Below are 57,671 nucleotides of genomic sequence, written 5' to 3' on the forward strand. Positions count from 1 at the left end.
AAGAAAAATTTAGCGGAAAATATTTTTAATTAAGGAGCCTCAGACTAGAGGCTTTTTTGATGCCATGACATTCTTTTCACTTTTTTATCTCAGTCATTTCCCTTATGATGATACATATTAAAAACCAGGAGGAATGACCTTGAAGCTTACAAAAAAACATTTATCTTATTATAGCTTCGCTTTTATGACAGCTAGTTTACTACTGACACAAAAAAGTGATGTTTTAGCATCAAACATATACTTTTCAGAAGATTTTGAATCAAACTACGACCAGTGGGAAATCCAAAGAGGGAGCTTTAATATTATTTTAGATGAAACCAATACAATTGGACATACCTCTACTAATAGCGAAGGTCGTATCATGCGTGGCGATTTATCATGGACTGACTACAGTATTTCAGCAGATATGAAAGTTCTTGACTTCAATGGATCTAATTGTGCTTTTTTATGTGGCCGATACACAGACGGGAATAACTTCTATGGGGTAAGTCTAAGCAGCAAAAATGGATTAGAACTACGTAAGAAAGTAAATGGGGCTTCTTCGGTAATTGCCCAGGTAAGTACAGAAATTCAACAAAATACTTGGTATAACGTAACACTCGAAATGCAAGGTTCTATCTTAAAAGTATATTTAAATGGGAAACTGATGATAGAAGCAACTGATGATTCTTTAACAGCTGGTGCTGTAGGACTAGTCGCAAGCAAAGTTCAAGTCAACTATGACAATATTTTAGTAACTGATGTTGATAACACAGTAACACCAGATTCAACACCAAATCCTGATCCTTGTCCAATGCCACAACCAACGCCAGAACCTGAACCTACTAAAGATCCGACTCCTGAAGTAAAACCTGAAGCCAGTCAATCAAAGTATTCAGTAGCGGGATTTGCTGAGGGTGTAACTGGTGGAGGTGAATTAGATGAAACTAGCCCTTACTACATCAAAGTTACAAACGCTAAGGAATTAGGAGAAGCTCTTACTAAAAAGGCTTTAACCAAAGTCATTGAAATTATGAATGATATTGACCTGGGGTGGAATGTTATTGGATCAAGTGCTCAAGTCGCACCATTTACCCCTCATAACACTGCCTTAACTCACCCTATTTTAAAAGAAACAGGTGTCAGTAAGATTATGATTGATGGATTTGATGGTCTGACAATCTTCTCTAAAAACGGGGCCAAACTCACTCATGGAGCTTTAATCTTCAAACGTTCAAATAACATCGTCATTCGAAACATTGAATTCGATGAACTCTGGGAATGGGACGAATCAACAAAAGGAAAATATGATAAAAATGATTGGGATTACATCACACTAGAACAATCAAGTAACATCTGGATTGATCACTGTACATTTGGTAAAGCATACGATGGTGTCGTTGACTCTAAAAAAGGAACAACAGGACTAACTATTTCATACTCGAAATTCCTACCTGGTCGTGGTGAATTCTATGAAGCAATGTTTAAAGCAATGGAAGCTAACCAATCAGCCTATCCAATGTATCAATTCCTACGCTCTCAAAACCTAAGTCAAGAAACCATAATGGCCGTTGCGGCACCTCAAAAGAAAACCCATTTGATTGGAGCTACAGAAATGGCTAATGATAACAAGGACTTAGAGATTACAATGCACCACAACTACTACTTAGATTCACAGGATCGATTACCTAGACTTCGTGGTGGTAATGCACACGTCTATAATATCGTGATGGATTCACAAAATGCCTATAAAGCCTCTACTTTAATTCCATCATCAGTCGCTAAAGCCATTACTAACAAAGGTTATAGCTTCAATGTCACAAGTAATGGAGCCATCTCAACAGAAGGCGGTGCAGTCCTAGTAGAAAACTCAGCTATCCTAGGTATTAAATATCCATTACGAAATAACCAAAAAAATGCCTCTAACTCATCTTACACAGGAAAAATCTTAGCCCTTGATACTATCTACGAGTATAAAAATATCTCATATCGTGGAAACAGTACTGACCCTAACTCTCCATTATCACCTGAACCAGCAACAAGTCTAAAATTCTCATGGAATGGATTTAATGAACTACCTTACAATTATACATTAGATGACACACAAAACTTATTATCTACCTTAAAAGAGACAGTTGGTTCAGGGATTATTGATTTAAATTGGATGAAAACTATCTATTAATGATTTTTTATTTAACTACTGTAGATTTACCCTAGTATTTTACTAGACACTAGAAAAAGTGATTCAATACAAAATGCTTTCGAATTTTTTTCGAAAGCATTTTTTTAATTATGATTATCAGTTATAGTTTTGAATTGAACTAATAACATATTTGATTTGTTCATACTTAAACTCTAATTTTTATATGACAATTCATCCATAATAATTAGAGAAATGAAAGGAGAGCCTAAGACATGGAACTGAATTTAAACCTCTACGAAACAATGGCTTTAGTTTCAATTATTTTTTATCTAGGAAAATATATCCGAAAGAAATTTTCGATTCTCTCTAAATACTGTATTCCACCATCAGTAGTAGGCGGATTTATTTTTTCATTAGTTACACTCTTTTTATATCAAACTAACCTCGCAGCCATAAATTTAGATACATCCTTACAAAATCTATTCATGACAACATTCTTTACAAGTATCGGATTTACAGCAAGTTTTGCTTTATTAAAACAAGGCGGTAAAAAAGTGATTACTTTCTTACTTCTTGCCATTTTACTTGTCATCTTACAAAATATCGTTGGAGTATCTCTCGCAACTGCTTTTCGGTTATCTCCATTACTCGGCCTCGCAACTGGATCTATTCCAATGGTTGGAGGACATGGAACTGCCGGATCATTTGGTCCGATTCTTGAAGGACTTGGCGTTGAACGAGCAACAACCGTATCAGTTGCTTCAGCAACCTTTGGACTAATCATGGGAAGTATTCTCGGTGGATTAGTAGCAAGAAATTTAATACTTAAACATCATTTAAAAGCTGAAAAATCAAATCAAAAACCAGAAGAAGCGGGAGGATTTAACGAAGAAAATACAAACATTCTCTCACTAAAACACATGATGAATGGTGCGTGCTTACTATTCATTGCCATGGGATTAGGATCTATTGTTTCTAAATTCATTCAAATGACAAGTTTAACATTCCCCTCTTATATCGGAGCGATGCTTGTAGCGGCCCTTATTCGAAATATTGCCGATTTAAGAGGAAAAGAACTGGTTGAAAAAGAAATTGAAACAATTGGTAGCTTATCTCTCTCATTCTTTCTAACCATGGCGCTTATGGGACTGAAACTTTGGCAATTATTCGATTTAGCTTTACCACTTATCATCATGCTAATTGCTCAATCCATTCTGATTGCACTTTTTGCTTCCTTTATAACCTATAAAGTCATGGGGAAAAACTACGAAGCAGCTGTATTCGCCTCAGCCACATGCGGATTCGGAATGGGTGCAACCCCAAATGCTATTGCCAATATGGACGAATTAACAAATCGTTTTGGATTCACACCAACACCCTACTTTGTCGTCCCACTTGTTGGGGGACTCTTCATTGATTTTATCAACTCAGGTATCATTACCATCTTTATTAACTTATTCAGCTAAATTAAAGGTCTGTATCGATTCGATACAGACCTTTTTTATTATTTTTCAATATTTCCATATAAAAATGAACCAATACTCTCACCTTTTATTAGCTTAAAATATATTTTTCAATCCCTGATACAATGCCATCATTCGCTACTGTATCTGTCACCACATTAGCATATTTTTTAACCTCATCTGAAGCATTCCCCATGGCAATTCCACACCCAACAGTCTCTAACATCTCAATATCATTACTTCCATCACCAAAAGCATACGTGTTTTCAATCGAGATATTCAAATAATCTAATACCTTTAAAATTCCCGTCGCTTTATGATTTTCCTTTAAATAAATTTCAAGATGTGTAGGGTGCACACTGTGGCAGTATGTATATTCCTCATGATTTTTTAAAAATTCTATACAATACTCTAAATCTTCTGGCTTTGGACATAGCACCTCTATCTTAAACGCATTGACCTGATCCACCTCGTAATCTAACATAAAATAATCTTTTAAAATCCCATATTGCTCATAAAATGGCCAAATCTTCTCATAATTCTCATATGCGTAAACACATGTCTCATCTTCTAACACAAATTCAAGATTTTTATTCTCTAAATGTGAAACTAAATTCTTTAATATCCCATTATCTATTGCTTTACTATGAATCTTTTTTCCATCAACAATCACATGAGCTCCATTAGCTAGAACGTACCCATCAAAACCAAACTCACGAATCACTTTACTTAAAAAAGCATATGGTCTTCCTGTTGCAATAAAAACATAATGCCCCCGTCTTTGTAAATCACGTAATGACTGTTTTACACGAGATGAAATATCTTTTTTTCCATTATGACTATCAATTAAGGTTCCATCTATATCAAAAAAAATGACTTTTTTCATTAAACCGCCTCCTAAACCTACTATATTTTCTTCTCTTTCAAAGTTCAATAGAATAAACAAAGACTGGTTTAATGTTTTAAAACTTCCTGATTTTTTTTCATCATTTTGAAACTTTTTGGCACCATAAAGGCCTATCAGTGGAAAAACTAAGAGGCCTTTATAAAAAAATTAATCTTCATAATCAATTTCACGATCATCAATCGTATTCATGATTTCCTCGATATACCGTATATTCTCATCATAATCAACTTTGAAAATACAGCTGAAAAGTAAATCAAGCATATACTGCATCGCAATATGAGAAGAAAATTGAGAAATTCGATTTCTTAAGTTTTCGCGATCACTAATATATAAATAATGTTGAATCGACTGATACGGAATCTTATTTCCAAGACGACCAATTAAAATAATTTCAACCTTTTTATCCTTTAAAATATCAATAACAGATGGTAAAAAAGTTGCCTTCAAAGAATACGAAATAATAACTGCGACATGACGTTCATTCGATGAAACAGCCGTCATTCGCTGATCATAGGCTGACTTTGGGCACGTCACCTTACGTCCAATCGCACGCATTTTATCCTGGAAATTCTTTGCAACATTCATATTGTGACCATGCGTATAAATATCAATATAATCTGCTTCATAAAGTAATTTTACACACTCATTAAAATCCTCTAAATTAATCGATTGATATGTATCTTCGATCGTTGTTTCATATAAATTAAGCAATTTATTTGCAATCGTTTGATGATTATCAAGTGCTGTAAATGGAAAATTCACATCAATATGCGGGACCCCCTTGCTTTCCTCCACCAAATCTTTAGCAATCTTTACTTTAAGATCATTAAATCCTTCAAACCCAATCTTTTTACAAAAACGATGAATCGCTGACTTAGAAGCAAATGTTTTCTCTGAAAGAGACTGAATCGATGAGGTTTGAACTTCTTCCTTATTTCTTAATATATATTGCGCCAGCTGACTTTCTGTTGGCGTCAAATTCCCACAACACTTAATCATCTTCTCAAACGTCATAATAACCTCCTAAATTTATAATCTGACCTAATCATATAACAAAAAACATAAGATAACATCCCTTATAAATAGGTAATAGCATAAAAAATTATTAATGATGAATCATAATGATATCCCTAAATTAGCGAGGTGACCTTATGAATGAATCATCATCTAATGATAAAGGCGATAACGTCATCGTTATAGCAGCCGTTTTCTTACTCGGTACTTTTATTACTTTCTTAAATAGCACCTTCATGAACGTTGCACTGCCTGATATCATGAAAGAATTAAACGTCAGTGTCTCAACTGTTCAATGGCTCAGTACAGGATACATGCTTGCTCTAGGAATCGTTATTCCTTTTACAGCCTTTCTTATTAACCGATTTAAAACTAAAACACTATTTTTAACTTCAATGTCCCTCTTTACCATTGGAACCATAATTGGAGCTTTTGCCACAAACTTTGAAGTGCTATTAACCGCTAGATTTATACAAGGTTTAGCAGGAGGTGTTACCGTCCCCCTAATGCAAACCGTATTTATGCTAATCTTTCCCATAAAAAGCCGTGGATTTGCCATGGGAATCGTCGGAATCGTCCTTGCTTTTGCTCCTGCAGTTGGCCCAACACTATCAGGCTGGATTATCAATAGCTATCCTTGGAGATATCTCTTTTATATTCCAATTCCATTCGCGATCATCGATATTATCCTCGCCTTCTTCTTACTAAAAAATGTAACGGGTGGTAAAAATGTATCCATGGATTTTTTCTCATTTATAGCCTCTACAATAGGATTTGGAGCTCTACTATACGGATTCAGTAATGCTGGAAACTATGATTGGACGGATAAATTAGTTTACCTTCCACTATTAATAGGTGCTTTATTCTTAATATTATTTATTTGGCGTCAATTAACAATGAAAGACCCCATCCTAAACTTAACTGTCTTTAAAAGCAAAACCTTTATCTTCTCTACTATTATTGTCATGATTACTTATGCAGGACTCATTTCATCCGAATTGATCTTACCCATGTACCTAGAAAATATCAAAGGATACTCCGCTTTTGACACAGGACTTGCCCTTATGCCAGGTGCTATCATCATGGGAGTTATGAACCCGATTACCGGAAAAATATTCGATAAATACGGCGCTCGCTATCTAGCATTAATCGGACTGACTATCCTAACACTTGGAACATTTGGACTCTCATTCTTAACTCCAGATACAACCAAAACATATGTGATCGTTGTCTACGCATTAAGAATGCTAGGAATTGCCATGCTTACAATGCCATTAACAACGTCAGGATTAAACTCATTACATCGTGATTTATATGCGCATGGTAATGCTGCTAATAATACATTACGTCAAGTAGCAGGTTCTATCGGAACCTCAATCATCATTACCATCATGAGTAAAGCCAGTTTGACTTCATCTTCAACAAATCCACTTGAATCGCAAGTATACGGTATGAATATTGCTTTTGCATCCATTGGTGCTTTAACATTTATCGGATTAATCATTGCTTTCTTCGTGGTCAAAAAGAAAGAGGTCATTGTAACAGATTAAATTAAAAAAGCTATCTCACGTGAGATAGCTTTTTTAATTTATCCTTGCTACAACCCTCGTTAATGAAGCCTCAGCGCGAATATTTAACGGAAAAGCCATGACTTCAAACCTCTTAACTCCCTCTAATTTTTTTAAATTTCGAAGATTTTCAATAATTAAAATATCATTTTCTAATAATTTATGATGCACTTTAAACGGATACTGATCGGGTGATGGCATATCGATTCCTATTAATTTAACACCTCGGTCTACGAAAAATTATGCTAATTTTTCATCAACGATTGGATGATTTTCAAAATATTTATCTGTTCCAAAAAACTCATCATATCCCGTATATAACAATACAATGTCACCTTCTTGAACTTTATCCAAATACTCATCCTTTAGTTTAATAATTTCTTCATTTCGAACATCTAATAAACAGCCATTTCCAATAAATTTTTCAACAGGATAATCGCAAATAAAACGATCTTTATTTAGTAGATGACTTGGTGCATCAATATGAGTTCCAACGTGCATTCCTGTTTCTAATTTTGTATCATTGTAATAATCGCGATTTAAAAATCGATGACGATACAATTTGAGCTCGTCATCCCCTGGATAAACCGCCATTTGATGTTCAATTTCATAACTTAAATCAATATACTTTGTCAAAATTTCTTCCTCCTCTTTAAAAATAATTCTTCTTTTGATAAAGTTAGTTCATATCACATAAACTATCATTAATAGCCTCTTTAAGCTAATCCGAAAGGAGATTACCATGTTTCAATTTTTTTCTATCTTAATCCATCTTATCAACTTAGTCACCATCATGTATATGGTTTTTAAAGAAAAACGATCTGCAAATAGTATTATTGCTTGGACATTAATTTTATATATCGCTCCTCTACTTGGATTTATCGTCTTTTTAATGATCGGTCGACGAATCAATAACTCTAAAATATTTAATGTAAAAGAATCAGAACTCAAAATCTTTGAAAAATATAAACAACAAGTAGCACAAACAAACATCTCAGATTTGCCTGCCTCTAATATGATTATGGCAATCGAAAATCTCGAATACTGTCCATTTAGAAACGATAACGAAGTCGAATTATTTTCTGACGGTCAACAATTTTTCGATTCTCTACTCGAAAACCTAAAAAAAGCTCAAAAAAGTATCAACATCCAGTTTTACATCTTTAGACGAGACGAAATCGGAAATAAAATCCTCGATATCTTAATCGAAAAAGCCAAATCCGGCGTCGAAGTTCGATTCCTTTATGACTCAGTTGGAAGCCGCTCCCTCACTAAAGAAAAACTTCGAGATTTAATTGCTGTTGGAGGGAAAGTTGGTGAATTTTTCCCAGCCTGGCTACGCTTGATTAATATAAACATGAACTTTAGAAATCATCGTAAAATTGTTGTCATTGATCGTCGTATTGGATACATTGGTGGTTTCAATGTTGGGGATGAATACTTAGGAAAAGACGCTAAATTTGGATACTGGCGAGACACTCATATAAAATTTACAGGATCTTCTGTAAAAGATTTAAATTTACGCTTTTTAGCAGACTGGCGATATGCGACCAAAGAAGATATTTCCCTTCATCCAGTCTTGCCTGATTTAACGCAAAATAATCAAAATATTGGAATGCAAATCGTATCCAGTGGACCAAATACAGGAAATAAGCATGAAATTAAGCTATCTTACTTAAAAATGATTCAACGTGCTAAAAAATATATTTACATTCAATCTCCTTACTTAATTATCGATAAAAGTATTGCAGATAGCCTAAAATTAGCCGCAATCTCAGGTGTAGATGTAAGAGTGATGATTCCTGGGAAAGGTGATCATCCATTCGTTTACTGGGCAAATCTTGGATATGCTGGAGAAGTATTAAATTACGGCGTAAAAATCTATCATTACGATAAAGATGCCTTCCTACATGCTAAAACAGTGGTTATCGACGACGAAGTTTGCTCCGTTGGAACTGCAAATATGGATACAAGAAGCTTTGAGTTAAACTTTGAAGTCAATGCTATCATTTACTCAGAAGAGATTGCTAAACAACAAAAAAATCAGTTTGAAGCCGATATCTTAAAATCAACAGAATTAACCTTAACTGACTACAAAAATAGAAGCACTATTGTAAAAATAAAAGAATCTCTCTCAAGACTATTTTCAGGAGTCCTTTAACATAAAAAAATCTCGTAGATCCTCATTCTACGAGATTTTTTTATCATTTAAGCATGTGATAACGTTGGAAACATAAGCTTTTTCTTTTCTATCTCTTTTAAATCTTTACCTAAAATAAACAAGGTACAGTCATCTTCCTCAACTTCTTTAACTTCATATCCTGAAGATTTAACAGGCGTAAATCCAAGTCTAACTTCTTGAATTTCACTTCCAAAAGCATGAATGATAGACTCTAAATTAACTTCATGCTTAGTAACTATTTGATGAATAAAAAGTTTTTCTTTTTCAACATTTGCAAGAATATATGCCTCTTCTTTTGCCAAATAATAGACAGGTTGCCCAAATAACAAATAAAAAGCAATCAATCCCCAATTATCTGTTGTAAAACGTTCATTAATCGTACTATTTTTTACAATATTTAAAAAACAATCACGATTTGATTGAATTGACATATCGATTTGTTCAACTTCTTGACTAGAGGTTGAACAAATACTTTTTATATATTGATATTCTTTACTTTCAACAAAACCAAATTTCGGGTAAAAATGAATGACACTATCATTTCCAAACAAATAGATGCCATCTACTTTGTGCTGATATTCCTTAATCACATGCTCCATCAGATAACGGCAAAGACCCTGTCTACGATAATTTTCATCCGTCATAACCGTTCCCAGCTGAATGTAGTGCTTTTTGACACCATCAAGCATAAAATCCATTAAATTAACCGAAACATTTGCGATTATCTGATTATTGTTAACTAAGGAATAAGGTATATATTTTTCTGTCCAAAAACCATTATTTTGCCATTCTATAAAATTAAATCCAAAGGTTTTCTCGGTTAACTCATTAAAACTTTTAACGAGTTTTTCATCATCTTTATAATTTTCCACTAATTTATATTGCATAACCATCCCCTCCTATCATCATCTTAATTCCAATCTCTTTGTACCGCTACCTAAAAATTAAATCTTAATAAAGAATGAGCATTAATGTCTTCTTTTAACTATTATATTGCCAATTCCAATCTCCATGATAAATCATTCGCTTATTCATTCCTCCATCAATCGTAATCGTTTCTCCTGTCATAAATGTCTGATTAGTTAAATAGATTACCATACTCGAAATATCTTTTGGGTTGCCAACTTTTCCTGCTGGAATGGCCATCTCATCCGTTTTACTATACGTCACTTCATCCATCACATTAATCCAACCAGGGGCAATACAATTTACTAATACATCTGGTCCTAAAGAAATAGCTAAAGCGTGAGTTAACGCCACAATTCCTCCTTTTGCACTGGCATAGGCCTCTGTATCCGGCTCCGATTGAAAGGCTCTTGAAGAAGCAATATTAATAATATGACCTCGATTCTTTTTAAGCTCTTCCTTACACAAACGACTTAGTTCATAAGGGGCCTTTAACCCCACTGCTAACACATAATCAAAGCCGTCATAATCTAAATCAGATAAAATTCCATTATTTCCACGACAGGCATTATTAACTAACACATCTATTCGACCTAATTTCTTTATTGCAAACTCTACGAACTCCCTCAAAGTTGCTGAATTTGCCACATCACCATAAAAATAAATTTGGATGACTTTTTTCAAATTCACATGATTTTTCCTCATCAATATCTATAAAACAAACAAAATCACCTAATGATAAAAAATCCAAACAAATCTGCTTTCCAATACCATGAGCGCCACCCGTTACTAAAACGCCTCTAGCCATAACCATAACCTCCTAATTTCTATATCTCATTATACTTTACCTCATATTACACTCATTAATAACACTTTCCTTAATAAGATAATGAGGCCTATAACTAAAAATCATCATTCATCAACTCTATCTCAATATAAAAACAGTCTTAAACATTTAACTCAATGAATAAGACTGTTTGATGTAATCATAATTAACCTTCTAATAAACTTTTGATTCCATTTCCACTTAAAACTAAAATATCGCCTTCTTCTAACACAGTCGCACCTTTTGGAACTAATATTTTATCTCCACGCTTTATCATTACAATCAAGATTTCTTCCGGAATATTTGCATCCATAATTGTTTTATTCAGCCACGGACTGTCTTTTTTGATTGTAACCTCTAATAAATCTGTATTAATGTCTCCTGTATAATCTGTGAAAGTCTTCAATACTTGGTGTTCATCTTCCGTTTCAACTAATCCTAGCAAAGTAGCCACTTTAGGGATAAGTGTTCCTTGAATCGAAACAGAAAATAAAGCAATGAAAAAGATAATATGGAAGATATCATTTTCTATCATAACTCCAAAAGTTATAGCAATAATCGCAAAGACAACCGATGCTGCCCCCCTTAATCCTACCCACGAGATAAACAACTTTTCCTTCATTGTAAATTTAAAAGGGCTAAGAATGGTAAACGTGGCTAATGGACGAGCAACTAATATCATAAACAACGAAATAGCAACTGCCTTCCCACTCACATACGGTAATTTAGATGGAAAAGACAATAAACCTAACATAAAAAATAATGCAATTTGCATAATCCAAGAGATTCCATCAAAAAAGTGAAACATACTTTTCTTACGAGGAATAACACTATTCCCAATAATTATTCCGGCTATATAGACGCTTAAATATCCATTTCCACCTAGATACTCACTTAATGCATACGAAAGAATGGCGATTGCTGTAACAAAAATGGTATAAAAACCTTCTATCTCAAACTTCGATCGTCGTAATAGATAAACCGTTCCCTTCGCACTAATAACTCCGATAATTCCACCTATTAAAACTTGTGTTAAAACACTACCTAATACCGTTCCAATGGTAAGGCTACTAGAACTTTTCATCATCGTAAGAATCAAAACTGTCATCATGTACGCTATTGGGTCATTACTTCCACTTTCAATTTCTAAAAGTGAGGCTAAAGATCCCTTTAAATTTAAACGTTGCGCCCTCAATACAGCAAAGACCGATGCCGCGTCAGTAGAAGAAACCACAGCACCAATTAATAAGCCTTCTAATAACGTTGTTTTTATAACAAAATGACAAAACAAACCGGTCAACCCCGCAGTCATCATGACTCCGAGTGTAGACATCATGATAGATGGGACAGCTACCGGTTTAGCCATCTTCCACTTGGTTCCGAATCCTCCATAAAACATAATAAAAACTAATGCCAAAGAACATAACTGACTCGTTAATTCATAATCATCAAAATAAATTCCAACAGGTCCATCTGATCCAAATAGCATCCCGAGTACCATAAATATAAGTAGCATCGGCACCCCAAACTTATACAATACTTTACTCGAAGTGATACAGATAATTAATACAATCCCACTAATTATCATTAATTCAGTCATAAATTCCCCCCTATATTAAATCATTAGATTCCGATAATCCTATCAATTTAATTTTACAACATTAAAGAATAAATTTTCTACTTAATCTTTATTTATCCATTTATAATCAAAAAACTAGACTCAAAATCTGAATCTAGTCTCATTATATATTTATTTTTTTCCTAGAAAATTTATGATAACGAAAACTATATTTTTAAACCTTATCTTGCGTCGGCATAAATAAAGGTGCTGGGAACCAGGAATGGATCAAATGATTGAATAACTCATCATCGACCAAATGCTGTCCAAAAGGTGAAAAGAATAGCTGCATCGCCTCAATATGGCTAAGCAACACATCACACTCTCCCTCAAACTTACTAACCGTTACCTCTCCATTTTCTACCGAAATGACAAACATACCGTAATCTAAAACTTCAAAACTTAACACCCCATCGATCAAATCAGCATAACTGGCTTTAAAATGTAACAACTGTGCAATAATCTCTTCATAATTCAACACATTAAACTGATAAGCGTGATGGAGCGTGACATCTTCTGCAACCTGAGTTAACTGTTTTATCTTTTGTTTCTCCCAAACAGGCAACTCAAAATTCACGAAATCCGCCTTATTGTTATGAATATAAGTTGCTAAAACACGAATATAATCCTCATCATTCTTAACAACTAACTCACTAATATAAGTATTTTCTTTGTTCACAACAACATAACCAATAAAATGATTACACTCATAAACAAAATAAACATTAAAATCCCAAGACCTTAACCAATCTAAAAAAACTGATTTTTCTCGAGTAACCTTAAACTGTGCTTTATTATAAAGCTCGTAGGCCTGTTCTATATCATCAGTTACTCCCTTAAAAATAAGATTTTCATTAACATAATGATTTAGTCTATATTTAATATTTTCATTATTTAACGTAAAAGAAAGTTTTTGCCCACAAGGCGTATATCCAAAATGTTCATAACGTTGTCTTTTTCCCCCTAAACAACTCAAATGGAATCCTTGTTCTTTCATATCTCGTAACGCCATATTCATTAACTGCTTCATATACCCACATCCTCGTGAATAAGGATGAACAGACACCGTACCGATACCAAAAACCTTTAACGTCTGACCTAAAACACTAAGCTCCATCGGAAATGCCCCTACTAAAGCCTTTATCTTTCCATTTTCCTTTACAAGATAGTGATATTCCATCATCTGATAATCTTTCTTATATAACTTAGGTAACAAACTTGGAAAATCAGTCTTGCCTCCATCATGACTAAATACATAGTTTGCAAAATCAACTACCTCATCAAAATCAGCTTCTGCTGCCTTTAAAAATTCAACCTTCATATTTACCCCCTATTTTCTATTTTTCCACTCCTTATATTCTTCCGGCATACACTTCGCACACGGTCTATAACCAGCCTTGATGGCAATCTCCTCATTTGCAAAAAATACTCTATGCTGTACATACTGTCCTTTTTCAATATATCTAGCTGCAGATTTACAATCTAATCGACCATATATTTTCAATCTTTTATGACCACCAAAGTTTCCCGGCACCTTACTTTCATATTCTTTTCCGCTAGAATCTACTAATCGATATATCTTTTCCATTGCATTTACGCCCCTTTATATATGTGAACATATACATACCTACTTGTGATACGGTTCATTATTATTAATACGGTACGTGCGATAAATTTGCTCAAGTAAAATTAATTTAAATAACTGATGTGGGAAAGTCATTTTTGAAAAACAAAGTTTGTAATTGGCACGTTTTTTAACATCATCTGATAATCCAAGAGATCCTCCGATAATAAACGCCACATTGCTATCACCACTTAGAGCTAAATTACTTAACTGTTTCGCAAATTGCTCAGAAGTCTTCATTTCTCCTTGTAAATCCATCGCAATTACATACATATTATCTTTAATCTTAGAAAGAATTTGCTTTCCTTCCTTATCCTTAATCAATTCCATCTCGCGCTCTGATGCATTATCAGGTGTTTTCTCATCTGGAACCTCAATCATCGTTAATTTACAATAACGTGATAAACGTTTAGAAAACTCATCAATTCCAAGTTTAATATACTTTTCCTTAATCTTTCCGACTGAAATAATCGTGATGTTCATATCATATCCTCCAATTCATAAAGAAATTCCCTGATTAACAGGGAATTTTATACGTTAAATCCTATTCGAAATCTTCCTCATCAGCCATCATTCCTTCGATAATTTTATAAACCGCTGAATGATTACAAAACTGACATTTTTCAGGTAACTCAACTTCCACTAAAATAGGTAATTTACCGTATTCATCTAAATAACGATCCATTGCTTCTTCAACATGCTCTAAACAAGTATACATTTATTATTCCTCCTTATAATTTAATCACCTTTGATGGATTCATCGGATAAGTCATATGTAAATTTAATTTATTCATATCAACATTTTCTTCTTTTAAAATATGGCGTACCGTCATTTCTGCCAAATCTGGTAAATTTGCATCCTGACTTAAATGTGCTAAATAAATATGTCTTGTTTTATCTCCGATTAACTGACTTAAAGCATAAGCAGAATCTTCATTCGATAAATGGCCACAATCATCCAAAATACGTTGCTTTAACGACCACGGACGATTACACATCTGTAACATCTCCACATTATGATTCGTTTCCATAATATAAGCATCTGCATTATGTAAAGTCTTTAAAATATCACCTGTAATATACCCTGTATCAGTAATATAAACTAGTACTTTTTCATCCTTTTTAATCATATATCCAACAGGATCAACAGCATCGTGAGATGTTCTAAATGGCATAATCATTAAATCATCAAATTCAGCCCATTCATTCTTCTCTAAAATCGTCGTTTTCTCAACACCTGGCTTAATAATCGCCTTGCGATGCATCTCATCAATTGTTTTAGCTGTTGCACAAACATTTAACTTCCATTTACGTGTACAAACACCAACACCTTTAATATGATCCCCATGCTCATGTGTAATAAAGATATGCTTAATTTTATTTTCGTCAAATCCACTTTTTTTAATCAATTCTTGTAATTTTTTTAATGATAAACCATTATCTATTAATATTGCTGTATTTTCTGTTTCAATAATCGTCGCATTTCCGACACTTCCGCTCGATAATACACATATTCTCATCATATCACCTTTTTCTCTAAAGAAACCTATATCTTAACCTTGATATTTATCTGATTATTCATTTTAACATGATTTATAACTTCTAATCCAGTGGTAACACATAGAAGCACTCAAAAATAAAAAAAAGTAAGTAGGCTATTGAAAGCCTACCTACTTTTTTTAATAAAAACTCATTGGATTAGGTGCATAACTCGGTTGGGATCCAGTATTGGTCCGTATCTCAAAATGAAGATGAGGACCTGTACTATTCCCCGTATTACCAGCCTTTCCAATTAATTGCCCTCCTGCCACAACTTGTCCAACAGATACATCAACCTTACTTAAATGAGCATAGCGAGTATAATATCCATTGTTATGATTAATCAAAATACTATATCCATAAGCCCCGTTCCAGCCAGCTTGAACGATAACCCCATTATCAGCTGCATAAACAGGCTGTCCCACATAAGCCGAAATATCTAAAGCATAATGACCACTATAGCATAAATAAGCACAGCTAATCGTATATCGTGATGTTGGCCATTTCCAATCCTTTGTCCCACGACTCGGAATTTCCTTCGTTCCCTTTACAACAATACGATTTTGAGCCTCATTTAGTACTTTTTCACTCAACTTTTCTTGAGAAACCTGTTCTCCATTAATATAGGACTCCTTGTAAGATGTCAGCTTAATACCATTATACCCTTCCTGCTCTGTATATGTTTCCCCCACAGGAAGATTTGGATCCTCTATCGTCTCAGTTATATACTCAATCACTTCTTGCTTTACAACTTCTTTTTCAACCTGAATTTGGACGGATTGCATCATCGGCGTAACATTAAATTTTTGCCCAACATAAGGTATCGCCTGGTTACTTAAAACACGATAATTTAATAATTTGAAATCATTATATTTCAAATCATTTAATGATGCCAAAGTTTCAATTGTACTATCATTTTCTAAAATACCTACTTTAACAGGATCTTTTTCACCAGTTAAAATCAGATTTCCAATCTCCTGTTTAGTAACTAAATCATCAATATTACAAATAGAACTAGAATACTCAACACTTGGACTAAATTTAATTCCAATAACCTGTTCTCCTTCAGTCATCAGAGGCTCAATCTTTAAATTTGTATCCTTTACACGCTTTAAATCAGATTCAGAAATATATAACTGAAATAATGATTCAATCTCTTTTTCAACTTCAGTAACATCCTTTACGCACATATTAGCTGAACCAACTTTAACATAATATCCTTTTGTTTTAAACTTAACATTTTCATCAATATAATTGATGACTTCCTCATCTTTCGGAATATGCGGAATATATGTTACCTCTTGTTCAATTCGAACATTATCAGGAATAATTAAATCCTCTAATTTATAGTGATTTAGATAAGATTCAATCTTCTTTTCCTCATATTCTTCATATATTGCAATATCACTTAAAACACCTATCATCTGATCATTAACATAAACCCGATAAATAATCTGGCTTATATCCCCCGCATATGCAGATATCAGTGGTATAAAGCACAATATGATAAGAATAATACTCATTCCCCGTTTTTTCATCTTATCACTCTCATCTTCAGTTGGTATATTATACTAATATTTTACTTTAATCTAATCTCACTGTCAAAACACTTTCATGTCTAATAATGCGTTTATACAAATTAAAAAGGAGTACTATACAGTACTCCTCTGACTAAGATACAAATTATTTAATTACTTCTGCATTACGCATATATGGGCGTAAAACTTCTGGAATCACAATTGTTCCATCAGCTTGTTGGTAATTTTCAATAATTGCTGCAACAGTACGTCCAATAGCAAGACCAGAACCATTTAACGTATGAACGAACTCAGGTTTAGCTTTAGCATCACGACGGAATTTAATATTTGCGCGACGTGCTTGGAAATCTTCAAAGTTAGAACAAGAAGAAATCTCTTTATATGCATTATAAGATGGTAACCATACTTCGATATCATATGTCTTAGCAGCAGAGAATCCGATATCTCCAGTACATAATTCGATAACACGGTAAGGTAACCCTAATAACTGTAATACTTTTTCAGCATTAGCAGTTAAACTTTCTAATTCTTGATAAGAATCTTCAGGTTTAACGAATTTCACTAATTCAACTTTATTGAATTGATGTTGACGGATAATACCACGAGTATCACGTCCAGCAGAACCTGCCTCAGCACGGAAACATGGGCTATAAGCTGTATATTTAATTGGTAATTGATCAGCACTTAAAATTTCATCACGATGTAAGTTAGTAACTGGTACTTCAGCAGTTGGAATTAAGAAATAATCACTATCTACTAATTTAAATGCATCATCTTCGAACTTTGGTAATTGCCCTGTTCCAGTCATACTTGCACGATTAACAATAACTGGAGGTAGAATTTCAGTATATCCATGATCACCAGTATGTAAATCTAACATAAAGCTAATTAAAGCACGCTCTAAACGAGCTCCTAATCCTTTATAAACTGCAAAACGGCTACCAGTGATTTTTCCTGCACGTTCAAAATCAATGATATCTAAGTCAGTTACTAAATCCCAGTGAGCTTTTGGTTCAAAATCAAATTTAGTTGGTTCTCCATATTTACGGATTTCAACATTATCATTTTCATCCTTACCTACAGCTATTGTTCCACATGGAACATTTGGAGTTCCTAATAAAATATTTTTAATTTCTTCATCAATCACACGTAATTGCTCATCTAATTGTTTAACTGTCTCACCAACACCATCCATTTGGCTTAATAATTCAGTTACATCCTTTTTTTCACGTTTATATTGACCAATTAATTTTGAAGTTTCATTACGTTTAGACTTTAATTGTTCAACTTCTAAGATGATTTCTTTACGTTTTTCATCTAATTCAGCAATTTTATTTAAATAGCTAAAATCACCACCACGTGTTTCGAGACGTTTAATTGTACCTTGTAAATCTTCACGTACTAATTTTAAATCTAACATGTCAATTCCTCCTAATATGATTTAGCATCAATTCAATCATCAACATCCCATTTCAGTTCAAAGATTTAAAAGAAAATAAAAAAATCTCGTCCCTGAATTAGGGACGAGATTAACCCGCGTTGCCACCCTAGTTGCCTCTTGTTCCACGTGGAACAATTTAGAGACCCCTTACAAAGATAACGGTTATACCGTGAATAAATACTCATCAATGACTTTCTTCATTCCGCTCCTAGGTTGATTCTTAATCTCCTATACATCAGTTTACACCAACCACTGACTCTCTATGCTATAGAAAGAAAATTACTAATCCTAATCAATGCTTTATTATTTACTTGTAATATAACACTATACATTTTTTTTGTCAATATTATATCAGAAGCAGTAGTTTTTTACATTTAATACTGCTTCTATAGGTTTATCTATTGATATGAATTCTGACATCACATATGTACATTAGTTTATATTATTATGTCTCATTAAATTTAATTATATGCGCATAAGACCTATTGTTTATTCTTTTTCTTCTAATAAAATTTCTGAAGCTTCGGTATTTTCAACCTTTTCAGTTGCTAATTCCTCTGTATGCTCTTCTTCATGTTCAACAAGTGCCACACTTGATACAAATTGATCATCAGTTAATCGAATTAACGTTACCCCTTGTGTTGCACGTCCTGTTTGTGAAATTTGGCTAATCGGTGTACGAATAATAATACCTTTATTCGTTACAATTAATAAATCTTCTTCACCTGTTACAGTTTTCATTGCAACTAATGAACCATTTTTATCTGTAATATTAATTGTTTTAACACCTTTTCCACCACGGCTAGTTTTACGATATTCACTAATTGGAGTACGTTTTCCAAATCCTTTTTCAGAAACAATTAAAATTTCTTGATCCTCAGTTACGATTTCCATTCCAACTGCAACTTCTCCCTCTTCAAGGTTAATTCCTCGAACTCCGGCAGCTGTACGTCCCATTGAACGAACTTGATCTTCCTCAAACCATACTAATTTACCACCACTTGATGCGATAACAATATCATTTGAACCAGTTGTTTTTCTGACTCCAATTAACTCATCATCTTCACGCAATGATAAAGCAATTAAACCATTTGTTCTAATATTACCAAATGCTGATAACGTTGTACGTTTAACGACTCCGGTACGAGTTGCAAAGAATAAGAACTCATTCTCATTGAACTCTTTAACTGGAATAATCGCACTAATTTCCTCATCTTGTGCAATTTCAATAATATTGACAATCGGTAATCCTTTAGCTGTTCTACCATATTCTGGAATAGTATAAGCTTTCTTCTGATATACCTTACCTTTATTCGTGAAGAATAATAAATAATCATGCGTAGAAGTTGATAGCAACTCTTTTACATAATCATCATCATGAGTTCCCATACCTTGGACACCACGTCCTCCACGGTTTTGAGAACGATATGTTGAGATAGGTTGGCGTTTAATATATCCATTATTCGTTAATGTGATAATGACTTGTTCTTCTGGAATTAAATCTTCATCCTCAATATCAAAATCAGAACCACGAACAATCTCAGTACGACGATCATCACCATGCTTAATCATTACTTCTGTTAACTCATCGCGGATAATACCATGTACACGATACTCATTAGCTAAAATATCTTTTAAATCAGCAATTAAAGTCACTAAATTTTGATATTCATCCTCAATTTTGTCACGTTCTAAACCTGTTAAACGACGTAAACGCATCTCAAGAATTGCTTTACCTTGACGTTCAGAGAATGAGAATTCTGAAATTAAGTTATTTAATGCTTCCTCATCATTTGAAGAACCACGAATAATTGCAATAATACGATCAATATGATCAAGCGCAATACGGAATCCTTCTAAAATATGAGCACGATCTTCTGCTTTATTTAAATCAAATTGCGTACGGCGTACAATAACTTCTACCTGATGTTTGATATACGCTGCAATAATCTCTTTTAAGTTTAATACTTTAGGTTGCCCATCTTGAAGAGCTAACATATTAATTCCGTAAGAAACTTGTAATTGAGTTAATTTGAATAAGTTATTTAACATAACCTGTGGATTAACATCCTTACGCAATTCAATAACAATTCGAGTTCCTTCACGGTTAGACTCATTACGTAAATCTGTAATTCCATCTAAACGTTTCTCCTTAACTAACTCAGCAATTTTTTCAATTAAACGTTCACGGTTAACTTGGTAAGGAATTTCAGTTACTAAAATTGAATATTTCCCACCATGACCTTCGATAATTTCACATTTTGAACGCATCATAATTGAACCATTACCAGTTTCATAAGCGTTACGGATACCTTTAGTCCCTAAAATTAAAGCCCCTGTTGGTAAATCCGGCCCTTTAATATGTTCCATTAATCCTAAAACATCGATTTCTGGATTCTCCATATAAGCTAAACAGGCGTTAATCACCTCTGTTAAGTTATGTGGAGGAATATTGGTAGCCATACCTACTGCAATCCCAGTTGTACCATTAACTAATAAACTTGGAAAACGTGCTGGTAGAACAACTGGCTCATGTTCTTCACCATCAAAGTTAGGTTGGAAATCAATCGTATTTTTATTAATATCACGCATCATTTCCATCGCAAGTTTTGACATTCTTGCTTCTGTATAACGCATTGCGGCTGCTCCGTCACCATCGATAGAACCAAAGTTTCCGTGACCGTCAACTAAAGGATAACGATAACTAAAATCTTGTGCCATACGTACCATGGCATCATAAACAGACGAGTCCCCATGAGGATGGTACTTGGCAATTACGTCCCCGACGATACGGGCAGACTTTTTATATGGTTTATCACTGTGCATTCCTAAATCATTCATCGAATATAATATACGACGATGTACAGGTTTTAAACCGTCACGAACATCCGGTAAAGCACGCGATACAATAACACTCATTGCATAATCAATGAATGAAGTTTTCATTTCTTTTGCTATGTTATGTGGTTTAACTTGATCATATCCAGACATTTTCGTTCCTCCTTATAGATGTTGCTTCAAATTAGAAATCAAGATTTGTTACGTACTTAGCATTAGCATCTATAAATTCTCGACGTGGCTCTACACGATCACCCATTAACATATCAAAAATTTCATCGGCTTCAACAGCATCATCAAGAGTAACTTGTAATAACGTACGTACTTCAGGATCCATTGTTGTTTCCCATAATTGTTCAGCATTCATTTCTCCAAGCCCTTTGTAACGTTGAACATTAGGACGAGGTGTTGCTGATAATGTTTCCATAACAGCTTCTAATTCTTCTTGTGAATAAGCATACTCAATTCGTTTTCCTTGAGAGATTTTGAATAGAGGAGGTTGTGCAATATAAACATATCCATTCTCGATTAATGGTCTCATATAACGATAGAAGAACGTTAATAATAACGTACGAATATGAGCTCCATCGACATCGGCATCGGTCATGATAACAACTTTATGATAACGAGCTTTCTCGATATCAAATTCATCTCCAACACCCGTTCCAATCGCATGAATCATACTTTTAATCTCATTATTTGCATAAACTTTATCAATACGTGCTTTTTCAACGTTTAAAACTTTCCCGCGTAGAGGTAAAATTGCCTGGAATTTATTATCTCGACCTTGTTTAGCAGATCCTCCGGCAGAGTCCCCTTCGACAATGAATAACTCAGAAATATTAGCATCACGTGATTGGCAATCGGCTAACTTACTCTTGAACCCTAAAGACTCAAGTGGTGATTTACGACGAACCATCTCACGAGCACGTTTTGCTGCCATACGAGCACGTGCTGCCATTAAAGACTTATCTAAAATTAATTTTGCAGCCTGTGGATTTTCCATTAAGAAACGTTCAAATCCTTCAGAGAACACATTATCAGCAATACGACGAACTTCACTATTACCAAGCTTCGTTTTCGTTTGCCCTTCGAACTGTGGATCTGGATGTTTTGCTGAAATAATCGCAGTTAATCCTTCTCGGATATCCTCACCGATTAAAGCATCATCACCTTTTAATAAGTTTGCCTTTTTAGCATAACTATTAATAATACGCGTTAATGCAGCACGGAACCCAGCTTCATGTGTTCCACCTTCATGAGTATTAATATTATTAGCAAATGAATAAATATTTCCTGCAACACCAGTGTTATACTGCATAGCAATTTCAACACTAATTCCGTCACGTTCTCCTTCAACATAAATAACATCTTCATGAATAACTTCTTTATTTTTATTTAAGAAGCTTACATACTCACTAATTCCACCTTCAAAATGGAACTCATGTCGTTGTGGTTTTTCAGAACGTAAATCTTCTAATGTAATTTTTAACCCTTTATTTAAAAATGCTAATTCACGAATACGATTTCTTAAAATATCATAATCATAAACCGTTGTTTCAGTAAAAATTTCTGGATCTGGTTTAAATTTAACTTCAGTTCCAGTTGTATCCGATTCTCCAATCACATGTAATTCATTCATTGGAGTTCCTTTTTCAAATGATTGGAAATACTTTTTCCCATTGCGGCTAACTGTAACTTCTAAATATTCTGATAAGGCATTAACAACAGAAGCACCTACACCATGTAGCCCCCCTGATACCTTATAACCGCCACCACCAAATTTACCACCGGCGTGTAACACAGTATAAACTGTTTCAACTGTTGATTTACCTGTTTGCTTATGAACATCGACTGGAATCCCACGACCATTATCTTTTACGATAATTTCGTTATTTTCTGTGATAGCTACATTGATTTCTGTACAATATCCTGCTAAGGCCTCATCGATAGAGTTATCCACAATCTCCCACACTAAATGATGTAATCCGCGTCCACTTGTTGAACCGATATACATCCCAGGGCGTTTTCGAACGGCTTCAAGTCCTTCTAAGACTTGAATATTACTAGCATCATACTGCTGTGTTGTCGTTTCTTGAGTCATACTTATCACCTATCCTAATCTCAGCATTATTAATCGTAAATATATCTGCTAATTCTATTACTTCATCGTCGATACCATCAATATTCGTCGTTGTAATAAAAGTTTGAACCTTGTTTTTAATTGTATTAAGCAATTGAGTTTGACGAGTATCATCTAACTCACTTAAAACATCATCTAACAATAAAATGGGATACTCATGTAAAACTGAATAAATCAACTCAATCTCGGCAAGTTTCATCGACAATGATGCAGTACGTTGCTGCCCCTGTGATCCAAATTGATGGGTATTAATCCCGTTAATTGAAACACTAAAATCATCGCGGTGAGGTCCTAAATTAGTTGATCCTAGCTGAATATCCTGATCATATAACTCTCTATACTTTTGTAAAATAGATTCTTCATCCAATTCTATATTTTTAAACGAATTGATGTAGTCTAATTGAATCTCTTCTTTTTGTTTTGAAATTTCTCCATGAACATCTTTGCAAAATGATTCCAATTGCTTTAAAAACTCAATGCGTTTATTCAAAACATAAACAGCATGTGGAACCAACTGCTCAGTTATAACATCCAGTAACAACTCATTCTGGCGATTTATACGAAGCTGTTTTAACAACTCATTACGTTGTTTTAAAAGCTTTGAATATTGTCCTAAATGAAAAAGATATGATGGCGATAACTGTCCAATCTCCATATCCATGAATCGTCTTCGATATTGAGGGCCACCTTTTACTAAAGATAAATCTTCGGGAGCAAACATAACAACAATTAACTTACCTACATAGTCGCTCAATTTCTTTTGAACAATACCATTGTAGCTAGCTTTTTTGCCCTTTTTAGAAAGGACTAGGGATAAAGAAAAGTCATCTTGTTCGCGTTTAATATCGGCCTCAATACGGGCAAAATCGGTACCAAATAAAATAAGCTGAGAATCTTTACTCGTTCGATGGGATTTCGTCGTGGAGAGAACATACATCGACTCAATCAAACTCGTTTTCCCCTGTGCATTATTTCCAATAATAATATTGATGTTCTTCTTAAACTCTACACAAGCATTCTCATAATTTCTAAATTGTTTCACAACTAGTTTTTTAATAAACAAAAGAATCTTCCTATCTACTCAGCGACAATGACAAATTCGCCAACTTCATCAATTACAATCACGTCACCTGGATAAAGTTTTCGTCCACGACGATTATCACGTTCATTGTTAATATAGACTGGAATTTCTTCTAAGAAGAACTTTACATTTCCTCCACTTTCAATGATGTTTTCAAACTTCAAAAACTGTCCTAGAGTAATGTACTCGCTCGTAATAAATACTTCAGTTTGCATGTTTAATCACCTTTTTCTTTCTATATATATTATAGCATATTTTACATTTTTTTAACACGTCATTCCAAAATAAAAAGCGTTGAAATCAGTGATTTCAACGCTTTTTTTTAGTTACTGCAAACCTAACTTTTACAGTACAATTTTATTCATTTACAGCTTCACTTGCAGAGACTAAAACTTTCTTAATTTTCTTCTTAAATTCAGGTCTTGGCATCATCAAAGTGCGTTCACAATGGCAACATTTAATCTTAATATCTGCCCCTAAACGAATCACTTGCCAACGATTTGTCCCACAAGGATGTTGTTTCTTCATTTCAACAATATCATTAAGTCCAAATACAATATTATTCATTGACTGCATTGCCTCCATTATGTTGGTATACAACCATGCGTGGGAATGGAATTTCAATCCCTTTTTCATCAAAAGTTAGTTTGATTATCTTACGTAATTCACGTTGAATATGCCACTGTGTCGTCGGCTGTACTTCAGCGATCATACGAATAACCACTTCAGATGCCCCAAGTTCTTGTACCCCAAGTACTACTGGTCTTTTAATAATCTCATCATATAAATCAAATGTACGCGTCGCAACTTCCTCAAGTGTAGATAAAGCTTTATTTAAATCCGCTTCATAAGCTACACTAATATCAACAACTGCTTGCCCATTTGAAATGGAATGATTAATAACTTTATTAATATTACCATTTGGAATAATAACTGTTTCTCCTGTTAAAACGCGTATCTTAACAGAACGTAATCCAATCTCAACAACTGTACCTGTTGCTCCATCAACTTCAATAAAATCTCCCACTGAGAATAAATCTTCAAACACAATGAAAAATCCCATTGCAATATCGTCAAGCATACTTTTAGCAGCAAATGCAAAGACAACTGCAAAACTTCCTGTCCCTACTAATAATGTTTGAATCGGAACAAATACACCTAAAACGGCAATTAATCCTATAATATTAATCATATAACGCCAAATATTTAAAACAAGACTCTCAAGTGTCCCTTTACGACGATTCGTTCCACCTGTCATCTTTTGTAATTTATCGATATTAACAGCGAATGCACGCTTAATAATATTCTTACCAATGCGACGAACAATTGATAAAACAATGATAATCGCAATCACAGTAAAAATATCAAAAGCAAATTGAACTAAAAATTCTTCAATTTTGTCCATTGAAAAGAATTTAGCAATACCATCTGCTGTTGACATTGCTTGCTCTAAATTAGTTAAAAATAAATTCAATTCTATCGTTCCTTACTATTATAATTCTATACCCATTATCTCGAGTAAATGATTTAAGTTATCAAGATCATTATAGTTAATAATAATCTGACCCTTACCTTGTTTTTCTTTAATTTTAACTTTCGTTCCGAAATAAGACTCTAGATTCGTTTTAACATAATCTAGATGTGGATTTAATACTTTCGTTACTTTCTTTTCTATTTCCGGTTGATTAATTGACGCGTCTTTAATTAAATCTTCTAATTCACGAACTGAAATTTGTTTTTCTTTAATAACATTCGCAAATTTAATGATTAAATCTTCATCTTTTAATCCAGCTAAAACTTTTCCATGTCCTACTGAAATTATATTATTTTCAATATCATCTTGAACAACACGTGGTAATTGTAATAAGCGCATCGTATTTGCAATATAAGCACGACTTTTTCCAATACGTTCAGCTAATCTTTCTTGTGTTAAATCTAACTTTTGCATCAACATTTTATAAGCTTCCGCTTCTTCAATTGCCGTTAAATCTTCACGTTGTAAGTTTTCAATTAAAGCATATTCCATCATTAAATGATCGTTAAATTCACGAACAATAGCTGGAATCGTTTGAAGATTTGCTTTTTGTGCAGCCCTAAAACGACGTTCCCCTGCAATAATGATGTAACCTTTAATGTCTTTTTTAACAATAATCGGCTGAAATACTCCATGCTCTTTAATCGAAAGAGCTAATTCATTAATCTTAGTCTCATCAAAATATTTACGTGGTTGATAAGGATTTGGACGAAGTGTTTTCACATCTAACTGCTGAACAACTTCTCCTTCTTTTACTTGCTCAAAAGATTCAATACTTTCAATATCATGTTCTTGAAATAAGGCACCTAAACCTCTTCCTAATCTATTAGTCGACATTGTTCTTAACCACCTCTTTAGCTAAATCAACATAAAATTGAGCAGCAGACGATTTTTCATCATAGGCAATAATTGATTTTCCAAACGATGGTGCTTCACTTAAACGAACCAAACGTGGAATAATCGTATTAAAAACTTTTTCTTTAAAATATAGTTTTACTTCGTTAATAACATCAAGTCCTAAACGAGTACGACGGTCAAGCATCGTTAATAAAACACCTTCGATTGATAAATTTCGATTTAAACGTCTTTGAACAATACGAATTGTATTTAATAACTGCGTTAATCCCTCTAATGCATAATATTCACATTGAACTGGAATTAATGTCGAATCTGCGGCAGATAACGCATTAATAGTTAGTAATCCAAGTGAAGGTGGACAATCAATGATAATGTAATCAAAATAATCTTTTACCTGCTCTAATTTCGGCAATAATTTAAACTCACGTTCTTTTTCCATTACAATCATCGCTTCAAATCCCGCTAATTCCTGTGAAGATGGAATTAAAAATAAATTTTCTTCATTTGTTTTTAAAATTACCTGATTTGTTGGTATCTCATCAACTAATAAATCAAACACAGTTAACTCAGCATCACCTTTATAAACCCCAATTCCTGTAGAAGCGTTAGCTTGGGGATCCATATCGACAAGTAAAACTTTATGTCCCAAGTGAGCCAACGATGCTGATAAGTTAATACTAGATGTCGTCTTACCAACTCCACCTTTTTGGTTCGTTATAGCGATAATTTTCCCCATATTAACCCTCCTAAAGTCATACTTGTTAATATTTTACCATGAAATGATATTATATTAAAAATAAATTTTAGCAGATAATTGTGTATTTTGTGATTTTTATAATACATAAAATCTTATCTTGTAGATATATAGGATTATTATAAACAATACCTAATTTTTTATCAAAAAATGGCGTCTAATTTGTCCACCTGTGAATAACTCTACATTCAAAATAAATCTACAAATAACTTGCCCAAAATCATTAACTTTACAATAAAAGATATTTAGTATTAACTTTTCAAAATTTATAGCCCATTTTTACTATTAAACTCAAACTTACAACTTTTTCCCCTAATTATTAATAGAAAAAAAACAGGATGAATAATCCTGTTTTTTTTCTATTAATGTTTATTTTTAGGAAGGGAAATTTTAATCACATAAGAATCCTCTAATTCTTCTGTTTCATGAGCAACTTTCATTCCTGTTTTTTCAACCATCATAATTGCTTGTTTAAACGTATTCATTGCAATACGATAATCTCTTGGAACACGAGAAATTGTTTTTGGCTTCGTCGGCTTTTGAACTGGATTTAATGTCTCATCAATTAAACGTTCTGTTTCTGATACATTTAAATCCTTTTCAATCACTTTATTTAATAACTCTAACTGTAACTCTTCCTCTTTTACCACTAATAATGCACGTGCGTGACGTTCCGTAATTTTACGTTCTAAAACAGCCTGTTGCACCGTTTCAGATAAATTTAATAAACGAATTTTATTAGCAACCGTCGATTGAGATTTTCCCATCTGTTTTGCTAAAGTCGCCTGCGTAATACCATGTAAATCAATTAACTGTTTGTAAGCTAAAGCTTCCTCGATTGCCGTTAAATCTTCACGTTGAATATTTTCAACAATCGCAATTGATGCTGATTTTTTATCATCATAATCACGAATAATAGCAGGAACTTTATCTAATCCAATTAATTTTGATGCACGATAACGTCGTTCTCCGGCGATAATTTCATATCCATCTTTTAATTTTCTTACCACGATCGGTTGAATAACCCCGTGTTCCCTAATTGATTCTGATAATTCCAAAATCTTTTCGTCATTAAAAATATTTCGTGGTTGATATTTATTCGGAACAATTTTTGCAATAGGTAATTGAGTTACTTCATCTTTTACTTGATTGTGCGAGTCATCTTTCGAAAAAAAGCTAAACACCCTATGTCCCCCTTATAGTAAAATAAAAAAAGAATTAATGTTTAAATTATAACGTATTTTTCTTCTTTTTTCTATCATTTATAAAGTCTTGTCCTGACAACTGACAGTTAATGCTATTTTATTGGCTTATTTTTAATCTGCCCGTATGCTCTTGGATACTTGTTTGGTGTCTTTTTGTATTTTTTTGTATAAATATTAGTTCGAGTTCCCGCTTCTTCGGGTAACTCAATATGTTTGACTTCAATGATTTCCACACCAAATGTTTCTAATGCTTTTTTAGATTCTTTTAATTCTTCATCACCTGTTTGACCTTTTAGAGCAATAAAGAATCCACCCTCTTTAACTAAAGGCACACATAACTCAGATAAAACATTTAATCTTGCAACCGCACGTGCTGTTACAATATCAAACGATTCACGATGTTTATCTGCATATTCTTCAGCACGTGAATGATAAGCCTTGATATTTTGAAGCTTTGTTTCCGCAATAACATGATTTAAAAAGTTCACACGTTTTCCTAGGGAATCGACTAAATCCATCTTTAAATGTGGATAAACGATTTTCACCGGTAAAGCTGGGAATCCTGCTCCAGATCCAACATCACATAAAGATTCACACTTGTGGATATCTTTAAACATTAAAAATGCAAGTAACGAATCATAGAAATGTTTTAAATAAACTTCATTAACTTCAGTTATTCCAGTTAAATTCATTTTTTCATTCCATTCAACTAATAATTCAAAATAACGATGTAATTGCCATTTTTGCTCTTCCGTTAACTCAATTCCAAATTCTTTTAATGCCTCATAAAATTGTTGTGGTGTCATTATTTCATCTCCTTACTCGACAAAGAGTTAAGAAAGCGTCCTTCCTTAACTCTTTTTTTATTAATTAATTTTTTTAAATTTCCCTGACTCTAAATAAACCATTAAGATTGAAATATCCGCCGGATTAACTCCCGAAATACGAGTTGCTTGTCCAATTGTTAATGGACGAATATCTTTTAGTTTTTGTTTTGCTTCGATCGCTAAGTTTGGAACATCATCATAATCAATGTAGTCTGGAATTTTCTTTTCTTCAACTTTATGAAGTTTTTCAACTTGTTGTAAAGCCTTATTAATATATCCTTCGTATTTAACTTGAATTTCAACCTGCTCAATGACTTCTTCAGAAATTGATTCATTTTTTTCTTCAATTAAACTGTGGATATGTTGATAAGTAATCTCTGGACGTTTTAAAAGTTCAAGAGCTGTAATCCCATCTTTTAAAGGAGATGAAGGAATACTTTCTAAATATTCATTCGTATTTCCTTTTGGAGTAATTTTAATTTGAGATAAGCGTTCTTTTTCAGCTTCAATTTGAGCTTTTTTATCTAAAAAGGCTGCATATTTTTCTTCATTAATTAAACCAACTTGATGTCCATATTCGCGTAAACGTAAATCTGCATTATCATGGCGTAATAATAAGCGATATTCTGCACGAGATGTTAATAAACGATAAGGTTCCAACGTTCCTTTCGTCACTAAATCATCAATTAATACCCCAATATAAGCTTCACTACGTTTTAAAATTAATGGATCTTTCCCTTGTACTCGAAGTGCCGCATTAATTCCGGCCATAATTCCTTGCCCTGCTGCTTCTTCATATCCACTTGTTCCGTTAATTTGACCTGCACTATATAAATTTTTAACTAATTTAGTTTCAAGTGACGGCCATAATTGAACAGGTTTAATTGCATCATACTCAATGGCATAAGCATAACGCACAATACGACAATTTTCTAACCCTGCAATCGTACGAATCATTTTCTCTTGTACGTCTCTTGGTAAACTACTCGAGAACCCTTGAACATAAATTTCATCGATGTGCTTACTTTCAGGTTCTAAGAAGATTTGGTGACGTGGTTTATCGTTAAAACGAACCACTTTATCTTCAATTGATGGACAGTAACGAGGTCCAACCCCTTCAACAACTCCTGAATACATTGAAGAACGTGTTAAGTTATCCATAATAATTTGGTGTGTATCACCACTTGTATAAGTTAAATAACATGGCACTTGATCCTCAAGTGGTAAATGTTCTTTTGTATCAAAACTAAACGCACGAACAACATCATCGCCAGGTTGAATTTCTGTTTTAGAAAAATCAACACTATCTGTTGCAACACGAGGCGGTGTTCCAGTTTTTAATCGGAATAGCTCAAATCCTAAATCTTTTAGACTTTGAGATAATCCTAACGAAGTTTTAGCACCATCAGGTCCACTTAATGTAATCTCATCACTGATCATGACTTTAGAATGCATGTAAGTACCTGTTGTTAAAATAACCGTTTTACCAAAAATTTGTTCCCCAGATTCTAAAGTAATTCCTTTAACAGTTCCATCTTCAACAATTAAGTTATCCACAATTGCTTCTTTAACATCTAAATTTTCTTGTGAAAGAACTGTTTTTTGCATTTCTTTTGGATAATCAACTTTATCCGCTTGAGCACGAAGTGCTCGAACAGCAGGTCCTTTACCTGTGTTTAACATACGCATTTGAATATGCGTCTTATCTGTATTAGCACCCATTTCTCCACCAAGGGCATCGATTTCACGAACAACAATCCCTTTCGCTGGACCCCCAATAGCTGGATTACATGGCATATGACCAATACGATTAATATCTCCCGTTACCATTAAAGTTTGGCAACCCATACGTGCCGGGGCAAGTGCCGCCTCAATTCCGGCATGACCTCCACCAACAACGATTACATCATATATCATATAAGCTCACTCCTTACAGTAAACATTAAACTTCACACTATTCAAAAAGACTATTCTTATTTTACATCTAAAACTCGACAATAAACAATAAAAATAACATTAGTATCACAAATAGTAAACAAATTTCTTTCGTTTTAGACAAAATTCTTTAACATCCTTCAATATTTTATGAGAAATTAAATTTGTGGATAAAAAGCAATTATGAATTATTATCATCCAAATATTGTTATTTGATACCAAATATATCATAATATTGATATCTATGACTTAATCATAAGGCGCATACTTCATGAATTTACATGAAAAGGAGAGAAAAACGGTGCTAGTTTTAAAAAATGTAAATAAAGAGTTTCATGATATAAAAGCCGTATCAGACTTAAACCTGCATCTAAAAAAAGGTGAAATCTATGGATTACTCGGGGCAAATGGAGCAGGTAAAACCACAACATTTAGAATGATTTTAGGACTTTATGATCAAACCTCTGGTGAAATCACTTGGAATGGCCACAAAATCAATGAATCAACAAACGATATCATTGGGTACTTACCTGAAGAAAGAGCATTGCTACAAAAACTAACCGTTAAAAATCAAGTTTCTTATCTTGCTTTACTAAAAGGTATGAAAGAACAAGAAATTGATAAAGAACTTGATTATTGGCTCGAAAAATTTGGAATCATGGAATATAAAAACAAAAAAATTAAAGAACTTTCAAAAGGAAACCAACAAAAAATTCAATTTATTACCGCCGTTATTCATAAGCCAGAACTTATTATCCTAGATGAACCTTTTACAGGACTTGACCCAATCAATCTTGAAATGATGAAAACAGAAATAATGAACTTCAAAGAACAAGGTAAAGTGATTATATTCTCCTCTCATCGTATGGAACACATTGAAACATTATGTGATCGACTTACTATTTTGAGAAAAGGTCAAACTGTTTTACAAGGTAATCTAAAAGAAATAAAAAAATCATATAATGCTAGAACCATTCTGATTCAAGGAAATTTAACTCTTGATTATTTAAAAGCTATTCCACATGTTAATGAAGTCACACGTGTTCAAGATGATTGGTGTTTAAAAATCGATAATAAAGAGTATGTTTCAACAATTTTTAATGCTTTAAAACCTGAGCATCATATTGAAAAGTTTCTCGTGTGTGAACCTTCACTACATGAAATTTTCATAGAAAAGGTGGGACAAGCATATGAAGAGTAAATTTTGGAACTACGTCTTATATAACTATCTTCGTAAAATTAAAAGTAAAGCCTTTATTGGATTTAACATCTTCTTAATCATCATCGGCTTTTTAGTGAGTCAACTTGGTAATATCATGAGTTTCTTTAATGATACTTTTGATTATTCTCAGACAATTTATGTTGTGGACGAAACGAATCAACTTTATTCACAATTTGAAAAAGATTTTAATAGTATTCTCTCAGATGTCTTACTTGAACAAAGTACAGATTCAACAGATGAACTTAACCAACTCGTCGAAAATAACGACATATCGGCTTACTTCATTATCGATTATGATGAAACGAACCTATTATCTGCCACATATGTTGCCAATGATTTCTCCAACAATTCATTCTATACCATTGGTGAACAAATTTTATCAGGGTATAACTCAAAAATTGCAATGGAAACTGCCGGTTTAACAGAAGCTCAAACCGAACTTATCCAAAGACCATTTTCTATGAATTTAATTGCACTTGATGAGAAAGCTCAATCAGCAGAAGAATCATTAGGGAGCATGGGAATTGCCTATATCTCAATCATCTTAATTTTCTTATTCTCATACATGTACTCAGTGTATGCAGGTCAAGAAATCATGGAAGAAAAAACATCACGTGTTATGGAAATTATCATTACTTCAATTTCTCCAATCAAACAGCTTTACGGAAAAATTGTGTATAACAGCTTCTATGCTTTAACACAACTCGCTATCTTTATGGTGCTATTTACAATCTCCATTCAATCGATGATGAAAAACCTCCCAGAAGATGTTATGAATACCGTCTCAATGGTGATATCACCTGATAAAGCTCGAATTATTATTTACCTAATTATCTTTGCAATTGTCGCTTACCTCGTTTATCTCGTTAGTGTCTTAATCTTAAGCTCAATCATTAGTTCCGTAGAAGAATATCAAATTGCTATTTCACCAATTATGGTCATTGGACTTGTTTCTTTCTACATTGGAATTTTTGGAATGACTTCACCCGAAGCGCCATTTATCAAAGTCATGTCTATGATTCCATTTGTTTCTCCTTACATTATGCCACTTCGAATCGCGACCATGACTGTTTCAACGCCAATGATTTGGTTATCAATTGGACTCAATCTACTAGTTATCATCATTATTCTAACCTTCGGATCACGAGTTTATAAAAATGGTGTTTTAAACTACTCGGGAGATTCAGTCATCAAAAAATTCATGCAATCAGTTAAAAAATCTTAATAAAAAAACGGTGGGAAACTTTATTTCCTACCGTTTTTTTTATTCTCTTATCTAACTCTTTTAATTTATCCACATTATCCACAGGCAAAATAGTATCTTTTTTTCGACTATATTTAATATTTTCTTCTAATTTTGTGATAATACCAATGTAAAATCATACTTTTTTCTATCTAAAAAAATCGGAAAATATCGTTTTCAAATCTGTGAACAACTCTAAAAGTTATCCACAACTTGTGGACAAACAAAAAAAGATTAGTGACAAAATGTCACTAATCTTTTAAATACTATTCCATACGTACTGGGACAATTAATTGAATTGTTGTCTCATCGTATTTATCTCTTAAAACAAATGGACGCATATCTCCATTGAAACTCATGATAACATCTGAATTATTAATTGCTTTTAATGCATCGATAATAAATAGTGCACTACATGCAATACGTAATTCTCCACCCGAAATCATTTCTACTTGAACTTCTTCTTCAACTTTTCCGACTTCAGGAGATTGAGCTGTAATTAATAACTTACTTTCTTCAGGTAAAATATTTAATTTAACGACATTAGATACTTGATCACGAGCAATTAAAGCAGCACGATCAAATGCATTTAATAATTCATGATAATTTGCTTTAATTTCAATTCCGAATGTTGTAGGAACAAATTCTTTTGTTTCTGGATAAATTCCATCTAATAAACGTGATTGGAATGAAATATTTCCAATTTGGAATAAAATTTGATTATTTGCTAAATAGATATCTACCGAGTTATGTGAATCATCTAAAATTTTTGATAACTCGATTAAACTACGTCCTGGAATAACGATATTAAATGAATCATGTAATTTATTTAATGGAACTGTCTTTTTAGATAAACGGAAACTATCTGTGGCAACACACATTAACTCATCTGCATCATAGCGGAAGTTAACCCCTGTTAACACAGGACGATTTTCACTATTTGCTGTTGAAAATACCGTTTGACGAATAATTGTTTTTAGTAATTGTTTTTCCATGTGAATAGGATCATCATTTTTAATTAACTCAATGTTTGGATATTGAGTAACATCAAATCCATTTAATGTGTATTCACTTCGTCCACATTTAATTGTGACATAGTTTCCTTCAAATGTACTAATTTCAATTGTATCTCCATTTAATTTTTTAATAATTTCAATAAAATATTTTCCTGGGATAATAATTGAACCTACAGCATCAATTTGGATTACTTGTGTATCATTTACTTCTAACGGTAAAAATGTATTAATCGTAATATCTGAATCACTTGTTGTTAAATAAAGACCTTCATCTGATACAACAAATTTAATACCCGTCAACACTGGTAAAGGTGTTTTAGTCGGGATTGCTTTGCTAATGTATGAAAGTTGGGTTAATAACAATTGACGATCAACTTTAATTTTCAAATTAATCACTCCTATATAATTATATATTATATCTTTTTATAACCATTTTAGTAATAATGTTTGTGAATATAGGGGATAATGTCTAAAAACATCCTCCTGTAGGTGTTTTTAGTTGTGGATAACTTGTGGACAGTTCATACTTTAATGTCGAATCTTATCCATAAGCCTGTTTATAAATTAAGATAGAGCCTGTTTTAAATCATTAATAGCTTTCTTTAATTCAGCACTCTCTTTTAACTCTTTTTCAATCTTCTCACAACCATGCATGATTGTCGTATGATCGCGTCCACTAAAAGCTTCCCCGATTTTTGGGAATGAACTTCCTGTTAGTTCCCTTGTTAAGAACATGGCCACTTGCCTTGCATAAGCAATATTTTTCTTACGTTTTTTCGATAAAATATCAGCAACTGATACATCGTAGTATGCGCCAACTTCTTTTATAATGTTATTCACATCAATTTTTGAATTTTTTTGTTCTGCTTTAAATAAATCTCTTAACGCTTCGTTCGCTAATTCAATAGTGAAATCTGAATTATTAATTGTAGCATAGAAAATTAAACGTTTCAATGCACCCTCAAGCGTACGAACATTGCTATTAAACTTACTTGCAATAAACTCTAAAACTTCTTCTGGGAACTCATCAAGATTAATGTTTTCCCCAGCTAATTTTTTCTTCATAATTTCAATTCTTGTTTGCGTATCAGGGATTTGAATATCTGCTTGTAATCCCCATTCAAATCGAGAAGTTAAACGATCCATAATATCCTTTAAATCAGATGCTGGACGATCCGATGTGATAACAATTTGCTTATTATTATTGTATAGCTCATTAAACGTGTTGAAGAACTCAGTTTGAGTTTGTTCTTTTTTAGATAAGAATTGAATATCGTCAATTAATAAAACATCAATATTTCGATATTTTTCTTTAAATGCTTCAAAATTATTATCTAATGTTGCGTGACGATAATCATCAATAAATTTTTCTGAGGTACAGTATAAAATTCTTGATGATGGATTATCATCTAAAATAAAATTCCCGATGGCTTGCATTAAATGTGTCTTTCCAAGTCCTACCCCACCAAAAATATACAGTGGATTGGCAACCTCTCCAGGACGTTCCGCTACCTGAAGAGCAATCATATACGCTAAACGATTGCTTTTCCCCGCAACAAAGCGATCAAATGTATAAGTTGTATTTAAATTCCCTCTATAATATTTTGGAAGATTTGGATCCGGTTTTGTTAAATCAAATGCTTGCTGATCATTTTTTACATAGTCATTTGTAATAAATTTAACATCATAATTAAATCCGGATACTTCGGCAATCATTTCCACAAGTTCTTTTAAATAAAATTTATCTAGCATAAATTGTTCATGGTTATTTTGAACAATCACATACATTTTATTATTCTTTACTTTATATACTTTTTTGGGAGTGCTAAAAAACATATCAAATGATTGTTGAGAAATATTAGATTTCAGTCGGTTGATAGCATCATCCCATATTCGTTGATATTTTTCCACCACATACACCTCATCCGAAAGTCTCTTCTATCAACATTATAGCATAACCAAAACTTAAAAAAGTCCACAATGTGTAAAAAATCAACAAAAAGTTATAAACAACCTTGTGGATATGTGTTTTTCTTCAACAATCTGCAACACTTTTCGACAATGTGCAGTGGATAACCACAAGCTAAAAAGCCTGTAACACCAATGTTTTCGTCATTTATCCCCAATATCCACAGAGTAAGGTATAAACAACGTGTCGAATTGTGAATAATATTGTGGAATACTTTTTAATTCTATCGTCTAAGTAAAATCTATTCACATGTCCACAGTAGACGACACGATATCCAAAAAGTAATCATTGACTTTACAGTTTAGATTGACTATAATATTGAATTATGCTATGGTATAAAACTCTTAGGAGGTGTTATAGATGAAACGTACTTGGCAACCAAACAAACGTAAACGTGCAAAAACTCATGGTTTCCGCGCTCGTATGGCAACACCAGGAGGACGCAATGTTTTAGCTCGTCGTCGTAAAAAAGGTAGAAAAGTGTTATGCGCATAAGACCACTCTTTATAGTGGTCTTTTTACTAGCTAAAAAAATATAGCGGGTGAGATGATGCAAAAAAATTATCGAATCAAAAAAAGTAGTGAAATTGAACAAGTCATGAAAAATGGACGTTCAAAAGCTAATCCTTATTTCATTGTGTATAAATATAAAAAAACAGACAATGAAAACTTCAGAATTGCAATCTCAGTTGGAAAAAAAATCGGAAATGCGGTAGAACGAAATAAAGTTAAACGATATATCCGAAACGTCACAACTGAACACAAACAAACAATAGATTCTAACTATGATTACTTTGTAATCGCCCGTAAAGGCGTAAAAGAATTAGATTACGTATCATTTAAAGAAAAATTAGAGCAACTTTATAAAAAAATGGATATCATTCCAAAATAATATAGATTAAAATTGTATTAGGATATGACGACCATCTGTGAAATAGATTCCACTAGTCATTGCATAAATTAACCGTTGGTCGCAAAACTTACTCATACTTAAAAGAAAGAGTGATTTGGATGAAACCGAAAATATTCGAAGGAAAAGTTATGAACGATATCCTCATAGCTGCAAAGAATCATTTTCATCAAGACCAACAACAATTGATTATTAATGTGCTAGAGGAGAAAAAAGGAATCTTTGGACTAGGTGCTTATATAAAAGCAGAAGTCTCTTTAAATCTTGATCCAATTGAAGAAGGAAAAAAATATCTTCTCCAATTATTAAATGATTTCAATTTAACAGGAACAGTCGAGATAATACCTAGCAAACAATCTATAACTTTTAATGTAAATAGTGATAATAATGGACTTATTATCGGCCGTGAAGGAAAAACACTTCAAAGCATTCAAGTTTTAACAAGCCAAGTTGTAAATCAATATACCAATAAACATTTAAAAGTCCTTGTGGATATCGGCTCTTATAAGGAAAATCAAATTAAAAAATTAGAAGCTCTTGCTAAGAAAACCGCAAAAGAAGTGCTTCACTCAAAGATTGATGCGAAACTTGACCCAATGAATGCTTATGATCGACGTATTATCCATAATACATTATCAGATTGGAAAAACATTCAGACAGTTTCAAATGGAGTCGAGCCTAATCGATATCTTACAATCAAATATAAAGCCTAATAGACCTCTTAGTGAGGTCTATTTTTAACTTATTGACCTTTTATGCTACAATTAAACTAAATTGAATAAAAGCCAGAAAAATCGAACATGATAAACTAACTGCTATGGAGGTGTTTTAATGCTACAAGATACAATCGCTGGAATCTCTACTGCTATGGGCGAAGGAGCCATCTCAATCATTCGTTTAAGTGGAGATGAAGCCTTAGATATTGCAAATAAAATTTTTCGTGGAAAAGATTTAAAAAGTGTTGCTAGCCATACCATTAACTACGGTTTTATATATGATCCTGAAACTGACCGAAAAGTCGATGAAGTTTTAGTTTCAGTCATGCGAGCACCAAAAACATTTACGGCTGAAGATATCGTGGAAATTAACTGCCACGGGGGAATTTTAGTCACTAATAAAATACTAGAACTTATTTTATTAGCTGGTGCACGACTTGCTGAACCTGGGGAATTCACAAAACGCGCCTTCTTAAATGGCCGTATCGATTTAGCACAAGCCGAATCAATTATGGATATCATTCATGCTAAAAGCGAACAATCTTTATCACTAGCTTTAAACGGTTTAGATGGGCGTGTTTCTCGTTTAATTAAAGAAATGCGTGAAGAAATTTTAAATATTTTAGCTAATATCGAAGTTAATATCGATTATCCTGAATATGATGATGTTGAAGAAATGACAAACGACATCTTACTTCCTCGTTCAATCGATATTCATGAAAAAATGTTAAAACTATTAGATACAGCTAAAACAGGAAAAATTCTTCGAGATGGAATTAAAACTGTCATTATCGGGCGTCCTAACGTTGGAAAATCAAGTTTACTGAATCAATTAATGCGTGAAGAAAAAGCCATCGTAACAAATATTGCAGGAACAACACGTGATACAGTTGAAGGGTATATTAATATCGGTGGATTAACATTAAATTTAATCGATACGGCTGGAATTCGTGATACAGAGGACATTGTTGAAGCTATTGGTGTTGAAAAATCAAAAAAACTAATTAACGAAGCCGAACTTGTTTTATTAGTTTTAAATAATAATGAAAAATTAACAGCCGATGATCGTGAACTATTATCATTAACAAATGATAAAAACCGTATTATCATCTTAAATAAAACAGATTTAGAGACTCAAATTGAACGAGACGAACTTCCAAACTATATTGAAACCTCTATGGTTTTAGAAAAAGGAATTGAAGTTCTAGAAAATCAAATTAAAAAAATGTTTGAAATTGGGGATATCGGAGCTAAAGATATGACTTATTTATCAAATGCCCGTCATATTGCTAAACTAAAACAAGCTATTAATTCAATTAACGATGCCATTTCAGCTATGCAGTTAGGAATGCTTGTGGATATGGTTGAAATTGATATTAAAAATGCATGGTATTCACTTGGTGAAATTATCGGAGAAGATATGGGAGATTCATTACTCGATGAACTCTTCAGTAAATTCTGCTTAGGAAAATAAATAAAAAAGATTAGAGAAATTTTTCCTCTAATCTTTTTTATTTTATAACCTTCATAGATTATAAAAATCTAAACTAGCTATATCTTTATGTCATATTATGTCTGTTTTTCTCACTTTGATTGCCGACAATAAAATGCATTTATCTACAACTAATCCACATCTATGTGGACAAAAAACGACACTTGTCTACAGTTTATTCACAAGATATCAACAAGCAAAAATCTCATAAAATCGACATTTTCAGACAGTTATCCCCACTACCCACAGAACTTATTATTATTGTTATTATTATAAAAAATAAATATATAAATACAATAGGAAGTTTTGTCGAAAAAAAGTTTTTTACTTTCCTAAAAATAAAATAATTCTTTATCACCTATCATTTAAAATTAATGCTGTATTTCTAACTTAAGTATTTAAATTCAAAAAAAATTAATAAATTTTCATATTCACTTAATAAGCTGAGTACCAGACTTTCCACAATACAAATACCATTTCATTCTAACTATTAATAAATAAAAATCCTATATATAATAAAAATTTTTAAAATCTAATATTAGAACCCTTTTTCTAGCTTAAATAATATCAAAAATCATTTCTCCATAAAAAATTAAAACTCTCTTTTTGATTTCTCACCTCCCCTAAGGGGGGACAATTAAATAATAAAAAAAGTATTTTTCTAACTAAAATTCAACTTTTTTAAACCACTATTTTCGACAATAACAAACAGTTATATACAAACAATTCACAACCATGTGGACAAAAAACGACACTTATCTACAGTTTATTCACAAGATATCAACAAGCAAAAACTTCGTTAAATCGACACTTTCAGACACTTATCCTCAATATCCACAAAGCTTATTATTATTGTTATTATAAAAAAAATATAATATATAATAATAACAAAAAAAGACGTGAATCGACAGACTCACATCTCTATTTAAAAACTGTGTATAAAGACTATTAAATTAAATTTAAATGAGTTAACGTTCTCTTTAATTGAGCAATGGGTAATCCCATGACACTATAATAATCTCCAGAAATAGATTTTACTAATTCAAACCCTTTTCCTTGAATTCCATAAGATCCTGCCTTATCCATTGGTTCTCCACTTTTAATATAATTTAAAATCCATTCATCTGTAACATAATAAAATTCAACATCCGTAATATTAACGAAACTTGTTAATAACTCTTTTTCTTTATTAATAATACTTACACCTGTCATAACCTGATGTTTACGTCCTGATAAATTTTTTAACGTATTAAATGCATCTTCTTCATTTTTTGGTTTACCTAAAATTTTTCCATCACAGACAACAATCGTATCCGCACCAATAACAGTTTCACTTTCAAAAAGATCAGCAACTGCACAAGCCTTTTGAATTGCTAAATCTTGAACTTGACCTGCTACATCTAAATCAGCATCCATTACCTCATCTACAGCACTAACAACCACTCTATGTTCAATTCCAGCTAACTCTAATAATTCTTTTCGTCTTGGAGACTGTGACGCTAAAATAATTCCCATAATCAACACTCCTTTTTATTTATCCACATTTCAATGTCGAATTCTGATAACAGATTCGACATCTAATATAATTAAAAATTATAACATATACAGGAGATTCTATATGACTATCTAAATAATCTCTGCTAAATTATCAGACTACCAAGAAGTTTTCCAAATGATGCTCAATTTATACGAAGACACTCTCCAATAATCATAAACCTCTGAAGAAAAATTCAAATAAAGAAATTATCTTCTTCAGCAAATTAGAGCAATAGGGATGGAAAAAACATCTTATATGTGGATAAACATATCATCTTCTTACAAGAAAAGCATAAACTTTTAATAAAAAAATAATTTTAAAATATATGAGAATATTTTTAACTTTAAAGAACTAGACTAAACAATATAAATTTTTAATATTTATCATTGACTAAAATTAGTTAAGTGTATAAGATATTAATAAGTCAATATCTACGTTGAAAAGGAGAGTACCTTTTAATTAAGTCAAAGCGAGTCAGGGACGGTGGGAGCCTGATATGGCGTTAAAAGCGAAGAACACCTTGGAGTTACTTATCGAAAGCAATTATTTGTAAGTAGGCTAAGTCGTACACCTGCGTTAAAGGGAAAGGGTAAGAATATTCTATTCTTAAACTAGGGTGGTACCGCGGATCAACAGTCATTCGTCCCTTTTGGGCGAAGACTGTTTTTTTTTGTTGCCGGAGGTGGAATTCATGTACGAAAGCAAGTTATCTCTCATTGAAACACAAAAAGGAATCAAAAAAATTAAAGATTTTTTTCAAACAGAATTAGCAAAAGAATTAAATCTACTTCGAGTATCAGCCCCTTTATTTGTCCCATCAGATAGTGGACTAAATGATAATTTAAATGGAGTTGAACGTCCAGTAAGCTTTGATTTATTATCAGGGGAAACTATTCAAATCGTTCATTCACTTGCTAAGTGGAAACGTAAAGCCTTAAAAGACTATGGATTTTCTATAGATGAAGGGTTATACACAGATATGAACGCGATTCGAAGAGATGAAACTTTATCTAATATCCATTCGATCTATGTTGATCAATGGGATTGGGAAAAAATTATTCTTGAGGAAAACCGCACGACACAGAATTTATACTCAATTGTTCAACAAATTTATCGTGCACTAGTTGAGACGGAAAAAAGTTTATTAAAGACTTATCCACAACTCACCAAAAAATTGCCTGATGAAATTACATTTATTACGAGCCAAGAGTTAGAAAATTTATATCCTAATTTATCTCCAAAAGAAAGAGAAGATGAAATTTGCAAAAAGTATGGCGCTGTTTTTATTTCGCAAATTGGGAAGGTTTTAAACTCTGGCAAAGTTCATGATTTACGAGCACCTGATTACGATGATTGGGAACTAAATGGGGATATCTTACTCTATAATCCCATCTTAAAAAGGGCTTTTGAAATTTCATCAATGGGAATTCGTGTAGATAAACAAGCTCTACTTCATCAACTAGAGGTGACCGATACAATGGATCGATTGAATTTACCATATCATCAAGATTTGATAAATGGTCGATATCCATTTACTGTTGGTGGTGGGATTGGACAATCTCGCTTATGTATGTTTTTCTTAGAAAAAATGCATATCGGTGAAGTTCAAAGTTCAATTTGGCCTGTGGATATCATTGAGCAGTGTAAGCAACAAAATATTCATTTATTATAAAAGGAGGACCTATTAATGGAAAAAATCGTTGTACGTCAATTATTTAGAAATTTAGATCGTTATGCTAACCAAGTGGTTGAAATTAACGGATGGGTTCGTAACAATCGCGCTCAAAAAGCATTTGGATTCTTAATGATCAATGATGGATCATTCTTTGAAACAATCCAAGCTGTATATGAAGAAAATTTAGAAAACTTTAAAGAAGTTCAAAAATTTCGTGTTGGTTCTGCTGTAACAGTTCGCGGATTAGTTTATCCTACACCAGGCTCAAAACAACCATTTGAAATTAAAGTACAAGAAGTTATTCTTGAAGGAGATTGTCCAGAAAACTATCCAATCCAACCAAAACAACATACTCGTGAATTCTTACGTGAAGTGGCACACTTACGTCCACGTACTAACCTATTCTCAGCAGTATTCCGTGTTCGTTCATTAGTAGCATACGCTATCCATAGCTATTTCCAAGAAAAAAACTTCGTTTATGTGCACACTCCAATTATCACTGGATCAGATGCTGAAGGTGCAGGAGAAATGTTCCAAGTTACAACGTTAGATTTCAATAACGTACCACGCACTGAAGAAGGAGCAGTAGATTTCAAACAAGATTTCTTCGCAAAATCTACAAACTTAACAGTATCAGGACAGTTAGAAGCTGAAACATTCGCTTTAGCATTACGTGATGTGTATACATTCGGACCGACGTTCCGTGCAGAAAACTCAAATACACAACGTCATGCTGCTGAGTTCTGGATGATTGAACCAGAAATCGCATTTGCCGACTTACAAGACGATATGGATTTAGCTGAGGGTATGATTAAATACATCATCAACTATGTATTAGAAAATGCCCCTGAAGAAATGAAATTCTTTAATCAATTCGTAAGCAAAGGTGTATTAGATCGTGTTAAAGCTGTGGCAGAATCAGACTTCAAACGTTTACCATACACAGAGGCAATTGAAATTTTATTAAAAGCAGATAAAAAATTCGAAAACCCAGTTTCATGGGGAATTGACTTATCCACAGAACATGAACGTTACTTAACAGACGAAGTATTCAAAGCGCCTGTTTTCGTAACAGACTATCCAAAAGATATTAAAGCATTCTACATGCGATTAAATGATGATCAAAAAACAGTTGCTGCAATGGACCTTTTAGTACCAGGTGTTGGTGAATTAATCGGTGGTTCTCAACGTGAAGAACGTTTAGAAATTTTAGAGCAACGTATGGATGAAATCGGAGTACCAAAAGAAGAATTAGACTGGTATTTAGACTTACGCCGTTATGGTGGTGTAAAACATGCTGGATTCGGTTTAGGATTTGAGCGTATGATTATGTACATCACTGGTGTTGAAAATATTCGCGACGTTGTACCATTCCCACGTACACCAAAAAATGCAGAATTCTAAGATATCCACAAGAAAAACTCTCCTCATGGAGAGTTTTTTAATTTAATATAATGTGTAACCGTATACAATTATAAGTCCTTTCTAAATTACGATATAATTAAACTATTATAATAGGGTAATTATACACTAAGAAAGGGTGATGACATTGGCCACGATGAAAGACGTTGCAAAATTAGCAGGGGTTTCCTTATCAACAACATCTTATGCACTAAATGGAAGCAATAAAATTAGTGACGCAACAAGGCAGAAAGTTTTAGAAGCAGCTAAACAACTTAACTTTTCTCCAAACGCAGCTGCTAGGTCTTTAAAAACAAAAAAAACAAAAATTATTGGTGTTATTTTAAGTGATTTTATCGGTCCATACTTTAGCAGTTTATTAGCTGGAATTCAACATCAAGTACGAGAAGACGGATACGATGTTATTGTTATCTCAGGTATTGAAACAGGAGAACGATTTATTAGACAAAAACTTGTAGATGGAATGATTATGTTAAATCCAGCTATTGAAGATAGCGTAATAGGCGCTTATGCTAGTCACGAAACACCTTTTATCCTAATGGATCGCAAACTCGAAGGCGATGGAATTTATAACGTCATGATTAACAACCATGATGCTTTTACACAAATTATGAAACATCTAGTTCAACAAGGTAGTAAAAAAATTGCCTATATGAGTGGGGATACATTTGCATCTGACAATAACTATCGTCATGATGCTTATCAACAAGTCTTAAAAGATTATGAACTAACGTATTCAAGAACTTTTGAGTGTGATTATACAAAAGAAAAGGCATATCAAATCGTAAAACATTTAATTGAAAAACAAGAGGTTGACTTTGACACATTAGCCTGTGCTAATGACTTGATGGCAGTCGGAGCCATTGAAGCCTTTAAAGAAGCTGGAATCAATATTCCTAATGATATCATTGTTTCGGGATTTGATGATATTGAACTTTCACAATATTGTTATCCACAAATCACAACCTATCATATCAATCGCTATCAATGGGGGAGAAAAGCGGGCGAAATTATGATGCGTGCGATTAATAAAGAAGAAGGAATTCATACGCATGAATTTACAGGATATTTAATTGAGCGTGATTCAACAAAAAAGGCATCGAATTAATTTCGATGCTTTTTTAAAGGGGGAAAAACAGATGAATTACAAGTGGATTATTGAAAATCAAGTAGCTATCTCTTTAGAATCGCGAGAAAAATTATCATCAGAATCAATCTTTCAAACAATTGTAACCATTGAAAAAGAAGATTTCCGTTTAATTTGGAAATGGAATGACTCTAGTGAAGTTAGACACTATATGTATACTGTGGGCAATTATCCTAATCCAACAGAATTTGAACTTTATGAATTTCAACAATTTATTAACTATGAAATTAAACATCGTCGAAAGATTCTTTTATGGTTTCAATCAATCGATATGCAAGAAATTTATTTTAACTATTTAAAAATAAATCATCCACAAGTAGAGTTACCATTAAAGCTTGAACACTGTAAAGCATGCTATGAAAAGGGATGTTTAACTGATTTATTTTGTCATACTTCTTCCATAGAAGATGGAATTAAAATTTTATCAACAGGAGAACTACTTTCATCAAGAAAAGTTCGTAAAGAAGATATCAACGTTTTAAGAATGGAATCGAGAAATGCAGCTGGCGATCCTGTGGACTATTTTGATTATGTCATGCTGTCTTACGGTAACTGTTTTTCCGGAGATCGTTTAGTAACAGAAAGACGAATTAATGACAATCCCACTGAATTAGACTTAACAACTAACTTCCAACCAGGCATTCGGTATTACTTTAATCGACAAGCCCTTCAACACCATCCTAACTTTTGTTGTGATGGCTATCATGCTGGTAAAGTAAAAGATCGAATTAACCTATTAGACCACCTACTTTGCTGTATTGTGCCGAAAACCCACGAACAATTAATTAAACAATTTGCTCATCCAAACTTATTATCTAAAATTATATTTTTAGAGCCTATAGCAGATTTACACTTATGGACACATCAAGCCTATGAAACAGCAAAAAAATTCAATCATTAAAAACACGCCGAGTAGCGTGTTTTTAATTTAATTGTCGACAAATAAAAACAGTTATCTACAAACCATTCACACCCATGTGGACAAAAAACGACACTTATCTACAAGTTATTCACAGGATATCAACAAACAAAAATGTTGTAAAATCGACACTTTCAGACACTTATCCTCAATATCCACAATGCTTATTATTGTTTTTATTATTAAAAGAATATAATAATATATATTAATCGAATATTCGACAAGTTAATCTATAAAAAATATATAGCTCAGTGTTAGAATCCTTTTTATCCTATTTTCTAATATCCATAATTTTTAGACGGAACTAATTTCTACTTGTTAAAGTGATAAAATAAGCCACTCTAGTTAGAGTGGCTTATTTTTTCTTTTTATTCTTAGAATGACCATATGATTTTGATTGTGAACGATAACCACCTTTTTGACCATTTTTTTGATTAGATTTAGTAGCAGGTTTTCCACCTTTACTTGGTAACTTTGGTTTAGCAGGTTTAATTAAACATTCAGGGCCATAACCCACTAAATCTAAACGTCCAGCCTTTTGTAATGCCTCATAAACTAAATCATAATTCTGTGGATTCTTATATTGAATTAATGCACGTTGCATTGCTTTCTCATGAGGATCTTTCGGTACATAAACAGGGGTCATCGTACGAGGATCAACTCCTGTATGGAACATCGTTGTGGATAACGTACCTGGAGTTGGATAGAAATCCTGTACCTGTTCAGGTTGATGATTAATATCACGTAAATATTCTGCCAACTCAATCGCTCCACGTAAATCACAGCCCGGATGTGAACTCATTAAATAAGGGACTAAATACTGATCCTTATCTAACTTTTGATTAATCGCATAATACTTCTTCACAAAACGATCATATAAAGAACGCGTTGGTTTTCCCATATAATGCAATACCGTATCCGAAACATGCTCAGGTGCAACCTTCAACTGCCCACTTACATGATGCTCCACTAATTCGCGGAAAAATTCATCATTCTTGTCATACATCACATAATCATAACGAATACCCGAACGCACAAAGACTTTCTTCACCTTCGGTAAAGTTCTTAACTTGCGTAAAAGATCAAGATAATCACTATGATCCACCTTCAGTTGTTTACAAGGATTTGGATGTAAACATTGCTTCTTCTTGCAGACACCTTTTGTCATCTGCTTATCACAACTTGGGGCATAGAAATTAGCCGTTGGTCCCCCAACATCATGAATATATCCTTTAAAATCAACATCCTCAGTAATTTTCTTTGCTTCTTCAATAATAGACTCTTTAGAACGAGTTTGAATCGTACGTCCTTGATGGAACGTCAAAGCACAGAAATTACATCCTCCGAAACATCCACGATTTGAAATTAAACTAAACTTCACTTCATCAATCGCCGGAATATGACCCATTTCTTCATACATCGGATGATACTTTCTCGTATAAGGAAGGGCATACGTATAATCCATTTCCTCTTGAGTTAAACGTTCACCTGGTGGATTTTGAACTACATACCAACCTTGGCAAGGCTCCACTAATGTCTTAGCGACAATTGAATCAGTATTTTCATACTGAATATTAAAACTTTTTGCATAGGTCATTTTATCCGCTACAATTTCCTCATAGCTTGGAAGCATAATATAATCATACGCGCGGTCTAAATCTTTTGTCTTCCATACTGAACCACGAATATAAACTAAATCTTCAACTGCAATTCCAGCATTTAAGGCATCTGCAACCTCAATAATAATTTTTTCACCCATACCATACAGTAATAAATCAGCCTTGGCATCTAACAATAACGAGCGACGTACTTTATCATCCCAATAATCATAATGAGCTAAACGACGTAAGGATGCCTCAATTCCACCCACAATAATCGGAACATCAGGATAAGCCTGACGTGCCATATGTGAATAAACAATCGTTGCACGATCAGGTCGTTTTCCCATCTCACCGTTCGGTGTATAAGAATCTTTTTTACGACGGCGCTTAGAAACCGAATAGTGATTTACCATGGAATCAATATTTCCTGAAGAAATTAAAAATCCTAAACGAGGCTTTCCAAAACGTCTAAACTCCTCAACATCTTTCCAGTTTGGCTGAGAAATGATACAAACCTTATAACCATATGCCTCAAGCGTTCTTGTAATAATAGCGGCTCCAAAAGAAGGATGATCCACATAAGCATCACCCGTAATATAAACAAAGTCAGCCTGTTCCCATCCACGCGCTTCCATTTCTTCACGTGTTACCGGTAAAAATTCTGACATATTATCACCTCATCAAATTCAATATATCGCCATTATAACAGGTTTATTCTAAAAACACGAACCACATTTATTAACAATAGACATAAAAAAAAACGACTTAATGTCGTTTTTTCACTCTATTCAAAAATGATACCCTCTGTTAAATAACTATTTTGATACAAATCTGTCAGACAATAATAAACTAAACAATCATTTTCACCAATCGATTGATAATTCACCACAAGACCTGATTCATCTACAACTAAAGGATCTCCTAAATAATAACTCCCATCATATTCCCCGTCATATGTATAACCATCTACTATAAAATTTAATATATCCCCCTCTTTAATCGGAACAAGTCCTCGAAGTAAAATAGAAGACTCATCATATCCATATCGATAACCAGCTACCTTCCCCTCCGGTTTTTCATTATCCCAGATTAAAATAATTTCAACCTCTTGATTATTTACATGAGCAGGGACATAACCATAAGACATCCACTTATCCCCATCCACTTCTTCACCCAGTGCATAAAAAGGCACAATATGATCATTAATAGCGACCCACGTATGGTCAAACGTCATCATCAAATCCCCATCATCATCAAACTCATAAAGATTATCAAAACCCAACTCCAAATAACCTTCCCCATCATCATAATAAACCTGGCACTCAACCTTTGAAATCAAATTCCAGTCCTCATCCGATAAAATAAGCGCATAATACTCTCCCTTATCCTCAATCTCCCAATCATAATCCATATAATTACCGTCCAACATCATTCTTACAAAAAGCTCCATAAACGAGACATACCCCTCATCTATCCCCAACTGCATATAAACATCCATCATTCCATCAAAATACTCAAGCTCTGAGTATGGAAAATAAACAGATATCCCACCTATATCATCAGATGAATTAGAACTGGCTTTATACTTTACACAATCATTAATAGCTTCAATGAGCACATCAGATTGCTCTAAATCAATTTCTTTTGCTAAATCTGCCAAATCAACATGGTCAATATCAGTATTTCCAAAGCTTTTACTCTCACTTCGTCCTTTAGAAATTAACTCAAAATTTTGATTATTTAAAACTAAATTAGCTTCCTCTAATAACATACAAAAACTTTCATACACAGATCCAATTTTTGATAAATCACCTACGGCGAGTGTTGCGCTCATTCCATGACTTTCAACTATACTTCTGTTTATATAATCATCCACAATTTGTTTTCCTAAATCTAAAGTCTCAATACTAGGATTCTTAGAAAGAGTCGTTAACCAGTCGGTATAATACCAGCCTCCTGCTGGTTCCGTTTCTTCGGAGGCAATCATATAATCGGCATAATCATCTAACACTAATCCGACCTCAATCGTAGACATTAAACAGGCATCAAACCCAATAAAGTCAAAATAGACGCCACCATCCTCTAATGCGGTCTCAAGCTCATAAATCTTCATCGGCACCTTATCAAAATTTTCATCTACAGCAAAACCATCCAAAGCCCCTCCACCATGGTCCCATAAAATTAACACATAACGGTCAGCCATAAAATGAGTTGCAGCATAAGAAATAAAATCACTTAACGTAGAAGGATCCGCCATGTCTTTAAGCCCTAAATTTTCATCTAATAAAACAAGTTCACCATTCTCAATCAAATAACGTTGATTAGTTTCAGTACTAATCACATCATTTTTCCATTGACGGGTTCCACCCGTTTCAATAATAACATTCACTTGCTCAGATAAATCAGCTGCAAGCATTTCTTCTAAATCCTTTGTTGCAGATCCAAGCTCAGACTCTAAATCAGATCCACACATATAAACCATAACCGTTACAACCGTATCATCATGAAGCGACTCGAACTGATCACAGCCGAGTAGCATTAACAAGCACAAAAAATAAACCCCTAAATACCTCAATTAAATCGCCTCCCATTCTCAATAAAAGTATATGGGAGAATCATTTAAAGATTGACATAAAAAGAGACTAATCTTAACGATTAGTCTCTTTTTGACATTTATTTAGAAGATTTCTTTTTCTTATCGTAAACAATATAAGCAACTGTTCCAGCAACCACAAGTAACGCTGCACCTGCGATTAATAAAACCTGAGCCCACTCACCATCAGATGAGATAGAATCATCAATCATTAACACATAAGATGAATGAGGTGTCACTGTTACAGAATCACCTTTCACAACCTCAATCACATCAGTTCCCGCTACCTCACCATTTGCAACTAATTGCCAATCAGCTGATTTTGGTAAAGTAATCACTTGCTCACTATCTGTCGCGTTGTGGATAACCGTAATATCAGACGCTGTATCCCCATTCGCATTATTTCCTAAATTGAAAGCAATCACACCAACAGGAACATCTTCCATAAACGTTAAATTCGCTTGAATATCTTCTTGTGCTGACATACGGAATGCTGGATGCGCACTACGAAGAGCGATTAATCCTTTATAGTAGTTATAAACATCAGCATTTTCTTCTTTCCAATTCCAATCGATTTGGTTTACCTCATCAGATGCATTATAACTATTATGATCTCCATCTTTCGTACGCATCATCTCAACACCAGCATGTAAGAAAGGAACACCTTGAGCAGTTAACACAATCACATTCGCTTGCTTTTGCATTAATTTAATTGTTTCCTCATCAGCATCCGGTAACGTTGCAACTAACTTATCATAAAGCGTATTGTTGTCATGTGCTGAAACATAGTTAATTGATTGAGAAGCTTCAGTTGCCCAAGGACCGCGAGATCCTCCTGCTAATGAAACACGGTTATAATCAATTTGAGAATGCTTTGTCGCTCCAACAATACCAAACTTCACACGCTCATCAAAACTAAACTGTCCATTAACAAAACCAGGCTCTTCAGCATTGAATACACTACCTTTTACTCCATCGCGAATATCATCACTAAACATCCCGATACCAGGCATTTGAGACGCATAAATTTTTAATGCTGCCTCATTTTGTTCTAACGCAGAACCACCAGCATCCCAACCTTCACCATAAACAATGATTGTTGGATCAATCTCAGTTAAAGCTGCACGAACTTCATTCATCGTTTCAATATCATGTAACGCCATTAAGTCAAAACGGAATCCATCAATATGATACTCAGTTGCCCAGTACTTCACTGAATCCACAATAAACTTACGCATCATTGAGCGATCAGATGCTGTCTCATTTCCACAACCAGATCCATTTGAGAACCCACCATCAGTTGTTTGACGATAATAATATCCTGGTACAATCTTATTAAAATCAGAATCCGCTGTTGCTCCTGTATGGTTATAAACCACATCCATTACCACACGAATTCCATTTTCGTGTAAAGATTGGACCATTTGTTTAAACTCATTAATACGAACCTCACCATGCTCAGGATCCGTTGAATAAGACCCTTCAGGAACATTATAATTTTGAGGATCATAACCCCAGTTAAATTGAGGCTCATCTAATTTTGTCTCATCGATTGAACGATGATCAAATGCTGGAAGTAAATGCAGATGAGTAATACCCAAATCCGTTAAATGATCCGTTGCCCCCTCTTCAGTAAACTGTAAAAACTTCCCGATATTTTTAAATCCTGCTGACTCATGACTTGACCAGTCACGCATATGCAACTCATAAATCACCGCATCTGTTGGAGTTCCACTAAACTCAGGACTCACATCACTGGACCAGTTTTCAGGATCCGTTAAATCTAAATCAACAACCATTGCACGATTCCCATTTACCCCAACCGCACGAGCATAAGGATCAACTGCTTCGTTCGTTTGACCTGAAACCGTCACTTCATACGTATAATAAGTCAGATTCAAATCACCACTAACATCTGCAACCCAAGTTCCTTTAACATCACGAGTCATATCGATTTGCTCAATTAAATTATCTCCACTACCTGCTTCATATAAATTTAAAACGACATGACTAGCTGTTGGTGCCCATACTCTAAATGATGTTTTATCCTTAGAATAAGTAAATCCTAAATCATCACCTTCATAATAGAATGCATCATTAAACTCTTCAGAATCAAAAAGCCCTGTAAATGATACTTCGATTGCATCCTTAAATCCTTCTTTTGCAATCGTATAAGAATCCTCTAAACTAATATTCTCTTTTAATAAAGCAACAATTGTAGAACTAGACTCATCTAACATCACTTGATCTAATTCTAAAATATTTCCTTGGCTATCGCGTACTTCGACACCTTCCGTCGATGTAATTGGAGCTGCTCCTGTAAACATAATTTTATTTAACGACTTAAACGTTGCTGTTGATAAACGTGGCGTTAAATCAACATCTGCCTCACTATAATAAATATTAGAATCACCTTCTAATAAATAAACATTCAATACACCCTCAGTCGCTTTAGTTAAATCAATAAAACGATCCTGATCAATATCTCTAGAATCCCAGTTACCTTTTCGCATAATAATTCCAAGCTTATCGGCACCATTTAAATCCTTTAAATTAATCTTAAAGATCTTTCCATAATCATCTTCATCTTCAAATGAATAAGACAATCCTTCCTGACCGTCAACCCATCCCCAAATATTCCATTTCTTATACTTATCATCATATCGACGATAATGTACAAACACTTGAACCTCAGCTTCCTCATCACTTACAGTCGATACAGTATCATTACCTGCAGTCTCTAACTTCACAACTTCGCCACCGGCTCCCGCTGGTGCTTCAGTTAAATAACCACACTGCCCCTCAGAAACCCAAATCTTAGTATCATCCTCAACCTTGATTCGCTGGTCCTCATCACAGTTTTTCTCTTGCCAATCCCCCTTACGAATAATGAATCCCGCTTCATTGCCTTTGGCAACCTCAATCTCTGCAATATAACCAAAGTCATCTTTAGCAGTAAAATCAATTTGCTCCATATCCTCAGTCCCAGTATCCCAAGCCCAAATATTCCATTCATCGTATACTCCGTCAGTGCGTTGATAATGAATCGTCAACTTCGCATCATCCGTCGCATGAATCCTCCCATTTGGTAAAATAGATGTTACCATAATTGCTATTGCTAGCATCAAAGAAATTTTACGTCTCATACTAGACCCCCTATATAAAGTTACATTCCTAATTCTACCACAACCAAAGGTTTATAAGTATACGCTTACACAATGTCGTAATCGGTTACCTACAAAATAAAAAAGATAGTCCATTACGGACCATCTTCTACTGAAATTTGTAAAGTTTACTATCATTATTTAAAATCTCTTCAATTGGAAGAGGCTTAGAAATTAAATACCCTTGAACAAGCTCACAATAATTATCTAAAACATAACTCAACTCATCATAGGTCTCAATACCCTCAGCAACTAACTCAACGGCTAAATCATCTGCTAAATTTCTAATCAACTTCACAATCGCTTGCGTCTTCTTATTTTGATGAATATCTTTAATAAACGAACGATCAATCTTAATAACCTGTGCATTTAACTGATTTACATAGTGAATCGATGAATAGCCTGTTCCAAAATCGTCTAAAACAATTTGAACGCCCATTTTTTTCAAAGTCTCTAAATTCTTATTACCAATTGTAATATTATCAATTAAAATTTGCTCTGTAACTTCAATACAAATTTTATGAGCATCAACCTCATAAAATTTTAAATTATCTTCAATATACTTAACTAAAGTTTCATCCGCTAAAGTCACACCTGTAATATTGATTGATACCTTAGGAAACTCAACTCCCTCATGATCGTACTGATGAATTGTACGTAACACTTCTTTTAATACCCAAAAGTCTAATTGTTTAATATCGCTAATTTCATATAAGTAGGGTAAGAATGAACCTGGAGCAAGCGTCCCTCTATTTGGATGATTCCATCTGATTAACGCTTCTAATTTACTAACAATATTCGTTTTAGCATTGACAATGGGTTGGAAATATAAAATAAGCTCATCATTTGCTAGACCTTGAATAAATTCATTTCTAACACGAATCGATTCTAAATACTTTTCCTTTGTCGAAGCATTAATTGTTACAAAAAATTCATTTTTATCTTTAATTAAATGACGTTTTACATACTCATAATAAACTAAATATTGCTCATAAGGTTCAATTGGATACAGTTCCATACAGAATGCTTTAAATTGTCCAGAAAAAGAATAATTATTAATCACAATTCCATTATGAATTAAGTTATTTAAAAGTTCTAACTTTGTTTTGATTTCATTCAATTCTAAATTATGTGTTAATATTGCAAATTGGTGTTCCGATATTCTAGCCATCTTACTGTAAATAAATAAGCTTTTTAATCTCTCTACAAAGAAATTTAAAAATTCATTATTCGATTTATCGGTTAATCCACTTTGGTAACTTGTAATTGATAAATCAATAATGGTTAAGAATGAATCTTGGTATTGAATACTAGATTTTAACTCTTCGAATCTTCTTTTTAATCCTTCACTATTTAACGTATTTGTACTTCGATCGTGGAATGCTAAATATTTTACTTCATGAGCAATTTCATACAAATCAGAAACATCACGATTATATCCAATCGTAAAAGACTTCTTAATAATCGGCATTACATACTTTGTTCCACTTGTTTGAATCCAAATATACTTTCCATTACTATGCTTTACTTTTAAAACAATTTGATATCTACCATGTGTTTTTAATGATTCAATTGATTCTTCAAACTTTTTTCGATATTTTGGATGAATTAATGTTGGAAAAAAATTCTTATCTTTTATTTGATTATTATCAGCCAATCCAAGCAATTGATAATTTTGTTTTGACCACCAACTTACATCACGATTATCATAATAAATCCAATAGCCATCATGACTATTTTCAAGAATTTTATTTAATAAAATGATATGTTCGAGTTTATATCGACCAAAATATAAAATTATAAATAAAATCAATCCTCCTATAATATAGTTCATATTTTTTTCCTCCAATAAAACTTATATACCAGTATTATACAATTAAATTTGACAAATTCCTATATGACAAAAATTTCGCTTTCAAAAATAGGATAAAAGCTTTTATAACTGTTAAATCATGGTTTGTATCGTATATATTTATAAAGTTATTGCAATAATCATATAGAATCGTTAAAATAAGTTGTGCTATAATTAGTAGATAAAATTACACATTATGGATGATGATAAAATGAGCACAAATAAAATTAGTGGATTAGTTAGCTTTCATATGAAGCTAACGCAAGGACTCGATGTAACGGAAACGAAATTCGATACATCTGCCACATTATATAAAAAAAATGAAAAATTCTTTTTGTTTTTTAATGAAACTAATTTTGAAGATGATTCTATAACAAAATGCCGTTATGAAATGGACGATAACTCAGTTCGAATTCGTAGAGATGGACCAATTATTATGGATCAAATTTATAAGATTAGTGAGCTACAATCAGGATATATCAAGACTATCTATGGTCAATTAGATACAAAGTCTAAAACTCATCGGTTATCTTTAGAAATTTTAGACGCCACGTTAACTCTTAATTTAGATTACGATTTATTTGTATCTAATGAAAGAGCAGGTAATTATAAATTAACTGTTATATTCAATAAGGAGGATATCTAGCTAATATGATACAAACATTAAAAGAAAACTTAAAAGCAGAGATTAAACAAGCTGTTTTAACATGTGGATACATTACTGAGTCAGATGATTTAAATGTTATTTTAGAAAATTCAAAGGATGTAAGTCATGGGGATTATTCAACAAATATTGCTATGCAACTTACAAAGATAGCTAAAAAAAATCCTCGTATGATTGCAGAAGAAATTCTTAATAATTTTAATGCTGAGTCTGCGAATGTAGAAAAAATTGAAATTGCTGGGCCTGGGTTCATTAACTTTTTCATGAAAAAATCTGCATTTACGCAATCGATTAAAAATATTATTGAGTTAGGTCATGAGTTTGGTACTAGCAAAAGTGGAAATGGATTAAAATACAACGTAGAATACGTTTCGGCTAATCCAACTGGAGACTTACATTTAGGACATGCTCGTGGTGCTGCATTAGGAGATTCTTTATGTAGAATTTTAACTAAAGCAGGGTACGATGTAACTCGTGAATACTATGTAAATGATGCTGGAAATCAAATTCATAACTTAGTTATTTCAGCATATGCACGCTACTTGCAAGCTTTAGGTTTAGAAGCCGAAATGCCAGAAGACGGGTATCATGGGCCAGACATCATTG

The 57,671-nt window shown here is 33.2% G+C and carries 50 protein-coding genes and 2 other annotated features (2 of these 52 cut by a window edge); of the genes, 17 read left to right on the top strand and 33 right to left on the bottom strand.

Going from position 1 to position 57,671, the window contains the following annotated elements; genetic code table 11:
- The 3 genes from QWC74_RS06270 to gltS form a co-directional block, all read left to right on the top strand.
- Positions 1-29: the 3' end of a hypothetical protein gene (locus tag QWC74_RS06270; RefSeq protein WP_009606618.1), read on the top strand. It extends 244 nt beyond the left edge of the window; 29 of the gene's 273 nt are visible here — the last part of the coding sequence; the start codon falls outside the window, past its left edge; its stop codon occupies positions 27-29.
- Between the two features lie 104 nt (positions 30-133).
- Positions 134-2,161: a family 16 glycoside hydrolase gene (locus QWC74_RS06275; protein WP_237701287.1), complete on the top strand. Its 2,028-nt coding sequence runs from the start codon at positions 134-136 to the stop codon at positions 2,159-2,161.
- Between the two features lie 233 nt (positions 2,162-2,394).
- Positions 2,395-3,588: a sodium/glutamate symporter gene (gene gltS, locus QWC74_RS06280; RefSeq protein WP_006785388.1), complete on the top strand. Its 1,194-nt coding sequence runs from the start codon at positions 2,395-2,397 to the stop codon at positions 3,586-3,588.
- 88 nt (positions 3,589-3,676) lie between these two features.
- Here the strand turns inward: gltS and QWC74_RS06285 are convergent, their stop codons facing one another.
- Both QWC74_RS06285 and QWC74_RS06290 read right to left on the bottom strand, forming a co-directional pair.
- Positions 3,677-4,471 carry an HAD family hydrolase gene (locus QWC74_RS06285; RefSeq protein WP_006785389.1) on the bottom strand — a complete coding sequence of 265 codons (795 nt, stop codon included), beginning with the start codon at positions 4,469-4,471 and terminating at the stop codon, positions 3,677-3,679.
- Between the two features lie 168 nt (positions 4,472-4,639).
- The gene (locus QWC74_RS06290; protein WP_006785390.1) at positions 4,640-5,506 is read right to left on the bottom strand and encodes a MurR/RpiR family transcriptional regulator; all 867 of its coding nucleotides are present in this window, start codon (positions 5,504-5,506) and stop codon (positions 4,640-4,642) included.
- Positions 5,507-5,643: 137 nt separating this feature from the next.
- Here QWC74_RS06290 and QWC74_RS06295 point away from each other — a divergent pair, with 137 nt between their 5' ends.
- Positions 5,644-7,056: an MDR family MFS transporter gene (locus QWC74_RS06295; RefSeq protein ID WP_006785391.1), complete on the top strand. Its 1,413-nt coding sequence runs from the start codon at positions 5,644-5,646 to the stop codon at positions 7,054-7,056.
- 33 nt (positions 7,057-7,089) lie between these two features.
- On the opposite strand, the gene QWC74_RS06300 is transcribed toward QWC74_RS06295, so the two are convergent.
- Complete coding sequence (locus tag QWC74_RS06300; protein WP_006785392.1) at positions 7,090-7,275, bottom strand: hypothetical protein; 186 nt, start codon at positions 7,273-7,275, stop codon at positions 7,090-7,092.
- 39 nt (positions 7,276-7,314) lie between these two features.
- Entirely contained in the window at positions 7,315-7,710 is a 396-nt protein-coding gene (locus QWC74_RS06305; protein WP_006785393.1) for a cyclase family protein, read from the bottom strand.
- Positions 7,711-7,816: 106 nt separating this feature from the next.
- Here QWC74_RS06305 and cls point away from each other — a divergent pair, with 106 nt between their 5' ends.
- Positions 7,817-9,235 (top strand): cardiolipin synthase, encoded by a 1,419-nt coding sequence (gene cls / locus QWC74_RS06310; protein WP_055164321.1) that lies wholly within the window; start codon positions 7,817-7,819, stop codon positions 9,233-9,235.
- 47 nt (positions 9,236-9,282) lie between these two features.
- Here the strand turns inward: cls and QWC74_RS06315 are convergent, their stop codons facing one another.
- From QWC74_RS06315 to mnmG, 22 genes are all read right to left on the bottom strand, one after another.
- Positions 9,283-10,143 carry a GNAT family N-acetyltransferase gene (locus QWC74_RS06315; protein WP_006785395.1) on the bottom strand — a complete coding sequence of 287 codons (861 nt, stop codon included), beginning with the start codon at positions 10,141-10,143 and terminating at the stop codon, positions 9,283-9,285.
- A gap of 94 nt (positions 10,144-10,237) precedes the next feature.
- Positions 10,238-10,852 (bottom strand): SDR family oxidoreductase, encoded by a 615-nt coding sequence (locus QWC74_RS06320; RefSeq protein ID WP_237701288.1) that lies wholly within the window; start codon positions 10,850-10,852, stop codon positions 10,238-10,240.
- Entirely contained in the window at positions 10,812-10,970 is a 159-nt protein-coding gene (locus QWC74_RS06325) for an SDR family NAD(P)-dependent oxidoreductase (protein ID WP_006785397.1), read from the bottom strand. Before QWC74_RS06325 ends, QWC74_RS06320 begins: the two co-directional genes overlap by 41 nt.
- Positions 10,971-11,154: 184 nt before the next feature.
- Positions 11,155-12,588, bottom strand: coding sequence for a potassium/proton antiporter (locus QWC74_RS06330; RefSeq protein ID WP_006785398.1), 1,434 nt, complete (start codon positions 12,586-12,588; stop codon positions 11,155-11,157).
- Positions 12,589-12,781: 193 nt separating this feature from the next.
- Positions 12,782-13,927, bottom strand: a complete 1,146-nt coding sequence (locus tag QWC74_RS06335; protein WP_155222817.1) for a GNAT family N-acetyltransferase — start codon at positions 13,925-13,927, stop codon at positions 12,782-12,784.
- Between the two features lie 9 nt (positions 13,928-13,936).
- Positions 13,937-14,194 (bottom strand): Ada metal-binding domain-containing protein, encoded by a 258-nt coding sequence (locus QWC74_RS06340; protein WP_006785400.1) that lies wholly within the window; start codon positions 14,192-14,194, stop codon positions 13,937-13,939.
- 39 nt (positions 14,195-14,233) lie between these two features.
- Complete coding sequence (gene rlmH / locus QWC74_RS06345; RefSeq protein WP_006785401.1) at positions 14,234-14,713, bottom strand: 23S rRNA (pseudouridine(1915)-N(3))-methyltransferase RlmH; 480 nt, start codon at positions 14,711-14,713, stop codon at positions 14,234-14,236.
- 61 nt (positions 14,714-14,774) lie between these two features.
- Positions 14,775-14,948: a CxxH/CxxC protein gene (locus tag QWC74_RS06350; protein ID WP_006785402.1), complete on the bottom strand. Its 174-nt coding sequence runs from the start codon at positions 14,946-14,948 to the stop codon at positions 14,775-14,777.
- 13 nt (positions 14,949-14,961) lie between these two features.
- Positions 14,962-15,750: an MBL fold metallo-hydrolase gene (locus QWC74_RS06355; protein ID WP_006785403.1), complete on the bottom strand. Its 789-nt coding sequence runs from the start codon at positions 15,748-15,750 to the stop codon at positions 14,962-14,964.
- Between the two features lie 159 nt (positions 15,751-15,909).
- Positions 15,910-17,307, bottom strand: a complete 1,398-nt coding sequence (locus QWC74_RS06360; RefSeq protein ID WP_009606420.1) for a peptidoglycan DD-metalloendopeptidase family protein — start codon at positions 17,305-17,307, stop codon at positions 15,910-15,912.
- Positions 17,308-17,452: 145 nt separating this feature from the next.
- On the bottom strand, positions 17,453-18,727 hold the full coding sequence (serS, locus tag QWC74_RS06365) for a serine--tRNA ligase (protein ID WP_006785405.1): 1,275 nt from the start codon (positions 18,725-18,727) through the stop codon (positions 17,453-17,455).
- 96 nt (positions 18,728-18,823) lie between these two features.
- Positions 18,824-19,053 (bottom strand) — a binding site (T-box leader).
- A 184-nt stretch (positions 19,054-19,237) separates the two neighbouring features.
- A complete protein-coding gene (gene gyrA, locus QWC74_RS06370) occupies positions 19,238-21,739 on the bottom strand; it encodes a DNA gyrase subunit A (protein ID WP_006785406.1) in 2,502 nt (833 codons plus the stop codon).
- Positions 21,740-21,770: 31 nt separating this feature from the next.
- Positions 21,771-23,696, bottom strand: coding sequence for a DNA topoisomerase (ATP-hydrolyzing) subunit B (gene gyrB / locus QWC74_RS06375; RefSeq protein WP_269146110.1), 1,926 nt, complete (start codon positions 23,694-23,696; stop codon positions 21,771-21,773).
- Positions 23,659-24,792: a DNA replication/repair protein RecF gene (recF, locus tag QWC74_RS06380; RefSeq protein WP_006785408.1), complete on the bottom strand. Its 1,134-nt coding sequence runs from the start codon at positions 24,790-24,792 to the stop codon at positions 23,659-23,661. Before recF ends, gyrB begins: the two co-directional genes overlap by 38 nt.
- 14 nt (positions 24,793-24,806) lie before the next feature.
- Positions 24,807-25,025, bottom strand: a complete 219-nt coding sequence (yaaA, locus tag QWC74_RS06385; RefSeq protein WP_006785409.1) for a S4 domain-containing protein YaaA — start codon at positions 25,023-25,025, stop codon at positions 24,807-24,809.
- Positions 25,026-25,167: 142 nt separating this feature from the next.
- The gene (locus tag QWC74_RS06390; protein ID WP_006785410.1) at positions 25,168-25,377 is read right to left on the bottom strand and encodes a DUF951 domain-containing protein; all 210 of its coding nucleotides are present in this window, start codon (positions 25,375-25,377) and stop codon (positions 25,168-25,170) included.
- A complete protein-coding gene (locus QWC74_RS06395; RefSeq protein WP_006785411.1) occupies positions 25,370-26,284 on the bottom strand; it encodes a mechanosensitive ion channel family protein in 915 nt (304 codons plus the stop codon). Before QWC74_RS06395 ends, QWC74_RS06390 begins: the two co-directional genes overlap by 8 nt.
- Before the next feature lie 18 nt (positions 26,285-26,302).
- Positions 26,303-27,181 (bottom strand): ParB/RepB/Spo0J family partition protein, encoded by an 879-nt coding sequence (locus tag QWC74_RS06400; RefSeq protein WP_006785412.1) that lies wholly within the window; start codon positions 27,179-27,181, stop codon positions 26,303-26,305.
- A complete protein-coding gene (locus QWC74_RS06405; protein WP_006785413.1) occupies positions 27,171-27,938 on the bottom strand; it encodes a ParA family protein in 768 nt (255 codons plus the stop codon). Before QWC74_RS06405 ends, QWC74_RS06400 begins: the two co-directional genes overlap by 11 nt.
- 380 nt (positions 27,939-28,318) lie before the next feature.
- Positions 28,319-29,140, bottom strand: coding sequence for a nucleoid occlusion protein (noc, locus tag QWC74_RS06410; RefSeq protein ID WP_009607226.1), 822 nt, complete (start codon positions 29,138-29,140; stop codon positions 28,319-28,321).
- 113 nt (positions 29,141-29,253) lie between these two features.
- The gene (gene rsmG / locus QWC74_RS06415; protein ID WP_006784016.1) at positions 29,254-29,967 is read right to left on the bottom strand and encodes a 16S rRNA (guanine(527)-N(7))-methyltransferase RsmG; all 714 of its coding nucleotides are present in this window, start codon (positions 29,965-29,967) and stop codon (positions 29,254-29,256) included.
- A 60-nt stretch (positions 29,968-30,027) separates the two neighbouring features.
- The gene (gene mnmG, locus QWC74_RS06420; RefSeq protein WP_317327219.1) at positions 30,028-31,902 is read right to left on the bottom strand and encodes a tRNA uridine-5-carboxymethylaminomethyl(34) synthesis enzyme MnmG; all 1,875 of its coding nucleotides are present in this window, start codon (positions 31,900-31,902) and stop codon (positions 30,028-30,030) included.
- Between the two features lie 322 nt (positions 31,903-32,224).
- Between mnmG and QWC74_RS06425 the strand changes: the two genes are divergently transcribed.
- Positions 32,225-33,124, top strand: a complete 900-nt coding sequence (locus QWC74_RS06425; protein WP_006784014.1) for an ABC transporter ATP-binding protein — start codon at positions 32,225-32,227, stop codon at positions 33,122-33,124.
- Complete coding sequence (locus QWC74_RS06430) at positions 33,114-34,370, top strand: ABC transporter permease (protein WP_006784013.1); 1,257 nt, start codon at positions 33,114-33,116, stop codon at positions 34,368-34,370. Before QWC74_RS06425 ends, QWC74_RS06430 begins: the two co-directional genes overlap by 11 nt.
- 284 nt (positions 34,371-34,654) lie before the next feature.
- Here the strand turns inward: QWC74_RS06430 and dnaN are convergent, their stop codons facing one another.
- Together dnaN and dnaA are read right to left on the bottom strand one after the other, a co-directional pair.
- Positions 34,655-35,791: a DNA polymerase III subunit beta gene (gene dnaN / locus QWC74_RS06435; protein ID WP_006784012.1), complete on the bottom strand. Its 1,137-nt coding sequence runs from the start codon at positions 35,789-35,791 to the stop codon at positions 34,655-34,657.
- Positions 35,792-35,968: 177 nt separating this feature from the next.
- A complete protein-coding gene (gene dnaA / locus QWC74_RS06440) occupies positions 35,969-37,315 on the bottom strand; it encodes a chromosomal replication initiator protein DnaA (RefSeq protein WP_006784011.1) in 1,347 nt (448 codons plus the stop codon).
- Positions 37,316-37,733: 418 nt separating this feature from the next.
- On the opposite strand from dnaA, the gene rpmH reads away from it, so the two are divergent.
- The 4 genes from rpmH to mnmE all read left to right on the top strand — a co-directional run bounded on the left by rpmH (position 37,734) and on the right by mnmE (position 40,473).
- Positions 37,734-37,868, top strand: a complete 135-nt coding sequence (gene rpmH, locus QWC74_RS06445) for a 50S ribosomal protein L34 (protein ID WP_006784010.1) — start codon at positions 37,734-37,736, stop codon at positions 37,866-37,868.
- Positions 37,869-37,923: 55 nt separating this feature from the next.
- Positions 37,924-38,265 carry a ribonuclease P protein component gene (rnpA, locus tag QWC74_RS06450; RefSeq protein WP_006784009.1) on the top strand — a complete coding sequence of 114 codons (342 nt, stop codon included), beginning with the start codon at positions 37,924-37,926 and terminating at the stop codon, positions 38,263-38,265.
- 119 nt (positions 38,266-38,384) lie between these two features.
- Positions 38,385-38,996, top strand: a complete 612-nt coding sequence (jag, locus tag QWC74_RS06455) for an RNA-binding cell elongation regulator Jag/EloR (RefSeq protein ID WP_006784008.1) — start codon at positions 38,385-38,387, stop codon at positions 38,994-38,996.
- Between the two features lie 118 nt (positions 38,997-39,114).
- The gene (gene mnmE / locus QWC74_RS06460) at positions 39,115-40,473 is read left to right on the top strand and encodes a tRNA uridine-5-carboxymethylaminomethyl(34) synthesis GTPase MnmE (RefSeq protein ID WP_006784007.1); all 1,359 of its coding nucleotides are present in this window, start codon (positions 39,115-39,117) and stop codon (positions 40,471-40,473) included.
- Positions 40,474-41,439: 966 nt separating this feature from the next.
- On the opposite strand, the gene QWC74_RS06465 is transcribed toward mnmE, so the two are convergent.
- A complete protein-coding gene (locus QWC74_RS06465; protein WP_006784006.1) occupies positions 41,440-42,006 on the bottom strand; it encodes a nucleoside triphosphate pyrophosphatase in 567 nt (188 codons plus the stop codon).
- A 449-nt stretch (positions 42,007-42,455) separates the two neighbouring features.
- Positions 42,456-42,679, top strand: a binding site (T-box leader).
- A 40-nt stretch (positions 42,680-42,719) separates the two neighbouring features.
- Between QWC74_RS06465 and asnA the strand changes: the two genes are divergently transcribed.
- The 4 genes from asnA to QWC74_RS06485 all read left to right on the top strand — a co-directional run bounded on the left by asnA (position 42,720) and on the right by QWC74_RS06485 (position 47,173).
- Positions 42,720-43,700 carry an aspartate--ammonia ligase gene (asnA, locus tag QWC74_RS06470; protein WP_006784005.1) on the top strand — a complete coding sequence of 327 codons (981 nt, stop codon included), beginning with the start codon at positions 42,720-42,722 and terminating at the stop codon, positions 43,698-43,700.
- 15 nt (positions 43,701-43,715) lie between these two features.
- Positions 43,716-45,107, top strand: a complete 1,392-nt coding sequence (gene asnS / locus QWC74_RS06475; RefSeq protein WP_006784004.1) for an asparagine--tRNA ligase — start codon at positions 43,716-43,718, stop codon at positions 45,105-45,107.
- A 154-nt stretch (positions 45,108-45,261) separates the two neighbouring features.
- Entirely contained in the window at positions 45,262-46,233 is a 972-nt protein-coding gene (locus QWC74_RS06480) for a LacI family DNA-binding transcriptional regulator (RefSeq protein WP_229040159.1), read from the top strand.
- Between the two features lie 31 nt (positions 46,234-46,264).
- Positions 46,265-47,173: a hypothetical protein gene (locus tag QWC74_RS06485; protein ID WP_006784001.1), complete on the top strand. Its 909-nt coding sequence runs from the start codon at positions 46,265-46,267 to the stop codon at positions 47,171-47,173.
- Between the two features lie 373 nt (positions 47,174-47,546).
- On the opposite strand, the gene QWC74_RS06490 is transcribed toward QWC74_RS06485, so the two are convergent.
- The 4 genes from QWC74_RS06490 to QWC74_RS06505 all read right to left on the bottom strand — a co-directional run bounded on the left by QWC74_RS06490 (position 47,547) and on the right by QWC74_RS06505 (position 56,383).
- Positions 47,547-49,460, bottom strand: a complete 1,914-nt coding sequence (locus QWC74_RS06490; RefSeq protein WP_006784000.1) for a YgiQ family radical SAM protein — start codon at positions 49,458-49,460, stop codon at positions 47,547-47,549.
- A 116-nt stretch (positions 49,461-49,576) separates the two neighbouring features.
- Positions 49,577-51,367, bottom strand: coding sequence for a clostripain-related cysteine peptidase (locus QWC74_RS06495; protein ID WP_006783999.1), 1,791 nt, complete (start codon positions 51,365-51,367; stop codon positions 49,577-49,579).
- Between the two features lie 98 nt (positions 51,368-51,465).
- Positions 51,466-54,531: a type I pullulanase gene (gene pulA / locus QWC74_RS06500; protein ID WP_006783998.1), complete on the bottom strand. Its 3,066-nt coding sequence runs from the start codon at positions 54,529-54,531 to the stop codon at positions 51,466-51,468.
- A 127-nt stretch (positions 54,532-54,658) separates the two neighbouring features.
- Positions 54,659-56,383: an EAL domain-containing protein gene (locus tag QWC74_RS06505; protein ID WP_006783997.1), complete on the bottom strand. Its 1,725-nt coding sequence runs from the start codon at positions 56,381-56,383 to the stop codon at positions 54,659-54,661.
- A 229-nt stretch (positions 56,384-56,612) separates the two neighbouring features.
- Here QWC74_RS06505 and QWC74_RS06510 point away from each other — a divergent pair, with 229 nt between their 5' ends.
- Together QWC74_RS06510 and argS are read left to right on the top strand one after the other, a co-directional pair.
- On the top strand, positions 56,613-57,047 hold the full coding sequence (locus tag QWC74_RS06510; RefSeq protein WP_229040150.1) for a DUF1934 domain-containing protein: 435 nt from the start codon (positions 56,613-56,615) through the stop codon (positions 57,045-57,047).
- Between the two features lie 5 nt (positions 57,048-57,052).
- Positions 57,053-57,671: the 5' end (the start) of an arginine--tRNA ligase gene (gene argS / locus QWC74_RS06515; RefSeq protein WP_006783995.1), read on the top strand. Its footprint extends 1,043 nt past the window's final position; only the first 619 of its 1,662 coding nucleotides appear in the window; its start codon is at positions 57,053-57,055; its stop codon lies off the right edge, out of view.

This window comes from uncultured Turicibacter sp., from assembly GCF_938044715.1.
Lineage (GTDB): Bacteria > Bacillota_I > Bacilli_A > MOL361 > Turicibacteraceae > Turicibacter > Turicibacter sanguinis.

Bases quoted from the DNA above. Each gene is read 5' to 3' on its own strand.
- QWC74_RS06275 (WP_237701287.1), top strand. From the start codon at position 134: ATGACCTTGAAGCTTACAAAAAAACATTTATCTTATTATAGCTTCGCT.
- gltS (WP_006785388.1), top strand. From the start codon at position 2,395: ATGGAACTGAATTTAAACCTCTACGAAACAATGGCTTTAGTTTCAATT.
- QWC74_RS06285 (WP_006785389.1), bottom strand. From the start codon at position 4,471: ATGAAAAAAGTCATTTTTTTTGATATAGATGGAACCTTAATTGATAGT.
- QWC74_RS06290 (WP_006785390.1), bottom strand. From the start codon at position 5,506: ATGACGTTTGAGAAGATGATTAAGTGTTGTGGGAATTTGACGCCAACA.
- QWC74_RS06295 (WP_006785391.1), top strand. From the start codon at position 5,644: ATGAATGAATCATCATCTAATGATAAAGGCGATAACGTCATCGTTATA.
- QWC74_RS06300 (WP_006785392.1), bottom strand. From the start codon at position 7,275: ATGCCATCACCCGATCAGTATCCGTTTAAAGTGCATCATAAATTATTA.
- cls (WP_055164321.1), top strand. From the start codon at position 7,817: ATGTTTCAATTTTTTTCTATCTTAATCCATCTTATCAACTTAGTCACC.
- QWC74_RS06315 (WP_006785395.1), bottom strand. From the start codon at position 10,143: ATGCAATATAAATTAGTGGAAAATTATAAAGATGATGAAAAACTCGTT.
- QWC74_RS06325 (WP_006785397.1), bottom strand. From the start codon at position 10,970: ATGGCTAGAGGCGTTTTAGTAACGGGTGGCGCTCATGGTATTGGAAAG.
- QWC74_RS06330 (WP_006785398.1), bottom strand. From the start codon at position 12,588: ATGACTGAATTAATGATAATTAGTGGGATTGTATTAATTATCTGTATC.
- QWC74_RS06335 (WP_155222817.1), bottom strand. From the start codon at position 13,927: ATGAAGGTTGAATTTTTAAAGGCAGCAGAAGCTGATTTTGATGAGGTA.
- QWC74_RS06340 (WP_006785400.1), bottom strand. From the start codon at position 14,194: ATGGAAAAGATATATCGATTAGTAGATTCTAGCGGAAAAGAATATGAA.
- rlmH (WP_006785401.1), bottom strand. From the start codon at position 14,713: ATGAACATCACGATTATTTCAGTCGGAAAGATTAAGGAAAAGTATATT.
- QWC74_RS06350 (WP_006785402.1), bottom strand. From the start codon at position 14,948: ATGTATACTTGTTTAGAGCATGTTGAAGAAGCAATGGATCGTTATTTA.
- QWC74_RS06355 (WP_006785403.1), bottom strand. From the start codon at position 15,750: ATGAGAATATGTGTATTATCGAGCGGAAGTGTCGGAAATGCGACGATT.
- QWC74_RS06360 (WP_009606420.1), bottom strand. From the start codon at position 17,307: ATGAAAAAACGGGGAATGAGTATTATTCTTATCATATTGTGCTTTATA.
- serS (WP_006785405.1), bottom strand. From the start codon at position 18,727: ATGTTAGATTTAAAATTAGTACGTGAAGATTTACAAGGTACAATTAAA.
- gyrA (WP_006785406.1), bottom strand. From the start codon at position 21,739: ATGTCTGGATATGATCAAGTTAAACCACATAACATAGCAAAAGAAATG.
- yaaA (WP_006785409.1), bottom strand. From the start codon at position 25,025: ATGCAAACTGAAGTATTTATTACGAGCGAGTACATTACTCTAGGACAG.
- QWC74_RS06390 (WP_006785410.1), bottom strand. From the start codon at position 25,377: ATGAATAATATTGTATTTGGACTTAATGATATTGTTGAAATGAAGAAA.
- QWC74_RS06400 (WP_006785412.1), bottom strand. From the start codon at position 27,181: ATGTCGACTAATAGATTAGGAAGAGGTTTAGGTGCCTTATTTCAAGAA.
- QWC74_RS06405 (WP_006785413.1), bottom strand. From the start codon at position 27,938: ATGGGGAAAATTATCGCTATAACGAACCAAAAAGGTGGAGTTGGTAAG.
- rsmG (WP_006784016.1), bottom strand. From the start codon at position 29,967: ATGACACCACAACAATTTTATGAGGCATTAAAAGAATTTGGAATTGAG.
- QWC74_RS06430 (WP_006784013.1), top strand. From the start codon at position 33,114: ATGAAGAGTAAATTTTGGAACTACGTCTTATATAACTATCTTCGTAAA.
- rpmH (WP_006784010.1), top strand. From the start codon at position 37,734: ATGAAACGTACTTGGCAACCAAACAAACGTAAACGTGCAAAAACTCAT.
- rnpA (WP_006784009.1), top strand. From the start codon at position 37,924: ATGCAAAAAAATTATCGAATCAAAAAAAGTAGTGAAATTGAACAAGTC.
- jag (WP_006784008.1), top strand. From the start codon at position 38,385: ATGAAACCGAAAATATTCGAAGGAAAAGTTATGAACGATATCCTCATA.
- mnmE (WP_006784007.1), top strand. From the start codon at position 39,115: ATGCTACAAGATACAATCGCTGGAATCTCTACTGCTATGGGCGAAGGA.
- QWC74_RS06465 (WP_006784006.1), bottom strand. From the start codon at position 42,006: ATGGGAATTATTTTAGCGTCACAGTCTCCAAGACGAAAAGAATTATTA.
- asnA (WP_006784005.1), top strand. From the start codon at position 42,720: ATGTACGAAAGCAAGTTATCTCTCATTGAAACACAAAAAGGAATCAAA.
- asnS (WP_006784004.1), top strand. From the start codon at position 43,716: ATGGAAAAAATCGTTGTACGTCAATTATTTAGAAATTTAGATCGTTAT.
- QWC74_RS06480 (WP_229040159.1), top strand. From the start codon at position 45,262: ATGAAAGACGTTGCAAAATTAGCAGGGGTTTCCTTATCAACAACATCT.
- QWC74_RS06485 (WP_006784001.1), top strand. From the start codon at position 46,265: ATGAATTACAAGTGGATTATTGAAAATCAAGTAGCTATCTCTTTAGAA.
- QWC74_RS06490 (WP_006784000.1), bottom strand. From the start codon at position 49,460: ATGTCAGAATTTTTACCGGTAACACGTGAAGAAATGGAAGCGCGTGGA.
- pulA (WP_006783998.1), bottom strand. From the start codon at position 54,531: ATGAGACGTAAAATTTCTTTGATGCTAGCAATAGCAATTATGGTAACA.
- QWC74_RS06505 (WP_006783997.1), bottom strand. From the start codon at position 56,383: ATGAACTATATTATAGGAGGATTGATTTTATTTATAATTTTATATTTT.
- QWC74_RS06510 (WP_229040150.1), top strand. From the start codon at position 56,613: ATGAGCACAAATAAAATTAGTGGATTAGTTAGCTTTCATATGAAGCTA.